This window comes from Nocardia rosealba (assembly GCF_020216065.1).
GTDB lineage: Bacteria > Actinomycetota > Actinomycetes > Mycobacteriales > Mycobacteriaceae > Nocardia > Nocardia rosealba.
Window position 1 is genome coordinate 57,672 of record NZ_JAIWNA010000001.1, and the last position, 56,020, is coordinate 113,691.

Annotated in this window: 55 protein-coding genes and 1 riboswitch (2 of these 56 only partly in view); of the genes, 30 read left to right on the top strand and 25 right to left on the bottom strand. The window is 68.9% G+C overall.

Translation table 11 applies throughout. The features are described from left to right. The 6 genes from LDL21_RS00185 to LDL21_RS00210 form a co-directional block, all read right to left on the bottom strand. On the bottom strand, positions 1–296 hold the 5' portion of the coding sequence (locus LDL21_RS00185; protein WP_225279184.1) for a glycoside hydrolase family 76 protein. 793 nt of this gene lie to the left of the window's left edge; 296 of the gene's 1,089 nt are visible here — the first part of the coding sequence; the start codon lies at positions 294–296; the stop codon falls past the left edge of the window. Between the two features lie 181 nt (positions 297–477). Further along, the gene (locus tag LDL21_RS00190) at positions 478–1,158 is read right to left on the bottom strand and encodes a TrmH family RNA methyltransferase (protein WP_225278308.1); all 681 of its coding nucleotides are present in this window, start codon (positions 1,156–1,158) and stop codon (positions 478–480) included. Positions 1,159–1,173: 15 nt separating this feature from the next. After that, a complete protein-coding gene (locus LDL21_RS00195; RefSeq protein WP_225278309.1) occupies positions 1,174–1,485 on the bottom strand; it encodes a DUF4190 domain-containing protein in 312 nt (103 codons plus the stop codon). A gap of 22 nt (positions 1,486–1,507) precedes the next feature. Continuing rightward, positions 1,508–2,464, bottom strand: a complete 957-nt coding sequence (locus LDL21_RS00200) for an alpha/beta fold hydrolase (protein ID WP_225278310.1) — start codon at positions 2,462–2,464, stop codon at positions 1,508–1,510. A 96-nt stretch (positions 2,465–2,560) separates the two neighbouring features. Then, entirely contained in the window at positions 2,561–3,613 is a 1,053-nt protein-coding gene (locus LDL21_RS00205) for a fused (3R)-hydroxyacyl-ACP dehydratase subunits HadA/HadB (RefSeq protein ID WP_181699933.1), read from the bottom strand. A gap of 97 nt (positions 3,614–3,710) precedes the next feature. Next, the gene (locus LDL21_RS00210; protein WP_225278311.1) at positions 3,711–4,217 is read right to left on the bottom strand and encodes an Rv0361 family membrane protein; all 507 of its coding nucleotides are present in this window, start codon (positions 4,215–4,217) and stop codon (positions 3,711–3,713) included. Positions 4,218–7,376: 3,159 nt separating this feature from the next. On the opposite strand from LDL21_RS00210, the gene LDL21_RS00215 reads away from it, so the two are divergent. Together LDL21_RS00215 and LDL21_RS00220 are read left to right on the top strand one after the other, a co-directional pair. Further along, the gene (locus LDL21_RS00215; RefSeq protein ID WP_225278312.1) at positions 7,377–7,811 is read left to right on the top strand and encodes a DUF3151 domain-containing protein; all 435 of its coding nucleotides are present in this window, start codon (positions 7,377–7,379) and stop codon (positions 7,809–7,811) included. Positions 7,812–7,886: 75 nt separating this feature from the next. Next, positions 7,887–8,996, top strand: a complete 1,110-nt coding sequence (locus LDL21_RS00220; RefSeq protein ID WP_225279185.1) for an FUSC family protein — start codon at positions 7,887–7,889, stop codon at positions 8,994–8,996. Between the two features lie 16 nt (positions 8,997–9,012). On the opposite strand, the gene LDL21_RS00225 is transcribed toward LDL21_RS00220, so the two are convergent. Continuing rightward, positions 9,013–9,789 carry a site-2 protease family protein gene (locus tag LDL21_RS00225; RefSeq protein ID WP_225278313.1) on the bottom strand — a complete coding sequence of 259 codons (777 nt, stop codon included), beginning with the start codon at positions 9,787–9,789 and terminating at the stop codon, positions 9,013–9,015. Beyond that, positions 9,786–10,445 carry a hypothetical protein gene (locus LDL21_RS00230; protein WP_225278314.1) on the bottom strand — a complete coding sequence of 220 codons (660 nt, stop codon included), beginning with the start codon at positions 10,443–10,445 and terminating at the stop codon, positions 9,786–9,788. Before LDL21_RS00230 ends, LDL21_RS00225 begins: the two co-directional genes overlap by 4 nt. 230 nt (positions 10,446–10,675) lie before the next feature. Here LDL21_RS00230 and LDL21_RS00235 point away from each other — a divergent pair, with 230 nt between their 5' ends. The 3 genes from LDL21_RS00235 to LDL21_RS00245 all read left to right on the top strand — a co-directional run bounded on the left by LDL21_RS00235 (position 10,676) and on the right by LDL21_RS00245 (position 13,442). After that, positions 10,676–11,965 (top strand): adenylosuccinate synthase, encoded by a 1,290-nt coding sequence (locus LDL21_RS00235; RefSeq protein ID WP_067484365.1) that lies wholly within the window; start codon positions 10,676–10,678, stop codon positions 11,963–11,965. Positions 11,966–12,183: 218 nt separating this feature from the next. Continuing rightward, a complete protein-coding gene (locus LDL21_RS00240) occupies positions 12,184–13,026 on the top strand; it encodes a hypothetical protein (protein WP_225278315.1) in 843 nt (280 codons plus the stop codon). Positions 13,027–13,148: 122 nt separating this feature from the next. Next, positions 13,149–13,442, top strand: a complete 294-nt coding sequence (locus tag LDL21_RS00245) for a hypothetical protein (RefSeq protein ID WP_181701183.1) — start codon at positions 13,149–13,151, stop codon at positions 13,440–13,442. Between the two features lie 55 nt (positions 13,443–13,497). Here the strand turns inward: LDL21_RS00245 and LDL21_RS00250 are convergent, their stop codons facing one another. From LDL21_RS00250 to LDL21_RS00260, 3 genes are all read right to left on the bottom strand, one after another. Further along, the gene (locus LDL21_RS00250; protein ID WP_225278316.1) at positions 13,498–14,316 is read right to left on the bottom strand and encodes an alpha/beta fold hydrolase; all 819 of its coding nucleotides are present in this window, start codon (positions 14,314–14,316) and stop codon (positions 13,498–13,500) included. A 106-nt stretch (positions 14,317–14,422) separates the two neighbouring features. Then, positions 14,423–14,995: a methylated-DNA--[protein]-cysteine S-methyltransferase gene (locus tag LDL21_RS00255; RefSeq protein WP_225278317.1), complete on the bottom strand. Its 573-nt coding sequence runs from the start codon at positions 14,993–14,995 to the stop codon at positions 14,423–14,425. A 49-nt stretch (positions 14,996–15,044) separates the two neighbouring features. After that, positions 15,045–15,296: a hypothetical protein gene (locus tag LDL21_RS00260; RefSeq protein WP_225278318.1), complete on the bottom strand. Its 252-nt coding sequence runs from the start codon at positions 15,294–15,296 to the stop codon at positions 15,045–15,047. Positions 15,297–15,357: 61 nt separating this feature from the next. Here LDL21_RS00260 and yczR point away from each other — a divergent pair, with 61 nt between their 5' ends. Continuing rightward, on the top strand, positions 15,358–16,854 hold the full coding sequence (gene yczR, locus LDL21_RS00265; RefSeq protein ID WP_067642068.1) for a MocR-like transcription factor YczR: 1,497 nt from the start codon (positions 15,358–15,360) through the stop codon (positions 16,852–16,854). Here yczR and LDL21_RS00270 read toward each other — a convergent pair. Next, positions 16,848–17,936, bottom strand: coding sequence for a CaiB/BaiF CoA transferase family protein (locus LDL21_RS00270; protein ID WP_225278319.1), 1,089 nt, complete (start codon positions 17,934–17,936; stop codon positions 16,848–16,850). The genes yczR and LDL21_RS00270 overlap by 7 nt on opposite strands. A gap of 127 nt (positions 17,937–18,063) precedes the next feature. Here LDL21_RS00270 and LDL21_RS00275 point away from each other — a divergent pair, with 127 nt between their 5' ends. After that, positions 18,064–18,546 (top strand): DUF456 domain-containing protein, encoded by a 483-nt coding sequence (locus LDL21_RS00275; RefSeq protein ID WP_067642066.1) that lies wholly within the window; start codon positions 18,064–18,066, stop codon positions 18,544–18,546. Between the two features lie 3 nt (positions 18,547–18,549). On the opposite strand, the gene LDL21_RS00280 is transcribed toward LDL21_RS00275, so the two are convergent. Both LDL21_RS00280 and LDL21_RS00285 read right to left on the bottom strand, forming a co-directional pair. Next, positions 18,550–19,410, bottom strand: a complete 861-nt coding sequence (locus LDL21_RS00280) for an amidohydrolase family protein (protein WP_225278320.1) — start codon at positions 19,408–19,410, stop codon at positions 18,550–18,552. Positions 19,411–19,746: 336 nt separating this feature from the next. Continuing rightward, positions 19,747–21,135, bottom strand: a complete 1,389-nt coding sequence (locus LDL21_RS00285) for an FAD-dependent oxidoreductase (protein ID WP_225278321.1) — start codon at positions 21,133–21,135, stop codon at positions 19,747–19,749. Positions 21,136–21,326: 191 nt separating this feature from the next. On the opposite strand from LDL21_RS00285, the gene LDL21_RS00290 reads away from it, so the two are divergent. From LDL21_RS00290 to LDL21_RS00300, 3 genes are all read left to right on the top strand, one after another. Continuing rightward, entirely contained in the window at positions 21,327–21,785 is a 459-nt protein-coding gene (locus tag LDL21_RS00290) for an Rv0361 family membrane protein (RefSeq protein WP_181701201.1), read from the top strand. A gap of 45 nt (positions 21,786–21,830) precedes the next feature. Further along, positions 21,831–21,948: riboswitch (SAM riboswitch) on the top strand. Positions 21,949–21,965: 17 nt separating this feature from the next. Further along, positions 21,966–22,382, top strand: coding sequence for a rhodanese-like domain-containing protein (locus LDL21_RS00295; RefSeq protein WP_067642064.1), 417 nt, complete (start codon positions 21,966–21,968; stop codon positions 22,380–22,382). 10 nt (positions 22,383–22,392) lie between these two features. Next, positions 22,393–23,601, top strand: coding sequence for an O-succinylhomoserine sulfhydrylase (locus LDL21_RS00300; protein ID WP_067484412.1), 1,209 nt, complete (start codon positions 22,393–22,395; stop codon positions 23,599–23,601). Between the two features lie 44 nt (positions 23,602–23,645). Here LDL21_RS00300 and LDL21_RS00305 read toward each other — a convergent pair whose 3' ends face one another. After that, positions 23,646–24,743 (bottom strand): SPFH domain-containing protein, encoded by a 1,098-nt coding sequence (locus LDL21_RS00305; RefSeq protein ID WP_225278322.1) that lies wholly within the window; start codon positions 24,741–24,743, stop codon positions 23,646–23,648. 17 nt (positions 24,744–24,760) lie between these two features. Continuing rightward, positions 24,761–24,994: an NfeD C-terminal domain-containing protein gene (locus LDL21_RS00310; protein WP_067642061.1), complete on the bottom strand. Its 234-nt coding sequence runs from the start codon at positions 24,992–24,994 to the stop codon at positions 24,761–24,763. A gap of 115 nt (positions 24,995–25,109) precedes the next feature. On the opposite strand from LDL21_RS00310, the gene LDL21_RS00315 reads away from it, so the two are divergent. Together LDL21_RS00315 and LDL21_RS00320 are read left to right on the top strand one after the other, a co-directional pair. Further along, positions 25,110–25,745 carry a DJ-1/PfpI family protein gene (locus LDL21_RS00315; protein WP_225278323.1) on the top strand — a complete coding sequence of 212 codons (636 nt, stop codon included), beginning with the start codon at positions 25,110–25,112 and terminating at the stop codon, positions 25,743–25,745. Continuing rightward, positions 25,742–26,200: a MarR family winged helix-turn-helix transcriptional regulator gene (locus tag LDL21_RS00320; RefSeq protein WP_225278324.1), complete on the top strand. Its 459-nt coding sequence runs from the start codon at positions 25,742–25,744 to the stop codon at positions 26,198–26,200. The genes LDL21_RS00315 and LDL21_RS00320 overlap by 4 nt, the downstream gene beginning before the upstream one ends. Before the next feature lie 3 nt (positions 26,201–26,203). On the opposite strand, the gene LDL21_RS00325 is transcribed toward LDL21_RS00320, so the two are convergent. After that, positions 26,204–26,965, bottom strand: coding sequence for an HAD-IIA family hydrolase (locus LDL21_RS00325; RefSeq protein ID WP_220139769.1), 762 nt, complete (start codon positions 26,963–26,965; stop codon positions 26,204–26,206). A gap of 160 nt (positions 26,966–27,125) precedes the next feature. Between LDL21_RS00325 and fgd the strand changes: the two genes are divergently transcribed. After that, positions 27,126–28,136: a glucose-6-phosphate dehydrogenase (coenzyme-F420) gene (fgd, locus tag LDL21_RS00330; protein WP_225278325.1), complete on the top strand. Its 1,011-nt coding sequence runs from the start codon at positions 27,126–27,128 to the stop codon at positions 28,134–28,136. A 90-nt stretch (positions 28,137–28,226) separates the two neighbouring features. On the opposite strand, the gene LDL21_RS00335 is transcribed toward fgd, so the two are convergent. Continuing rightward, positions 28,227–28,733, bottom strand: coding sequence for a nitroreductase family deazaflavin-dependent oxidoreductase (locus LDL21_RS00335; RefSeq protein ID WP_225278326.1), 507 nt, complete (start codon positions 28,731–28,733; stop codon positions 28,227–28,229). Between the two features lie 73 nt (positions 28,734–28,806). Here LDL21_RS00335 and pta point away from each other — a divergent pair, with 73 nt between their 5' ends. Then, the gene (gene pta / locus LDL21_RS00340) at positions 28,807–30,885 is read left to right on the top strand and encodes a phosphate acetyltransferase (protein WP_181701218.1); all 2,079 of its coding nucleotides are present in this window, start codon (positions 28,807–28,809) and stop codon (positions 30,883–30,885) included. Further along, positions 30,882–32,075 carry an acetate kinase gene (locus tag LDL21_RS00345; RefSeq protein WP_225278327.1) on the top strand — a complete coding sequence of 398 codons (1,194 nt, stop codon included), beginning with the start codon at positions 30,882–30,884 and terminating at the stop codon, positions 32,073–32,075. Before pta ends, LDL21_RS00345 begins: the two co-directional genes overlap by 4 nt. Positions 32,076–32,171: 96 nt before the next feature. Here the strand turns inward: LDL21_RS00345 and LDL21_RS00350 are convergent, their stop codons facing one another. The 3 genes from LDL21_RS00350 to LDL21_RS00360 all read right to left on the bottom strand — a co-directional run bounded on the left by LDL21_RS00350 (position 32,172) and on the right by LDL21_RS00360 (position 37,881). Then, positions 32,172–34,616 (bottom strand): serine/threonine-protein kinase, encoded by a 2,445-nt coding sequence (locus LDL21_RS00350; protein ID WP_372462144.1) that lies wholly within the window; start codon positions 34,614–34,616, stop codon positions 32,172–32,174. An 851-nt stretch (positions 34,617–35,467) separates the two neighbouring features. Beyond that, positions 35,468–36,424, bottom strand: a complete 957-nt coding sequence (locus LDL21_RS00355; protein ID WP_225278329.1) for a glutamate ABC transporter substrate-binding protein — start codon at positions 36,422–36,424, stop codon at positions 35,468–35,470. Further along, the gene (locus LDL21_RS00360) at positions 36,421–37,881 is read right to left on the bottom strand and encodes a GlnX family signal transduction membrane protein (RefSeq protein WP_225278330.1); all 1,461 of its coding nucleotides are present in this window, start codon (positions 37,879–37,881) and stop codon (positions 36,421–36,423) included. The genes LDL21_RS00355 and LDL21_RS00360 overlap by 4 nt, the downstream gene beginning before the upstream one ends. Before the next feature lie 126 nt (positions 37,882–38,007). Between LDL21_RS00360 and LDL21_RS00365 the strand changes: the two genes are divergently transcribed. Then, on the top strand, positions 38,008–38,640 hold the full coding sequence (locus tag LDL21_RS00365) for an NUDIX domain-containing protein (RefSeq protein ID WP_225278331.1): 633 nt from the start codon (positions 38,008–38,010) through the stop codon (positions 38,638–38,640). A 57-nt stretch (positions 38,641–38,697) separates the two neighbouring features. Here the strand turns inward: LDL21_RS00365 and thiE are convergent, their stop codons facing one another. Next, positions 38,698–39,396, bottom strand: a complete 699-nt coding sequence (gene thiE, locus LDL21_RS00370; RefSeq protein WP_225278332.1) for a thiamine phosphate synthase — start codon at positions 39,394–39,396, stop codon at positions 38,698–38,700. 410 nt (positions 39,397–39,806) lie between these two features. On the opposite strand from thiE, the gene thiO reads away from it, so the two are divergent. From thiO to LDL21_RS00400, 6 genes are all read left to right on the top strand, one after another. Beyond that, positions 39,807–40,889, top strand: coding sequence for a glycine oxidase ThiO (gene thiO, locus LDL21_RS00375; protein ID WP_225278333.1), 1,083 nt, complete (start codon positions 39,807–39,809; stop codon positions 40,887–40,889). Continuing rightward, positions 40,886–41,095, top strand: a complete 210-nt coding sequence (gene thiS / locus LDL21_RS00380; RefSeq protein WP_067484462.1) for a sulfur carrier protein ThiS — start codon at positions 40,886–40,888, stop codon at positions 41,093–41,095. Before thiO ends, thiS begins: the two co-directional genes overlap by 4 nt. Before the next feature lie 49 nt (positions 41,096–41,144). Continuing rightward, a complete protein-coding gene (locus LDL21_RS00385; protein ID WP_255674298.1) occupies positions 41,145–41,849 on the top strand; it encodes a thiazole synthase in 705 nt (234 codons plus the stop codon). A gap of 83 nt (positions 41,850–41,932) precedes the next feature. Beyond that, positions 41,933–42,865 (top strand): ABC transporter ATP-binding protein, encoded by a 933-nt coding sequence (locus LDL21_RS00390; RefSeq protein ID WP_225278335.1) that lies wholly within the window; start codon positions 41,933–41,935, stop codon positions 42,863–42,865. After that, positions 42,865–43,632: an ABC-2 transporter permease family protein gene (locus LDL21_RS00395; RefSeq protein ID WP_225278336.1), complete on the top strand. Its 768-nt coding sequence runs from the start codon at positions 42,865–42,867 to the stop codon at positions 43,630–43,632. The genes LDL21_RS00390 and LDL21_RS00395 overlap by 1 nt, the downstream gene beginning before the upstream one ends. A gap of 390 nt (positions 43,633–44,022) precedes the next feature. Further along, positions 44,023–44,805, top strand: coding sequence for an adenylate/guanylate cyclase domain-containing protein (locus LDL21_RS00400; RefSeq protein ID WP_225279186.1), 783 nt, complete (start codon positions 44,023–44,025; stop codon positions 44,803–44,805). Here LDL21_RS00400 and LDL21_RS00405 read toward each other — a convergent pair. Beyond that, entirely contained in the window at positions 44,791–45,126 is a 336-nt protein-coding gene (locus tag LDL21_RS00405) for a hypothetical protein (RefSeq protein ID WP_067978939.1), read from the bottom strand. The genes LDL21_RS00400 and LDL21_RS00405 overlap by 15 nt on opposite strands. Before the next feature lie 53 nt (positions 45,127–45,179). Next, entirely contained in the window at positions 45,180–45,320 is a 141-nt protein-coding gene (locus LDL21_RS00410) for a CG2302 family histidine operon protein (protein ID WP_166655701.1), read from the bottom strand. An 85-nt stretch (positions 45,321–45,405) separates the two neighbouring features. On the opposite strand from LDL21_RS00410, the gene LDL21_RS00415 reads away from it, so the two are divergent. The 7 genes from LDL21_RS00415 (at position 45,406) to LDL21_RS00445 (ending at position 54,685) form a co-directional block, all read left to right on the top strand. Continuing rightward, positions 45,406–47,121, top strand: coding sequence for an acyclic terpene utilization AtuA family protein (locus LDL21_RS00415; protein WP_225278337.1), 1,716 nt, complete (start codon positions 45,406–45,408; stop codon positions 47,119–47,121). After that, positions 47,118–48,269 carry an acyl-CoA dehydrogenase family protein gene (locus tag LDL21_RS00420; protein ID WP_225278338.1) on the top strand — a complete coding sequence of 384 codons (1,152 nt, stop codon included), beginning with the start codon at positions 47,118–47,120 and terminating at the stop codon, positions 48,267–48,269. Before LDL21_RS00415 ends, LDL21_RS00420 begins: the two co-directional genes overlap by 4 nt. Beyond that, entirely contained in the window at positions 48,266–49,864 is a 1,599-nt protein-coding gene (locus LDL21_RS00425; protein WP_225278339.1) for an acyl-CoA carboxylase subunit beta, read from the top strand. The genes LDL21_RS00420 and LDL21_RS00425 overlap by 4 nt, the downstream gene beginning before the upstream one ends. Before the next feature lie 11 nt (positions 49,865–49,875). After that, positions 49,876–51,873 (top strand): acetyl/propionyl/methylcrotonyl-CoA carboxylase subunit alpha, encoded by a 1,998-nt coding sequence (locus LDL21_RS00430; protein ID WP_225278340.1) that lies wholly within the window; start codon positions 49,876–49,878, stop codon positions 51,871–51,873. A 71-nt stretch (positions 51,874–51,944) separates the two neighbouring features. Next, positions 51,945–53,105 carry an acyl-CoA dehydrogenase family protein gene (locus tag LDL21_RS00435; protein ID WP_067642048.1) on the top strand — a complete coding sequence of 387 codons (1,161 nt, stop codon included), beginning with the start codon at positions 51,945–51,947 and terminating at the stop codon, positions 53,103–53,105. Between the two features lie 178 nt (positions 53,106–53,283). Further along, complete coding sequence (locus LDL21_RS00440) at positions 53,284–54,066, top strand: enoyl-CoA hydratase family protein (protein WP_225278341.1); 783 nt, start codon at positions 53,284–53,286, stop codon at positions 54,064–54,066. Between the two features lie 4 nt (positions 54,067–54,070). Beyond that, complete coding sequence (locus LDL21_RS00445; protein WP_225278342.1) at positions 54,071–54,685, top strand: TetR/AcrR family transcriptional regulator; 615 nt, start codon at positions 54,071–54,073, stop codon at positions 54,683–54,685. A 127-nt stretch (positions 54,686–54,812) separates the two neighbouring features. Here LDL21_RS00445 and LDL21_RS00450 read toward each other — a convergent pair whose 3' ends face one another. Next, positions 54,813–55,448, bottom strand: a complete 636-nt coding sequence (locus tag LDL21_RS00450) for a class I SAM-dependent methyltransferase (protein ID WP_225278343.1) — start codon at positions 55,446–55,448, stop codon at positions 54,813–54,815. A gap of 141 nt (positions 55,449–55,589) precedes the next feature. On the opposite strand from LDL21_RS00450, the gene LDL21_RS00455 reads away from it, so the two are divergent. After that, positions 55,590–56,020, top strand: the 5' portion of a protein-coding gene (locus LDL21_RS00455; protein WP_225278344.1) for a TetR/AcrR family transcriptional regulator. 295 nt of this gene lie beyond the right edge of the window; only the first 431 of its 726 coding nucleotides appear in the window; it begins with the start codon at positions 55,590–55,592; the stop codon falls past the right edge of the window.

Genomic DNA, 56,020 nt, shown 5'->3' on the forward strand with positions numbered 1-56,020 from the left:
CGTTCGAGTGCGATGGCCAGCCAGGCCATGTCGTCGTAGTAGCGGTTGGTCCAGCCGGTGATGTTGCGCATGCGGTGCGAGCGCGCGATGGCGGCGATGCGCCTGCGCCGGGCCGGTGTCGGTACCCGGTTCGCGGCGTCGATCGCGCAGTCGAGCAGGTGCGCCTGCCACCAGTAGTGCCAGCTGCCGAACAGGCGTTCACGCCGGGTGGCCGGCCAGCCGACGACACCCAATTCCGTTCCGGGACAACCCCACAGCGCGCGCAGGTGGCGCGAGATGATGGCCGATTCGGCCATGTCGGCGCGTTCGGACCACAGCGCAGGGGTCGGTACGGATCCGGTATCAGTCGGCTGCGGGCGCCGGCCCCCACGCGAGGTCATGGGGTCCATGTTGCCAGGTCGGTGTGCATGCGGGGCAAGGAAATTGTGGTCTGTGGCGACCGGTGTGGCGTGGCAGACCTGATGTGACGCGCGGGATTCAGGTGATCGGCCAGGCCAGTGACAGATCGGCGTGCTGACGGATCCAGGTGTGCATGGCGATACCCGCCGCGACGCCCGCGTTGATACTGCGGGTCGAACCGAACTGGGAGATCGAAACCGTGAGGGCGGCAGCGTCTTTCGCGTCGGCGCTGACGCCGGGTCCCTCCTGGCCGAACAGCAGGAGGCATTCGCGCGGCAGCTGGGCGGTTTCGAGCGGCACCGAGCCGGGCACATTGTCGACGGCCACCACGGTGAGTCCTTCGCGGGCGGCGTAGTCACGCAGCTCGGTCAGGTCGGCGTGGTGGACCAGGTGCTGGTAGCGGTCGGTGACCATGGCGCCGCGCCGGTTCCAGCGGCGCCGGCCGACGATGTGCACCGCGGCGGCGGCGAAGGCGTTGGCGGTGCGGACCACGGTCCCGATATTGGCGTCGTGACCGAAGTTCTCGATGGCCACGTGGAAGGGGAAGCGGCGGGCGTCGATGTCGGCGACGATCGCCTCGCGCTTCCAGTAGCGGTAGGCGTCGACCACATTGCGGCGGTCGCCCTCGGCGAGCAGCACCGGGTCGTAGCGCTCGTCGGTGGGGGCGGGCGTGCCGTACTCCTGCTCCCACGGGCCGAGACCGTGTGGATGCTCACCCCACTCGGTGGGTCCCGCGACGTCGGCCTCTGGTTCGATCACCCGCAGGATGCTAGCTCAGTAGGTCGATGTGTCCGCCGACGCACCGATCACCATGAGCACCACCGCGAGCACGATGAACAGCAGCATGATGCCGAGCATCGCGGAACCGATGATGCCCATGATGTAGCCCGCGTACACCTGCGAACGACCGCCGATCGTGCCGTTGGACGCGTCGATCTCGGCCAGCGCCGACTTGGCCTTCAGCCAGGCGAACGGCGCGGTGAGACCACAGAACGACACCCCGATCACCCCGAGCACCAGCACGAGGGTCGACTCCGGATGGTCCGGCGGGCGGTAGTAGCCCTGCGGCGGTAGCGGGTAACTCATAGGCCGCATGGTAGCCGGGGCATCAACCCTGCTCGGTCATCATCGGGGGATCCGGCTCGGGGGTGGGCAGCGCGACAAGGGGGCTGCCCCGGCGCAGGGTGCGCTGCCAGCGCAGCGGATCGTAGACGGCCGGTTCGGTTTCCTCGATGAACTGCCGGATGAGCGTCACGAAGCGGTCCGGATCGAAGTGGTGCGGGAAATGGCCCGCGCCGGTGAAGATTTCGATGCGACTGCCCGGGAAGGCGCGATGCGCGCGGGTGGCGTGTCCGGAGGGGATGACGGTGTCGCGGGTGCCGCCGATGACCAGGGTGGGCAGGTGGGCGGCCAGGTAGCCGCGATCGAGCATGGTGATGGTCTGCCCGCGCCGGTCGGCTGCCGCGCGGATGGTCCGGAGGAAGGCGTTGCGGGCGCCCGATTCGGCCAGGCCGCCGTAGAGGCGGAGCACGTATTCGGCGTCGGGTCCGAGGCCGAGCCCGCCGACCGCCGTGACCAGCGGGATCGCGGCACGCACCGCCGTACGCACCGGCCAACTGGTGACGGCCATCAGCGCCGGCCCGGCGCCCGCGATCGTGGCCAGCCGGAACGCCGGGTGCACGCCCGCACCCATGCCGGCCGGGCACACCAGCGCGAGCCGCTCCACCTTCTCCGGGAACTGGTAGGCGAACTGCAGGGCGACCCCGCCGCCGAGCGAATGCCCGACCACGGTGACCCGTTCGACGCCGAGCACGCTGAGCAGGTCACGCATGCCGTTGGCATAGGCGGCTACCGCGTAGTCGGCGCGCGGCTTGGCGGATTCACCGTGCCCGAGCAGGTCGGGTGCGATGACGGTGTAGTGCTCGGCGAGCGCGTCGAAGACAGGAGCCCAGGTCCCGGAACTGTCGGTGATGCCGTGAATGAGCAGCACCGGCGGACCTGTCCCGGCCATCCGATACGCACGCCGATACCCGTGCACCTCGATGAACCGCACATTCCCGTTCATCAACGAAGCGTGCGCGCGGGGTGTTGCGGGACGACAACACGCAGGTAAGCGACATGTGACACCGCGTATCAGCTACGCGGTGCACAGGGCTTCACCTCAGGTCAGGCGGATTTCCGCGGCGGCGCGGCCGAAGAGCTTGCGGCCCTCCGAGGTTCCGCTCAGCAGCACGGTGGCCGCGCGGCGGTCGGTGTCGATCGACTTGATCTTGCCGGAGAACTGGATCTCGCCCGCCGCGGTCGGTGGGACCGGGACGAAACCGGAGAAACGCACGGCCAGCTTCTCGATGGCGGTCGGGTCACCGAGCCAGTCCGTGAGGTACTGGGCGGCCAGGCCCATGGTGAGCAGGCCGTGGGCGACGACGGTCGGCAGGCCGGCCAGTTCGGCGGCGCGGTCGCTGAAGTGGATCGGGTTCGGGTCGCCCGAGACGCCCGCGTAGTTGGCGAGGTCGCCACGGGTGACGCGCGCGGTGGCGACCGGCAGCTCCATGCCCTTGGTCAGCGATTCGAACCCGGGGCCGGTGTGCACGGGCACGAACTCGCGCGGCGGCACGGCGGGAGCGGGGCCGGTGCGACGGATCAGCAGGTCGTCGGCGATGCCGGTGTCGCCGGGACGGGGATGCATGCTGATGTTCTCGACGGCCTCGACGATATTGGGGTCGACCTCCACGCCGCGGCGCGCGACGATGGTCGTCGTCCCCTGCACCGCCACCTCGTCGTGCTGGTTCACCAGCTTGAAGCCGACATTGACGAAGTCGTTGTCGGCGAACTGGCGGATCGACTCGATCTCGATCTCCGTGCGGATCCGGTCGCCTGCCAGCATCGGGCGGAAGATCTCGAACACCTGGTCGGTCTGCAGCACCTGCGACAGGTCGTACTCGGTGAGTACCCCGTCGAGCAGGGCGCGGGTGGCGCTCATCCCGATCACCGACGCGAAGGTCGGCGGTGCGATCACCGCGTCGTAGCCGAGCTTGCGGGCGTCGACCTCGTTCTGGTGCGCGAGGTGCGTGTTCTGCACCGCCCGGGCGAATTCGCGGATCTTCTCGCGCCCCACCTCGTAGTGATCGCGGAATCCGAAGCGCTGGCCCACCAGCGCCGCCTCCGGGACCACAGCTTCGATGTCCGGCTGCGACGTTGTGTGTTCCGTGCTCATGATCCGAAAAATGATACTGGGTGCACAGTGCCCGATACCAGTTATGTGTGACCCGTCATAGCACCTCTGACCGGCGCTACGACGGGTCATCACCCGTTCAGGGGGCCGCCGTGGGGTCGCACACCTTCCAGCCGCCGTCGGTCTTCTGCAGGTCGAAGGTGCGTGCGGTGCGCTTGGATTCCGCCGCCGTGTACACCGTGGCCTCGGCCAGCGCCGTGTCGTCGGTGATCCGCACCGCGTCCACGCTGTCGACCACCGGAATGGACCCCTGCTCGGTCGAGAGCTGATGCACGCCCTGGAACTGCTCGGTGCTGATGCCCTGGTAGAAGTCGTGCAGCTGCCCGCAGGTGGTGGACCGCAGAGTTTCGAGATCACCGGCGCGCAGTGCGTCGGTGTACTCACCGATCACCGCCCGCACCTGTCCCTCCGGCGAATTGTCACCCGTCGTCATCAGCACGACGCCAACGATCAACGCGATGACGAGCACCGCCGCACCCGCCGCCGCCAACAGCAACCGCTTCGACCGACCCGCCCCCGCGGCGTTCGCCTGCTGCTGCGGTGCGGCCCCTTGCTGACCCGGCTCGATCCGCTGCGGAGGCGCCACCTGCCGCTGCCCATCCGCCAGGTGATGCGCCGGCCGCGTCGGCTGGATATCAGCAGGAGAAGGCGCCCCTGGCCCCTGGCCACGAGCAATACCCGCCCCTTGCGCACCATGCTGCGCCGACGGGCGCGTCTCCTCGATCCCCTGTCCCTGCGGTCCGCGAGGAGCTCCTGGCCCTTGCGGACCCTGGGGTGCCGACGGGCGGGTCTCCTCGACCCCTGGTCCTTGCGGTCCGCGAGGAGCTCCTGGGCCTGGCGGACCCTGGGGTGCCGACGGGCGGGTCTCCTCGACCCCTGGTCCTTGCGGTCCGCGAGGAGCGCCCGGACCTTGGGGTGCCGATGGCCGTGCGTCCTCGGCTCGTGGTCCTTGCGGCCCGCGAGACGCGCCCGGTCCTTGCGGTCCTTGCGGTCCGCGCGGCCCCGGGGATGCGGATGGCCGTGTGTCTTCGACGTCGGCTCCCTGTGGTCCGCGGGGAGCGCCCGGCCCCTGGGGTCCTTGCGGTGCGGACGATCGTGTGTCTTCGACGCCTGCTCCTTGCGGTCCGCGGGGAGCGCCCGGCCCCTGGGGTCCTTGCGGTGCGGACGATCGTGTGTCTTCGACGCCTGCTCCTTGCGGTCCGCGGGGAGCGCCCGGCCCCTGGGGTCCTTGCGGTGCGGATGGCCGTCTGTCTTCGGCCCCGGCCCCACGGCCACCCTGCGGTCCCGACGGGCGCGCGTCCTCGACACCGGGCCCCTGCGCTCCCTGCTGCCCTGCCTGCCTCGGCCCCGCAGGACCCCGCGGCGTGCTGGGCGGCGGCGTCACAGCCCGTCCACCGACAACCCGATCCGTCCCCCGCTGCACCGGAAAAGTGGTTGTAGGCGCATCCGCGGGATTGACCACCCGCATAGCAACCGTCTGATCCTCCGAGCCGGATTCGCCTGCCCCAGCAGGGCTCTCGCCCTTCTTCAACAACCCACCGGCCCCAGCGGCAGCCCCAGCTCCAGCCGCAGCCCCTGCCGCACCGCCGAGAGTCTTATCGCCGGTGCCGTCCGTCCGGTCCTGCGCCCGGGAATCATCGCCCTGCTGCCCGGAACTTGTGGAGAACTTCTCCGTCACTTCGGAGCCCTGCGAATCACTCTCACGCACAGCGGATTCCGAGCCAACAGGTCGAGGCTGCCCCGCATCGTTCCCGCCGGCTTCCGCCCCGCCGACACCACCTTGGCCCCTGTTCGCGCCGCCGGCACCAGCCTGTCGGGTGTTCGCATTGCCGACGCCACTCTGGCCCTCGGAACTCGTAGCCTCCCTGGCAGTCCCGAACCGCGCGGTTGCCGCGTCGGCGCCGCCCTGTTCACCGCGCGAATCATCCGGTGCGCCACGGAGCTCGGCTTCTCGGATGCCCGCGCCGTTCTCGCCACGCGACTCTTCTCGCGCACCACGGGCGTCGGGTGCACCAGCCCGCTCAATGTCGCGTGCAGCCTGCTCACTGCGCGAATCATCTTGTGTAACCGGCGTATCCGCGATTACAGCCTGCTCGTCGGCGTTTGGATGCTGCTCGCCACTCTGCTCGTCAACCCTCGAGCGATCCACGTGCTCCGCGTCGCCTCGACTCCCCGCCACGGCACCGCTGGTTGCTGCGGAAGCGTCACGGTTGCTGGACGCACCGGAGGATTCGTTCGAATCGCTTGTGCCGGGTCGGGATTCACGCGCGTCAGTGGGCGCACCCTGCTGTCCGGCGGTGGGACGATCACCCGGTTCCATCCCGACGGTCGGCACATCTGCCGCACCTTGCTCGTCTCGATCGGCGGACGCAGCCGTCGACGGCTCGCGTCCGGGGATCCACATCGCGGTAGTCGGCGCATCGGCACCACCGAGTCCTGGCGAAGCAGGCTGTGCCCGCGAATCGCCTTCGCCGCCAGTTGATTCCCCGGGAAGACCCTTCGACAACCCGGCCAACGGCGAACTTCCGCCCGGCTCGCGTCCTTGTCCGGCGGCCGTACCCTGTCCACTCTCACGTCCGGCGGCCGCGCCCGACGGATTCGCCGGCCGGTCAGCACGCTGCTGCGATCCGGCTCCACGTTCTGCACCGCCGGCGATCTCGCTGCCCGCACCACTACCGCCGCGAGTATTACCCTCGCCGCCACCGGGGTGACCACCCTGACCGGGTCGATTCCCCGGTGCCCCAGCCGCAGAGCTTTGCCGACTCTCGACAACGCCTCCAGGACGACCTCGACCGCCTGCCTGTTCACCCGAAGGGCGCTGTGCGGCAGGCCCATTCGTTGCCCGCGCGACCGGCGCCGCACGTCCTGGCCCCTGCTGCGCCCCTGACCGACCCCCTTGGGGTGCACCAGAAGCGTTGGGCCCGCTCGGCCCTGCTGCATTCCCCGGTCGGCCCGCAGCCCAGGGGTCACCGGACCCCGGTGCCGCCGAGCGATCGTTCGAGGGCCCACTCGCTGGTCGCCCAACCGATCCAGCTCCGGGCCCGTTCACGGGACGCCCAGCCCCCTCGGATGCGCTTCCCGAACCGTTCGCCCCCGGTGCGTTACGTGGACCACCGGCCCCCGGTGCACTTCCCGGACCGCTGGCCCCCGGTGCACTTCCCGGACCACCGGCCCCCGGCGCATCGACCGGCCGCCCGGCAGCACCGGGATTGTTCGGACCACGCCCCGGCGGATTGCCCGCTCCCGGCGGCACCGGATTCCCACCCTGGGGAGGACGATTTCCCGGACCGGCGGGGCGCTGCGGACCGGGCCCCTGAGGACCACCCACCCGCGGCCCGGCCGGACCCTGCGGCGAACCAGCCCCACCGGCAGGTCGGAACCCGGGTCCGTAAGAACGTCCCGCACCCTGATCGCCCGGCAGCTCACTGCGCCGGATGACAACAGTCTCCGAGGTCCCGGCGGTCGCGCGCTCCGGCTCGGTCACCGCGTGCGGCACCGATTTCGGGGCTTCGGAACCCGGGCGGGTCGACTCGTCGGGCGACGGGTCGGCGTCATGGTGTGTCCCGGCCGCACCGGGACCACGGTCCTCGGCTGCTGGGTTGTTCTCGTCGGTCGGGTCGGACACCTAGTACCCCTCGCTCAGGCTCGAACGTTGAACTCCCGCCCAGCCTAATGCGCGGCGCGCGGGGGAGTTCGTCGATCACCCGTGGCGGGGTGGGTGGGCGTGGCGGTGCACAATGAACCCATGACCTCCTTCGGTGACCTGCTCGGACCGCAGCCGGTCCTCCTCCCTGAACTGATCGACGCCGAAGACGCCATCGCGGCGGGCACCGACCCCGTGAAGGTCGCCGCCGATCATCCGGCCGCGTCGATCGCGTGGGCCCAGCTCGCCGAGGCGGCGCTCGCGCGCAGCAACGGCGAGGTCGATCACGACACCGTCGCCGCCTACGCCTTCGCCCGCACCGGCTACCACCGCGGCCTCGACCTGCTGCGCCGCAACGGCTGGAAGGGTTTCGGCCCGGTGCCGTGGTCGCACGAACCCAACCAGGGGTTCCTGCGCAGCGTCGGCGCGCTGGCGAAGGCCGCGCAGGTGATCGGTGAGACCGAGGAATACGCCCGCTGCCTCGACCTGCTCGAGGACTGCGACCCCAACGCCGCCACCGAACTCGGTCTCGACTAGCCGGTCACCGGTTCGCAGGTGAGCGAGCACAGGCCGTTCGTCGAGGTCGCTACGCCCGTCGTAGCGGCCGCGAAGGTGAGTACCGTCGGCCGGTTCCGGCAATCGGTCGAGCGGTTGCGGCTGTCGGCGATCCCGATCATCCAGTGCGCGCTGGGCGCCGCGCTTGCCTGGTTCATCGCCCACGATGTGATCGGCCATATCGAGCCGTTCTTCGCCCCGACCGCGGCCGTCGTGTCGATCGGCATCTCGTTCGGCGCACGGATCCGCCGCTCGGTGGAGCTGGTCGTCGGTGTCGCGGTCGGCATCGGTATCGGTGACCTGTTCATCGCCCAGGTGGGCACCGGTGTGTGGCAGGTGGCGCTGGTCGTCGGCGGTGCGATGGCGGTGTCGGTGTTCCTCGACTCCGGGGCCATCATGACGATTCAGGCGGCGGGTTCGGCCGTGCTCGTCTCCACGTTGAACCAGGCTCCGGGCGCGGGTCCGTCCCGCATGATCGACGCGCTCGTCGGTGGCCTCGTCGGTGTGTTGATGGTGGCCGCCATCCCGCTGCATCCGGTTCGTCGCGCGCGTGAGCACGCCGCGCAGGTGCTGGATGTGATGAGCAAATCCATGACCGAGTGCGCCGACGGTCTGCTCGAGCAGAGTGCGGACAAGGTGCACGACGCGCTCACCGCCGTGCGCGCCACCCAGAGCCAGATCGACGGACTCCGCTCCGCGCTGGAGGGCGGCCGCGAGGTCAGCCGCATCTCCCCGCTGTACTGGAATTCGCGGAAACGCCTCGCCCGCATCCGGGCCACCGCCGACCCGCTCGACAACGCCGTGCGCAACACCCGTGTGCTGCTGCGCCGTTCGCTCACCCTCGTCCGCGACGACGAGGTGCTCGATCCGCGCCTTATCGACCTGCTCCGTCAGCTCGGCGGCGCCACCGACGTGGTGCGCAAGATGATGCTCGCCGACCCGGGCGAGCAACCCGACCAGGCCGAGGCGGCCCGCTGCCTGCGCAGCGTCGCCAAGAACGCCCGCCCGGAACTCGTTGTGGGCGCGGGCCTTTCAGCACATGTGGTGTTCGCCCAGATTCGTTCGATCGTGGTCGACCTGATGGTGGTGTGCGGGATGCAACGCATCTCCGCGATCGCACTGCTCCCGCCGACCGTGCCGAATCCGTATGTCCCGCCGGAGGAGTGACCTGATCGGCAGGCCGTCAGTACCAGAAGCGGGTCAGCCGGCTGCCGTTGCCCGCCCAATACCGAGGGATGCCGGAAAAATCGAACAGTAAGTACACAGCCTCGAAGAACACCCGGCTGAGCGGGGTGAAAAAGATGACGGCGAAAAGAATCAACATGCCGTACGGCTTGAACTGGTCGAGCGAGCGCCGCGTCTGATAGCTCAGCGACGGCTCGACGATCCCGTAACCATCGAGGCCCGGCACCGGGAGAATGTTCAGCAGAAACGCTGTGAGCTGCAGGAACGCCAAGAAACTCAGTCCGTACCAGAAGGCGGCGTGTTCGGTGGCCGACCCCATCGCACGGATCACGATCAGCAGCACGATCGCGCACAGCAAATTCGAGAACGGGCCGACCGCGCTCACCAAACGCTGTATGCCCGAACGGAATCGGGTGGTGTCCAGATAAACCGCGCCACCCGGTAGACCGATTCCGCCGAGCGCGATGAACAGCAGCGGTAACACGATCGACAACACCGGATGGCTGTATTTCAGTGGATTCAGCGTGAGATATCCACGCGCCTCCACATCGTGGTCACCGGCCCGCCACGCCACATAAGCGTGCGCGAATTCGTGCAGGCACAGGCTCACGATCCAGCCGAACACCACAAGCACGAACACGCCGACCTTGGCGCGCACCGAGGACACGTCGGCGTCCCACGCCAGCGCACCACCGAGCACGGTGACGGCCACGATCAGCAGAAAGACCGGACTCGGCCGCACCGCGCCACGGGTGCTCGGAAAGGAGTAACTCATCGCACCAGCAGCCAGGGTTGTTCGAAGCGGTAGAAGGTCGACCGGGGGACGGTGCGTTCGGCGGTGATCCCGTCGCGGGTCACGATCGCGCCGGGCGTGCCGAGCTGGGCGGCGCGCCCGCCGACCCAGCGGCGTTTGCGCAGGCCCTTGCGTACCCGCGCCCGCACACCCGGCATCGCCATCGTCGGGGAGATCAGCATGGTCGTCACCGTGCCGGTGAACAGCAGGGTGTCGTCGACATAGGCCTCGCCCTCGAGCTTGGCGCCCTCGACGCCGGTGATGCTCGCCCGGCCCACCAGCACCGTGCCCGTGTCGTCGCGGATCAGCGGCGTCTCGACGGCCCGGCCTTCCAGCGCGGTCTTGGCGGCCGCGTTGCCGGTGCCGGTCTGATAGACCCGCGAGGCATAGGTGGTTTCGACCGGCACATAGCCGATCTCCACGTGCAGCCGTTCGGTGCGCATCAGATGGGTGAGCACGGAGGCCAGGCCGGCGTCGTCGCCCAGCACGATCAGGCGGGGCAGGCTGTCGGCGGCCAGCACCGGCAGCAGCTCGTCGATCACGGCGACATCGGGTAACCGCTCGGTCTGCGTGGTGGGGAGTGAGGCGAGAGCGATCGGGACCGGCAGGTCACCACATCGGAGAACGTGGGTACTCAAACTGCGGTACACCCTCCTCGGTCGGGTCGACGGTGTGTCGCCCATGAGCGCGGCAATCCCCCTGCCGGCAAGTAACCGTAACCGATGATGGCACGCCCGCCGGGCGCGGGTCGGGGCGCTGGACAGGGCGCGCGAGTGCCGTCGGCTAGACTGTGTCTCCGGCCACCGCCTCAGTACGGCAGGTAGCTGCAGTACAAGCGTGCTGCTGTCGATCTGTAGGAGACTCCGAAATGCCGGCTATCGTCCTCATCGGCGCCCAGTGGGGCGACGAGGGTAAGGGCAAAGCTACCGATCTGCTCGGTGAGCGGTTGCAGTGGGTAGTCCGTTATCAGGGCGGCAACAACGCCGGTCATACGGTGGTGCTCCCCAACGGTGACAAGTTCGCGCTGCACCTCATCCCGTCCGGCATCCTCACCCCCGGTGTGAAGAACGTCATCGGCAACGGCGTCGTCGTCGATCCGGGTGTCCTGCTCGAGGAGCTCGCCGGACTCGAGGAGCGCGGTGTCGACACCTCCGGCCTGCTGCTCTCGGCCGACGCGCACCTGATCATGCCGTACCACGTGGCCATCGATAAGGTCACCGAACGCTTCCTCGGCAACCGCAAGATCGGCACCACCGGCCGCGGTATCGGCCCCTGCTACCAGGACAAGGTCGCCCGTGTGGGCGTGCGCGTCGCGGATGTGCTGGACGAGAAGATCCTCACCCAGAAGGTCGAGGCCGCACTGGAATTCAAGAACCAGGTGCTGGTGAAGATCTACAACCGCCGCGCGCTCGACCCGCAGCAGGTGGTGGACGAGGTGCTCGCGCAGGCCGAGTCGTTCAAGCACCGGATCTCCGACACCCGCCTCGAGCTGAACCTGGCGCTGGAGCGGGGCGAGACCGTGCTGCTGGAAGGGTCGCAGGGCACCCTGCTCGACGTCGACCACGGCACCTACCCGTTCGTCACCTCCTCGAACCCGACCGCGGGCGGTGCCGCGGTGGGTTCGGGCATCGGCCCGAACAAGATCGACACGGTGCTCGGCATCCTCAAGTGCTACACCACCCGCGTCGGCTCGGGCCCCTTCCCGACCGAACTGTTCGACAACTTCGGTGAGTTCCTCGCCAAGAACGGCGGTGAGGTCGGCGTCACCACCGGTCGCGCCCGTCGCTGCGGTTGGTTCGACGCCGTGATCAGCCGGTACGCCACCCGGGTCAACGGTGTCACCGACTACTTCCTCACCAAGCTGGACGTGCTGTCCGGGCTGGACACGGTGCCGATCTGCGTGGCGTACGAGATCGACGGCGAGCGGGTCGAGCAGATGCCGACCACGCAGACCGAGTTCCACCACGCCAAGCCGATCTACGAAGAGATGCCGGGTTGGTGGGAGGACATCTCCGCCGCCCGCACGTTCGAGGATCTGCCGGCCAACGCGCAGGCGTATGTGCTTCGGCTGGAAGAGCTTTCGGGTGCTCGGATTTCGTGCATCGGCGTGGGGCCGGGTCGTGACCAGACGATCGTCCGCCACGACGTGCTGGCGTAGTTCTGTCGTCGAGCCCGGTGTCGCAGCAGCGGCGCCGGGCTTTGTCGTCTACACCCCCGACACGCTCGGACTATGCGGACACGCTATCGATTTGAGCATCCACCTGGCTAACGCTATGGTCGCTGCGGCACGCGGGGACGTGCCGGTTTCTTCTAGCGTGTGAGTGGGTGTTCGACGTGGTCCGTCGGTGTGCTGGTGTGTGGGGATCGACGGGGCGGATGAGCGCTCGGGCGGTCGCGGGTATGTTGCCGATGGCGGTTGCGGTGGCCTGTGCGGGTGTCGCCCTTGCCGTGCCGCAGCCGGGTGTGACCGATGAGGTGCCGGAGCAGCCGGGAGTGAACATGCCGGGCGAGGAGGGGCGTTCCAGTCTCGGGGATTTCGAGGGACCTGATTCGCTGGCCTATCTGGCGCCCGAACCGCAAGAAACGCGCCCGGTGCCCGAATACACCACCCCTGCGCCGCCCGTCGTGATCGAGGAACTGCACCTCCCTGAACCGGTCGAGCCCGTCGCCCCGATCGCCCCGCCGCCGCGCACTCTGCGCGTGGGTGACTTCACCGCTCCGGCTCCGGAGGAACTTCCGGCCGAAATCCTCGACGGTGTGAACACCACCGCCGCCGACGTCGAAGCGGCCATCGCCACCCAGGGCCGCTCCATCGGCATCAACCCGAGCCGCTCCGACAAGATCGCTGCCGCGACCGTCGGCGGTGCCCTCGCGGGTGCCGCCCTCGCCGGCGTTCCGGCGGCCGCCGTCGGCGCGGTCGGTGGCGGACTTGCGGGTGCCGCTGTCGGTGCAGGCGCCGGCTTCGTGGTCGGCGCTGTCACCACCGGCACCGCGGGCGCGATCATCGCCGCCGCGTCGGCGGTCCCCACCGGAGGTATCGGCGCCGTGGTCGCGCTCGGCACGGCTGCTGCCGCCACCGCCGCATCCACCGGTGCGGGCGCAGCGATCGGTGCGGGCGTCGGCGCGGCCGCGGGCGCCGCAGTTCTCGGCATTCCCGCCGCGGCCGCCGGTGCGGTCGCAGGCGGCATCGCAGGCAGCAGCTACGGCGCCACCATTTGACCTCCAGCGCCGCCTGCCGTGGGTCGGCGGAGAACTGTGGCCAGGTGTCCGTTCTCCGGCGCACCTGTGGTGCTCGCCGCGGGCGGGAGTAGCGTCGGGAATGGTCCGGATGGAGGTGGCTGATGGTGCGCACAATGATGGTGGCGGGGGTGCTCGCGGTGGGTGTGCTCGCCGGGTGTTCGACGCCTGAGGCGCCCGCACCGGCGCCGAGCGCGTCACCGGTGCTGTCCACCACCGCCCTGCCGCCCGCCGAGACCCTCGCCCCGTCCCAGCAGCGCAACGAGCGTATCCGGGGAATGCTGTACACGGCCGGGTGCGTCAGCAATGCCTGCGTGCAGACCTACTTCGCCTGCATGGACGGCTACCTCGCCGGCGATCCCTGCCAGTTCTTCCGCGACCATCCGCCGCCGCCCTGACGTACGGGGCAAGGCGGCGATCGTGGCGTCGGCTACCGGCAACGAGACCGGTTGATCACTGTGCGCGCGTGAGGAATTCGCCGATGGCGGGCGCGAGCACGGAGATCTTCGGGTTGTGGCTCACGCCGGTGAGTTCGGCGAACTCGGCGTTCGGCACCACCTCGGCAGCCGCCTTCGCGCCCTTGGTGAGCAGGGGCGCGGTGCGTTCGCCCGCGAGGACGAGGACAGGAACGGAGATGCCGCTCCATTGGGCGGGGTCGAGCTTCTGCCCACGCATATAGGGCTTCATCACGGCCCAGTCGTGTGCCGTCGAATTCGACGTGGCCGCAAGCTGTTTCCAGAACGGCGTCACCCGCATCACCGCAACCATCAGCGCGGGCATCCCCATCGCCTTGGTCATGTAGTAGCGAACCGTCTTGTCGCGCTTGCCTTCCGCGATCATCGGATGCAGCTTGGTTTCCAGGTCCTTCGGCGGCACATGATGTTTCGCATCCACCACGAAGGGCGGTTCGAACGCGACCACCTCGGTGACGCCGGGGATCTCGCGCGCCGCGAGCAGGGCGAGCGCCGCGCCCGACGACCATCCGAACAGCGCCGCCTTCCCGCCCGCCGCATCGACGAGCGCGGCGATGTCGGCGATCTCGTTCGCCACGTCGTACACGCCGGGGGAGTCGGTGCTGTCACCGCGCCCGCGCCGGTCGTAGTTGAGCACCGTCAGGTCGTAGTCGTCGGCGAGAGTCTGCGCGAGCTCGGTCATGGTCTTGAACTTGCGGAAGCTGAAGGCGCCGCCGATCAGGACGACCGTCCCCGCGGTCCCGTCGCCGACCCGGTCGTAAGCGATCGTTGTGCCGTCGGCCGACGTGACTGTCTGCATGCTGTTCCTCTCGATAGCTGACCACCGCAGTGCGACGGTACGCGACCCTGCGCGCCCGCCCTCCGGCTCCTCGGAACAGACGGTCCGGGGCCGCCCGATTCATCGCTCAGAAGAGCATGGGTTCACCGAAGCCCGGTGTGCGCTCGATCTCGAGCAGGCGCGCCTTGGTGCCGATGCCGCCGGGTGCGGAGAATCCGTGCAGCGCGTGGTCGGCGGCGAGTACGCGATGGCAGGGGATGATGAGGGGAATCGGGTTGCGGCCGAGGGCTTGCCCGACGGCTTGGGCGGAGCCGGGTGCACCGATCCGGATGGCGATGTCGCCGTAGCTGAGGGTGCGGCCCGGGTCGATCTCGCGGGTCACCGCGTAGACGGCGCGGTGGAATTCGGGCACGCCGGGCAGGTCTACCTCGATCCAGCGCAGCGCGTCGACCGTGCCCGCGAGGTGGGCCCGGACGCCGGCGATCGCCGCGACGATCGCGGGGCCGGGCTCGCCTTCGGCCACCGGCTGCCCGCCGAAAGGCCGGGTGATGTGGGCCAGCGTCTGCTCCTCGCTGGCCTCGGGTAGCGCGAACCGCACGACGGTGTCGTCGCGCCAGGCGATGGCGCACAGCCCGATGGCGGTGTCGAAGAGGGCCGCGACCACGGTGCCGGTCCGTGTCGAGTCAGCTCCGGAACTCATGAGCACAGTGTGCGCCGCCCCGGTGACAGGTTTCGGCCCGACCCGCCGCTCAGGCGGCGAGACGGCCACTGTCCGGCTTCGAAACCAGGCCAGTTTCTGGCGACTGGACTGGTTCGCCCTGACCGCGACTGCGAAGGGCTTCGAGATCGCGGTATTGGCGCTGGTCATCGTAGGTGCCGAAGGCCCGGTCATGAGGCGATTCCTGGAAAGGCCAGAACGGTAGTTCCCCCTCCTTGGGGGCGAAATGGTAGACGGCATAGCCGACGGCGAAGGCAACGGCGAGAGCGAGGAAGGTGGTCATATTCCAAGGGTCCGCCCACTGGCCTTGTCAAAAAATAGCCACTCACGGAATACTGGACTTTATGGCGACAAGAGTGATCGGCGCGGCGGGCCTGGCCCGCGACCTCGGCCGGTGGCGCGACCCCGAGACCGACGGCGACGAGCGTCGCCCCCACCGGCCCGCCTACCTGGCGCTGGCCGAGGCCATCCGGCTGCTGATCCACGACGGTCGCGCCCCGCTCGGCGTCGCGCTGCCGAGCGAGCGCGATCTGGCGGCCACCCTCGGCGTCAGCCGCACCACCATCACCTCCACCTACTCGCTGCTACGCGAGCACGGCTACCTCATCAGCCGCCAGGGTTCGCGCAGCACGGTCGCGTTGCCGCCGAGCATCCAGCACGACGGTGCCCGCCCGGCGCGCGGCATCATGGCGCTGATGGCGCAGCCGGAGCTGCCGACCATCGACATGACCTACGCCGCCATGTCCGCACCGCCGGAACTGCACGACGCGTATTCGGTGGCACTGCAAGGCATTCCGGCCTACCTCGGCACTCACGGCATGGACCCGGTCGGTGTGCTCGCGCTGCGCGAGGCGTTGGCCCGCCGCTACACCGCGCGCGGCCTGCCCACCGAACCCGACCAGATCCTGGTGACTCTCGGTGCGCAACACGGGCTTCGGCTGCTGCTCAATGTGCTCACCTCACCGGCCGCCCGTGTCCTGATCGACCATCCGTCCTATCCGAACGCGATCGAGGCGATCCGCGATGTCGGCGCGCGCCCCATCCCGGTGCCGCTGCGTCCCGAATTCCCGAGCGCGGGTTGGGATCTGGAAGGACTGCGCAGTACCGCCCGGCAGACGGCGGCCACCCTGGCCTACCTCGTGCCGGACTTCAACAATCCCACCGGCCTGCTGCTCGACGCCGACGGGCGCGCCGAACTGGCCGCCATCGCCCGCGACACCAGAATGACCATCGTCGTCGACGAGTCGATGCGCGACCTCAACCTCTCCGACGACGATATGCCGCCACCCGTCGCGGCTTTCGCGAAGGGCTCGGAGATCATCACCATCGGTTCGGCGTCCAAGTCGTTCTGGGGTGGCCTGCGCGTGGGCTGGGTGCGCACCAATCAGGCGCTGATCACCAAGCTGCTCGGCATCCGCGCCACCGTCGACCTCGGCACCCCGGTCATGGACCAGCTGGCCACCGTCCACCTGTTGGAGAACGCCGAACCCATCCTCGACCGGCGCCGCGCCCAGCTGCGCGCCCAGCGCGCCACCCTGCTCGCGGCCGTGGCCGAGGAACTGCCCGACTGGCACATAGCGCCCGGCGCGGGTGGCATGTCGGTATGGGCGCAGCTGCCGAGTCCGGTGTCGACCGCACTGGCCGCCACCGCACCCAACCACGGTGTATTGCTCGCCGCCGGACCACGTTTCGGCGTGCAGGGCGCGTTCGAACGGTTCATCCGACTGCCGTTCACACACCCCGAAGCCGACCTGCGGCTGGCCGTGAAGTCGATCGCCGCCGCCTACACCGCGCTCACGCCGCGCGCCGCCGACCCACTCCAGCCGCTCACCTGCTACTGAGCCCAGACATCCTCGATCGGCGTCGCCGCGCTCGGCGGCGGCGTCGGGGTGCCGCCCTGGGTGCGCGAGAACCGCGGCGCGGGCGCGTGCTGCACCACGTCCTCGATCTCGATCAGTCCCTCGCGGGCGCGGATGTGCTCGTTCCGGGTAGCCTCGGTGAAGGTGAGCACAGGGGTGGTGCAGGCATCGGTGCCATCGAAGATGGCGGTCCACTCGTCGCGGGTCTTGCTCTTGAACTTCTCGGCGAACAGCTTGCGCAGCTGCTCCTGGCCGTCCGGGTCGAGCTGCTGGGGCAGGCCCTCCGGGTCGATGCCGAGACCGGCGAGCAGTTGCTCGTAGAACTGCGGTTCGATCGCGCCGACCGCCATGTACTTGCCGTCGGCGGTTTCGTAGGTGTCGTAGAACGCCATCCCGGTGTCGAGCAGGTTCTCACCGCGCTCGTCGGACCACAGGCCGACGCCGCGCATGCCCCACACGAAGTGCGAAAGGGCAAGTGCGCCATCGACCATCGCCGCATCGATCACCTGTCCCTTGCCCGAGGTCGCACGCTCGACGAGCGCGGCGAGCACACCGGTCACCAGGAACATCGAGCCGCCACCGAAGTCGCCGACCATGTTCAGCGGCGGCACCGGCCGCTCACCCTTGCGCCCGATGGCGTTGAGCACGCCGGTGAGCGAGATGTAGTTGATGTCGTGGCCCGCGCGATCGGCCATCGGACCGTACTGTCCCCACCCGGTCATCCGGCCGTAGATCAGGCGCGGGTTGCGCGCGAGCGCGTCGTCGGGGCCCAGGCCCATCCGTTCGGTGACGCCGGGCCGGAAGCCCTCGAGCAGCACGTCGGCCTTCTCGACCAGGTCGAGCACCTTGGCCACATCGGCGGGGTTCTTCAGATCAGCTTCGACGATGGTGCGTCCGCGCCACTGCGGGCGCTCGATGAACCCGGGCAGCTGCCGGGGCCGCTGCACCCGCACCACGTCGGCGCCGAGATCGGCCAGTAGCAGGGCGGCGTGCGGGCCCGGGCCGATCCCGGCCAGCTCGATGACCTTGATGCCCGCGAGGGGGCCCTGACCGGTGGTGCTCACGTGGTGACCTCATTCGTCGTCGAACGGTATTGACAATCCGACAATAGCGTCGCGGTGGCGGCACCGGTAGACCATGCGGGAGAATTCGCACCAGCGCGACTCGGCGCGATATGGGAGGAACCCGGTAGTGAGCGTATGGGGTGAGGTCCTCGTCGGCCTCGTCATTCTGGTCGGCATCATCGGCGTGATCGTGCCCATCCTGCCCGGGGTGATCCTGATCTTCGCGGCCGTCGCGGTGTGGGCGTTCCTCACCGGCGGTGCGGGCGCCTGGACGGTGTTCGCCATCGCCTCGGTGGCGTTGATCCTGTCGGGCGTCGTGAAATACACCTGGCCGGGGCGTCGCATGCGCGAAGCTGGCGTGTCGAACCGAGCATTGCTCGTCGGCGCCGTCTTCGGCATCGTTGGGTTCTTCGTGATCCCCGTGGTCGGGTTGTTCATCGGGTTCGTGCTCGGCGTGTACGTCGCGGAACTGCAACGGTTGAAGACGCATGAAACCGCCTGGCCCGCAACGATGCACGCGCTCAAGGGGGTCGGCTTGTCGATGCTCGTGGAACTGTTCGGCGCGCTGGTCGCGTCCGGAGTGTGGCTCGCCGGGGCGCTGTTCGTCTGAGGCTCAGGGTCTTTCGATGATCGGGAGCGGGCAGGTCTTGTCGTCGCCCGCACCGGGCAGCGCTGATCGGGGGATCGGCAGGGTCGGGTTGTCGTGGGGCGCAACCTGCTCGGGCTCTGGCCTGTGTACGGGGGGCAGGCGGTAGCACTCGCGGGCGTTGTCCTCGAGCACGGCGTGCATGTCGGCGCCGACCACCTGGCAGATCAGGTCGATATCGGCGTCCTCGAACGGTCGGCCCGCCCGGGTGCCGGGCAGATCGGAGCCGAACATCAACGCGCGGGGGTTCACGGTGTGGATGCGCCGCAGCGTTTCGGCCACGTCCATGTCGACCCGGCCGAAGCCGGTGGCCTTCACCCTCGCGCCGCGATCGACCAGATCCAGCAGGTAGGGCAGGCCCTCGGCGGACATGCCGAGGTGGTCGATGGACAGGGCGGGCAGTTTGGAGATCACCGGCTGCAACGATGCGAGCATCTGGCCGTCGATGTAGAGCTCCACGTGCCATCCGGCGAGTTCGTGGGCGCGCAAGGCCTGCAATGTCATCTGGGTGATGTCGGCGGCGGCGCGTTTGAGGTTGAACCGGATCGCCCGCACGCCCGCCCGGTCGAGCTCGAGGATCTCCTCGTCACCGGCATCCAGATCCAGTCGGGTGACGCCGACCCACTCCGGACCCAGCTCGCCCAGGGCGGCCTTCAGGTATGTCTGATCGGTGCCTTGGAACGATGCGCTGACAACGGCACCACCGCGAACATCGAAGTGCGCCATCCGCTTTCGATAATCGGCGATCGTGTAGGGCTCCGGCAGGTAGCCCTCGTTCTCGATCAGCGGAAACCGCGGATCGATGATGTGAACATGCGCGTCGAACACTTGTACAGGATGCCCTACTTTTGGAGCGTCGGCGCTTCGGGGTATTGCGCCCAGGCGGTATTGGGCTGTGTTTTTGGAGCGCTGGCGCGCTCGAGCGCGGCCCCTGAGGGGCCGCTACGCCGCTTCGCGGCGGACCCTCCTCGAGGTCGGGTCGTGCGGGGCTGGGAGTGCGGTCATGGCGGACTCGAGTGGTGCCGCGTCGCTGGGGGTGCGGTAGGTGGCGGACTCGAGTAGCGCCGCGTCGCTGGGGGTGCGGTAGGTGGCGGACTTAAGTGGTGCCTGTGGCCGGGAGTGCGTAGGCGGGCGGGCTCGTGGGTGAGCCCGCCCGGTGTGGATTTACGCCTTGTGGGGCTCGCTGGCGCGGAGCATGTCTTCGCGTTCCACGACCTTGACGCGCTCGCGGCCTTCGGGCTCGCCGAGGGCGCGTTCGTGGGCGTCGAGGCGGTACCAGCCGGCCCAGGTGGTGAACGGGATGCCCTTGCCCTCGAGGAACTCGGTGACGGCGTCGAGTTCCGGCTTGGGGGCCGGGGTGAAGTTCTTCGCGTCGTCGAGCAGGCAGGCGATGGTCTCGTTGGCGTCGCCCTTGGTGTGGCCGATGAGGCCGACGGGGCCGCGCTTGATCCAGCCGGTGACGTAGGTGGCGGGCATGAAGCGGGCGTTGCCTTCGGCGCTCTCGTCGGCGATCACGCGACCGGCCTCGTTGGGCACGGTGCCTGCCTGATCGTCGAACGGCAGCTGGTTGATGTTCTGCGACAGGTAGCCGACGGCGCGGTACACGGCCTGCACTTCCCACTGCTTGAACTCGCCGGTGCCCTTGACGTTGCCGGTGCCGTCGAGCTGGGTGCGCTCGGTCTTGAGGCCGACGACCCGGCCGTTCTCGTCGCCGACGATCTCGGCGGGCGACTCGAAGAAGTGCAGGAACAGCTTGTGCGGGCGATCGCCCTGGTCGCGGATGGCCCACTGCTCGAGGGTGTTGGCGACCATGTCGACCTGCTTGGAGTTGCGGCGCGCGGCCTCGGAACCCTCGTCGTAGTCGATGTCCTCGGGGTCGACGATCACCTCGATGGTCGGCGAGTGGTCGAGTTCACGCAGCTCGAGGGGGGTGAACTTGGCCTGCGCGGGACCGCGACGCCCGAAGACGTGCACCTCCACGGCCTTGTTCTCCTTGAGTCCCTTGTAGACGTTCGGCGGGATCTCGGTGGGCAGCAGTTCGTCGCCGGTCTTGGCGAGCACGCGCGCCACGTCGAGGGCCACGTTGCCGACACCGAGCACGGCGACCTTCTCGGCATCGAGCGGCCACGAACGCGGCACGTCGGGGTGCCCGTCGTACCAGGAGACGAAGTCGGCGGCGCCGTAGGAACCGTCGAGGTCGATGCCGGGGATCGGCAGCGCGCGGTCGGCGTTGGCGCCGGTGGAGAAGATCACCGCGTCGTAGAACTGACGCAGGTCGTCGAGGGTGATGTCGGTGCCGTAGTCGATGTTGCCGAGCAGGCGCACCTGATCCTTGTCGAGCACCTTGTGCAGGGCGGTGATGATGCCCTTGATGCGCGGGTGGTCGGGCGCGACGCCGTAGCGGATGAGACCGAAGGGCGCGGGCATGCGCTCGTAGAGGTCGATGCTGACCTCGGCATCGGACTTCATCAAGGCGTCGGCGGCGTAGATACCGGCCGGTCCCGCACCCACGATCGCGATGCGAAGCGGGCGAGTCGCTGTCTGTTCGGTCATTGTCTACGCGCACCCTTTGGTCGAGAAACGATGTGACGGCGTCAACTTAGCTTAGGCTAAGTCGCGATCCGGCTGTTGGCAGCTGCCGTCCTCATCGGCGGCAGGCCGTAATCAACGCGATTCTAGCTGCGGTCTTGCGGCTACCCGGCGCGCGGTGTAGCTGTCCGCCCCGGGTCTGTCAGGATTACAACATGAACGAGGAGCAAACTGGCTCGGACGATCAGCCCATCGAGGTCGATCAGACCGATAAGCGGTCCATCGTCCCGTTCGTCGCGGCCGCGGTGATCGCGGTCGTCGTTCTCATCAGCATCGTCGTCGGCGGGCTCCTCGCGCCCGCTGAGAAAAATGTCACAGAGGCCGATCGGCTCGCGGCCGCCGTCACCAATTATATCGACGCGCGCTCGCGCACCGATCAGCGTCCGCCGCCCGGGGTGGCCTGCCCCGGTTTCGACGAGGCGAAATCGGGCCTCACCGAACGGCTCGGCGGCCCGGAATCAGCGGCGACGATCGACAAGAAGGGCTTTGCCAACGCCACCGTGAACGGCAACCGGGCCAAGATCGACGCCACGGTTTCGGTGGGCGGGCAGTCGACGTCGAGCACGTGGAATCTCACCCGGGTCGACGGCGCCTGGCTGGTGTGCACCCCCTGAGGGGTTTGACACGGTGACCAGTGCCGGGGCAATCTCAGATCGCAAGGTCATGAGTACCAGCGCCAAGCCCCGGCTCGCTGGTCGGCAACCCTCCTCCGCGGTGGGGTGCTCCGGGTGACGACCTGGCCGTGTGCTGGACTCCCCGCCACGGCAAGAGCGGATTCACGCAGGAGGATCGACATGAGTTACGCCGGCGACATCACCCCTGAGAAGGCGTGGGAGATTCTGACCGAGCATCCCGACGCGGTGCTGGTCGACGTGCGCACCGAAGGCGAGTGGGCCCACATCGGCATCCCCGACACCAGCTCCATCGAGCGCCCCGCGCACTTCATCGAATGGGTCGACGGCACCGGCGCGCGCAACCCGCGCTTCGGTGAGCAGCTCGAACAGGTCCTCGCCGACCGCCCGGCCGATGCCCCTGTGGTGTTCCTCTGTCGCTCGGGTCAGCGCTCGGCGCACGCGGCGACGGTGGCGACCGCGGCGGGGATCACCCCGTCCTACAACGTGCTCGACGGTTTCGAGGGCGGCCTCGACGCGTTCGGGCAGCGCGGCAGCACCGGCTGGCGCGCCGTCGGCCTGCCGTGGCGCCAGGCATAAGGAGACTCGCATGATCACCGGTGGTTCCTTCGACAAGCCGCTGCCGGAAGGGGTCGGCCCCGCCACCCTCGGCGTGCGCGGTGGCCTGCGCCGTTCCGGATTCGACGAGACGTCCGAGGCGCTGTATCTGACTTCCGGCTTCGTCTACGAGAACGCCGAGGCCGCCGAGGCCGCGTTCACCGGCGATGTCGAGCACTTCGTCTACTCCCGCTTCGGCAACCCGACGGTGGCCATGTTCGAGGAGCGCATCCGCCTGCTCGACGGCGCCGAGGCCGCGTTCGCGACCGCCTCGGGCATGTCGGCGGTCTTCACCGCGCTGGGCGCGCTGCTGAAGGCGGGCGACCGGCTCGTCGCCGCGCGCAGCCTGTTCGGCTCCTGCTTCGTGGTGTGCAACGAGATCCTGCCGCGCTGGGGCATCGAGACCGTCTTCGTCGACGGCGACGACCTCGACCAGTGGGAGCAGGCCCTCTCGGTACCCACCCAGGCCGTGTTCTTCGAAACCCCGGCCAACCCGATGCAGACCCTGGTCGACGTGCGCAAGGTCACCGAACTGGCCCACGCCGCAGGCGCGAAAGTGGTGCTGGACAACGTCTTCGCCACCCCGCTGCTGCAGCGCGGGTTCGAACTCGGCGCCGATGTGGTCGTCTACTCCGGCACCAAGCACATCGATGGCCAGGGCCGCGTACTCGGCGGCGCCATCCTCGGCGCCAAGGACTACATCGATGGTCCGGTGAAAACCCTTATGCGCCATACCGGTCCGGCTCTGAGCCCCTTCAACGCCTGGACCTTGCTCAAGGGCTTGGAGACGATGCCGCTGCGCGTGCGTCAATCCACCGAATCGGCGCTGAAGGTCGCCGAATTCCTGGAGACGAACAAGTCGGTCGAATGGGTGAAATACCCGTTCCTGCAGTCACATCCGCAACACGCCTTGGCGCAGGAGCAGATGTCGGGCGGCGGCACCGTCGTCACCTTCGCCCTGCACGGCGACGACGGCAAGAAGCGCGCCTTCGAGGTGCTCAACCGTCTGCGCATCATCGACATCTCCAACAACCTCGGCGATGCCAAGACGATGATCACCCACCCGGCCACCACCACCCACCGGGCCATGGGTCCGGAGGGCCGCGCCTCGATCGGCCTGTCCGATGGTGTGGTCCGCATCTCGGTCGGCCTGGAAGACATCGAAGACCTCCTGGGCGACCTCGACCACGCCCTCAGCTGATCCGCCGAACGGCCCGCCGGACTCCCGGCGGGCCGTTTTCGGTTTCAGGCCTTGTCGACCTCGCCGTTGGACAGGGCCTTCTGCAGCGAGTTGAAGACCGTCAACCCCTGGCCGACCATGCCGTTGACCAGTTCGCTCACGCCGTCGGGTCCGTTGAGGACGGTGAGGTTGGCGTTGGCGAGGCCGTTGGAGGCCTGGCGGACGATCTCGGGCAGTTGCTCGATGAGCAGCTGGTCGAGGGCGATGCGGTTGTTGGAGGCGGCGGCCTCGGCCTGGATGCGGGTGCGGTCGGCCTCGGCCTCGGCGAGGATACGGACCCGTTCCGCCTCGGCGAGTGCGGGTTTCACGACTTCGGCCTGCAGTTCCTGCTCGCGCAGTTCGGCATTCTTGCGTGCCTGTTCCGCCTGCGCGGTGAGGACCTCCTGCCGGGCGACCGCGTCGGCGAGCGGACCCGCCTGCGCCGCTTCGGCATTGGCCTTGTCGATGTCGCGCTGGTACTGCGCCTTGAGCAGCGAGGTCTCGCGCTCGTATTCTGCCCGGCGGCGCAGCGATTCCTGTTCGGCCTCGGCGGCGCGCTGGGCGGCCTGGGCCTGGGCGATCTGGGCGTCGCGCTGCACGGCCGCGTTGTGCGGGGCGGCGAGGGCTTCGATGTAGCCGAGGTTGCCGTCGTCGATCGACTGGATCTGGAACGAGTCGACCCACAGGCCGATATTGCTCATCTCCACCTTGGACGCGATCAGCACCTCGTCGGCCAGCTTCTGGCGTTCGCGGATGATCTCCTCGACGGTCATCGAGCCGACGATCGAGCGCAGGTGACCGGAGAAGATGCGGCCGGTGAGCACCGACATCTCCTTCTCCTGTTCGGACAGGAAGCGTTGTGCCGCATTGACGATCGACTGGGTGTCGTTGGCGACCTTGAACGCGATCACCGCGCGCACGTCGAGCTGGATGGCCTGCTTGGTGACGCAGCGCTCGCGGATCTCGGATTCGAACATGGCCAGCGACAGGTAGCTGACCTTGCGGAACAGCGGGATCACCCAGGTGCCGCGACCGATGATCACCTTGAACGGCGCGTTGTCCTTGACCTTGGCGCCGCTGACCAGCATGGCCTCGTCGGGATCAGGAACGTGATAGCCCAGCATCTGAGCCTCCCTTGCTTTCAGTTGTCTTGCGGCAGTTGCGGTGTGAGAGGTATCCAGGGCACGACGTCGACGAGCCTGCCCGGATTGACCGCGACGATGAGCACGGTCGCGCCCGCCTCGATCGGTTCGTCGGCGCGCGCGAGATACAGCTCGGTGCCGCCACGAATGGCGACGAGTACTTCGCCGAGGGCGCCCGCGGCGCGGATCGGTGAGGTGATGGTGCCGGTCAGTCCCTGCACCGGGTCGGTCATCGTGGCCAACTCCCTTGTCTCGCACCGGTTGTGCGTCAGCCTACGGAGTGGCGCCTGGCAGCGGGTTGCAAAATTCTTATTGACAGCATCCTGTCAATAATGACAGGATGCTGTCATGACCAAGAAGACAGTTCACGTGGCCGTGTACGACACTCTTTCGGACTGGGAAGTCGGCGCGGCGACGGTCAATATCGCCGACGACTCCTGGCATCGCGAGCCGGGGCGATTCGAGGTGGCGACGGTCGGGCTCACGACCGCGCCCGTCACCACCGCCGGACGCATGCGGGTGACCCCCGACCTGGCCCTGGCCGACATCGACCCCGCCGACAGCGCGATGCTGATCCTGCCCGGCGCCGACCTGTGGGACGCGGGCGACGACCTGGCTCCCTTCGCCCGCAAGGCGCGGGAATTCCTCGCGGCGGGCGTACCGGTCGCGGCGATCTGCGGCGCCACCCTCGGGCTCGCCAAGGAGGGCTTGCTCGACGACCGCCGGCACACCAGCAACGCCGCCGAATACCTTGTCTCCAGCGGCTATTCCGGCGCCGAGCGCTATGTCGACGAATCGGCGGTGACCGACGGTGACCTCATCACCGCAGATGCGATGTCCCCGTTCGAGTTCGCGCGCGAGATCTTCGTCCGCCTCGATCTCTTCGAGCCGCAGGTACTCGACGCCTGGTACCAGCTGTTCGGGCAGAAAGACCCCACCGGCTACTTCGCAATCGCCGAAAACGCAGGCGGACAAGCAGATTGAACGAACAACAGCAGCTACTCGACGCGGCCGCGCTCACCGTCTACCGGCTCAACGGTCAATTCCTCGCCCTCGGTGACGAATTGGCCGCGCCTGCCGGAATCTCGGTGGCCTGGTGGCAGGTGATGGCGGCGGTGGAACATCAACCACTGCCGGTCGCCGGGATCGCCCGCGCCATCGGCATCACCCGGCAGAGCGTGCAGCGGGTGGCCGACATCCTGGTCGGCAAAGGGCTGTGCGAATACCGGCCGAACCCGGCGCACAAACGGGCCAAACTGGTCGCGATCACCGCGGCGGGCGAGGCGGCCATCCGTCGCATCGACCCACAGCACGAGGTGCTGGCCCGCCGCCTGGCCGACGCACTCGGCCCGGCCGAGTTCGCCGCGACCGTCGAGACCCTCACCAAGTTGTCGGCGGCGCTCGACACCATCGGTGCGGGTGACGTCAGCGCAGGCTGACCGTCACAGCTCCACGAACGGCGTCCGGGTGCGATTGAGCAGGTCGGCGACCGAGTCGACGACCAGCGTCGGCCGGAAGGGGTACTTCTCGACCGAGGACTTGGTCGAGATGCCCGAGGTGACCAGGACCGTCCGCATGCCCGCCTCGAGACCCGCTATCACATCGGTGTCCATCCGGTCGCCGATCATCACCGTCGACTGGGAGTGCGCGCCGATACGGCGCAGCGCCGAACGCATCATCAGCGGGTTCGGTTTGCCGACGTAGTAGGGGTCCTTGCCGGTGGCCCGGGTGATCAGGGCGGCGACCGAACCCGTGGCGGGCAGGACGCCGTCGCGGGAGGGACCGGTGGCGTCGGGGTTGGTGGCGATGAACTTCGCACCGCGGTCGACCAGGCGGATCGCGGTGGTGATGGCCTCGAAGGAGTAGGTGCGGGTCTCGCCGAGCACCACATAGTCGGGGTCGCTGTCGGTGAGGACGTACCCGATCTCGTGCAACGCGGTGGTCAGCCCCGATTCGCCGACCACGTACGCGGTCCCGTTTGGGCGCTGGTCGTCGAGGAAGGTCGCCGTCGCCAGCGCCGAGGTCCAGATCGACTCCTCCGGGATGTCGAGGCCGGTGTGGCGCAGCCGGGCCTGTAGATCGCGTGGGGTCCGGATCGAATTGTTGGTCAGCACGAGGAACGGGATCTCGTTCTCGCGCAGCTCGGCGAGGAACTCGTCGGCACCGGGGATCAGCTGATCCTCGTGCACCAGCACGCCGTCCATATCGGTCAGATACGACAAGATCTGGTCATCCTTGGCGGTCACCAGCTAATCATCCGCTAAAACCCGGCGCAGTGGGAGACGAAACGGCGACGGTGCGGATCGCGGGCCGCGCGCTAGGGTCGAGGAGGCAGCGGTCAGCGGAGGAACAGGAGTGGCTGGAATGGTCGATCTCAAGCTCGGGTACAAGGCGTCGGCGGAGCAGTTCGGACCACGAGAGCTGGTCGAGTTGGCGGTGGCCGCCGAGCAGCACGGCCTCGACAGCGCCACCGTGAGCGACCATTTCCAGCCGTGGCGGCACAACGGTGGCCATGCACCGTTCTCGCTGGCCTGGCTCGCGGCCGCGGGCGAGCGCACCGAGCGCATCATGCTCGGCACCTCGGTGCTCACCCCGACCTTCCGCTACAACCCGGCGGTGATCGCGCAGGCTTTCGCCACTTTCGGCTGCCTGTACCCGGGCCGGGTGATGCTCGGGGTCGGCACCGGCGAGGCGCTCAACGAGATCGCCACCGGGTACAAGGGCGAATGGCCCGACTTCAAGGAGCGTTTCGCCAGACTGCGTGAGGCTGTGCGGCTGATGCGCGAACTGTGGCTCGGCGACCGGGTCGATTTCGACGGCGAGTACTACCACACCGTCGGCGCCTCGATCTACGACGTGCCCAAGGACGGCATTCCCGTCTACATCGCGGCCGGTGGCCCGGTGGTCGCCAGGTACGCGGGTCGCGCGGGTGACGGTTTCATCTGCACCTCCGGCAAGGGCATGGACCTCTACACCGAGAAGCTGCTGCCCGCCGTAGCCGAGGGCGCGGCCAAGGCCGAGCGCGACCTGTCCGCGATCGACAAGATGATCGAGATCAAGATCTCCTACGACACCGATCCCGAACTCGCCCTGGAGAACACGCGTTTCTGGGCGCCGCTGTCGCTGACTCCCCAGCAGAAGCACGACATCACCGACCCGATCGAAATGGAAGCCGCCGCCGACGCGCTGCCCATCGAACAGGTCGCCAAGCGCTGGATCGTCGCCAGCGACCCCGACGAGGCCGTCGCCCAGATCAAGCCCTACCTCGACGCGGGCCTCAACCACCTGGTCTTCCACGCCCCCGGCCACGACCAGCTCCGCTTCCTCGACCTCTTCGAACGCGACCTGGCTCCCCGCCTGCGCGCCCTGGGCTGAGCTCCCGCTGGACAGTTGATCACCACGCTCTGCTGGCGTTCGGCATCTCGGTCGATGCCGCCACCAGAGGGTGGTGATCGTGCGTCCGGGTCAGGCGCGGCGGAGGGCGAAGATGCGCAGGTCGCGGGTGGTGCGGTCGCGGTAGGCGGCGTAGGCGCCGGTGATCTCGACGAAGCGGGCGAAGATCGCCTCTTTGTCCGCGTCGGGGACGAGGGTGGCGGTCACCTGGATGCGTTCGCCCGCGATGGCGACGGTGGCTTCGGGGTTCGCGAGGAGGTTGACGGTCCAGGCGGGGTGCTTGGCCTGGCCGAAGTTGGAGCCCACCACGTAGAGGGTGTCGCCGTCGTGGACGTAGAGCAGCGGCTGGGTGCGTGGTTGTCCGGATTTGCGGCCGATGGTGGTCAGCAGGATCACGGGGGCGCCGATCGGGCCGAGCACGGTGTACTTGGCGTCGGTGCGTTCGAGCACGGCCCGGTCGAGCGGGGTCAGGGTGCGGATCAGCAGGGAACCGGGCTTGGTCGCGGCGAAACGGTTGGCGGCGCGCGACAGCAGGTTCGTGCGTGAACCCCAGAGTCGATCCGGGAACTGCGGTGTCATGGCCGGACTATAACCGCGAGGATCGCGCCACACCGAACCCCCGGATCGCCGTCGATTAACTAAGCTCGCGGGCATGGTCGAACCAGCGCCGTCCACCGTGTACATCGCCTCGCCCGAGGGCGACACCGGAAAGTCAACGGTCGCCCTCGGTGTCCTGCAGATGTTGTGCGCCACGACAGCGCGGGTCGGCGTGTTCCGGCCGATCACCCGCTCGGCCACCGCACCCGACTACATCCTCGAGTTGCTGCTCGAGCACAGCACCGCCGACATCAGTTACGAGCAGGCCGTCGGCGTGAGCTACGAGGACGTGCACCGTGATCCCGACGCCGCCATCAGCGAGATCGTGATGCGGTTCCACGATGTGGCCAAGGCCTGCGACGCGGTGGTGATCGTCGGCAGCGACTACACCGATGTGGCCAGCCCGAGCGAGCTGCGCTACAACGCCCGCATCGCCGTGAACCTCGGCGCCCCGGTGCTGCTCGTGGTGCGCGGTGCCGAACGCACACCCGCCGAGGTGAAGCAGCTCGTCGAACTCTGTGAGAGCGAACTCGCCGGCGAGCACGCGCAACTGGTCGCGGTGATCGCCAACCGCTGCGCTCCCGACGGGATGGACGAGATCTGCGCCGCCCTGGCCGATTTCGACGTGCCGTCCTGGGGCCTGCCGGAGGTACCGCTGCTGATGGCGCCCACCATGGGCGAACTGTGCGAGGCCATCGACGGCGAAATCTACAGCGGCGACCCGGAGTTACTGCAGCGCGAGGCGCTGCGCATCATGGTCGGCGGCATGACGGCCGAGCACATCCTCGAACGGCTCTCCGACGGCGTGGTGGTGATCGCCCCCGGCGACCGCTCCGACGTGCTGCTCGGTGTGATGAATGCCCATGAGGCGGCGGGCTTTCCGTCGCTGGCCGGGGTCATCATGAACGGCGGCATCCGCCCGCATCCGGCCATCGCACGGCTGATGGAGGGTCTGCAGCCCAAGCTGCCGATCCTCACCACCGAACTCGGCACCTACGACACCGCCAGCGCGGTACACCGCACCCGTGGCCGCATGTGGGCGGGCAGCCCGCTCAAGGTCGACACCGCGCTCGCGCTGATGGAACAGCGCGTCGACGCGTCGGCCCTGCTCGAACGCATCCAGGTGCCGTCCTCGACGGTGGTCACTCCGCAGATGTTCGAGTACCGCCTGATCGAGCGTGCCCGCTCCGACCGCAAACGCATCGTGCTGCCCGAAGGCGACGACGACCGCATCCTGCGCGCCGCGGGGCGGGTGCTGCAGCGCAAGATCGCCGACCTGACGATCCTCGGCGACGAGGCCGCCGTGCGTTCCCGCGCCGCCGAACTCGGCGTCGACATCGCCGCAGCGCAGGTACTCGACCCGCGCACCTCCGGCTACCTCGACGAATTCGCCGCCGAGTACACCGAATTGCGCAAGCACAAGGGCATGACGCTGGAGCGGGCCCGCGAAACCATGGCCGACATCTCGTATTTCGGCACCATGATGGTCTACAAGGGCATCGCCGACGGGATGGTCTCCGGCGCCGCGCACACCACGGCGCACACCATTCGGCCCTCGTTCGAGATCATCAAGACCACCCCGGGCGTCTCCACGGTGTCGAGCGTGTTCCTGATGTGTCTGGCCGACCGGGTGCTCGCCTACGGCGACTGCGCCGTCGTGCCCGACCCCACCTCCGAGCAGCTGGCCGACATCGCGGTGTCCTCGGCGGCGACGGCGGCCCGGTTCGGGATCGAGCCACGGGTGGCGATGCTGTCGTACTCGACGGGTGCGTCGGGGACCGGTGCCGACGTCGACAAGGTCCGTGCCGCAACCGAATTCGTGCGTGAGCGCGCCCCGGAGCTGCCGGTCGAGGGGCCCATCCAGTACGACGCGGCGATCGAGCCCGCCGTCGCGAGCGCGAAGATGCCCGACTCCGATGTCGCGGGCAAGGCAACGGTTTTCGTCTTCCCCGACCTCAATACCGGCAACAACACCTACAAGGCGGTGCAGCGCAGCGCCGGTGCCGTCGCCATCGGGCCGGTGTTGCAGGGTCTGCGCAAGCCGGTCAACGATCTGTCACGCGGCGCCCTGGTGGCCGACATCGTCAATACCGTGGCGATCACCGCCATCCAAGCGCAGGGAGACGCGAAGTGAGTGACCTGGTCCTGGTGCTGAACTCCGGGTCGTCGTCGATCAAATACCAGCTGCTGCACGCGGATTCGGGTGAGGTGGTCGCCTCCGGGCTGGCCGAGAAGATCGGTGAGGCGCACAGTGGGCGCATCGTGCACGAGTGCGGTGGGCGAAAACTGGTGCACGACGGGCGGATCGCCGATCATCGTGACGGGCTGCGGCAGGCCTTCGAGATGTTCCGGGAGACGGGAATCGACCTGACCACCGTCGGCGTCGGGGCGGTCGGGCACCGGGTGGTGCACGGCGGCGAGGTGTTCTGGGAGCCGACGATCGTCACCGACGACGTGCTCACCACCATCCGGGACCTGTCCGAGCTCGCGCCGCTGCACAATCCGGCCAATGCCGTCGGTATCGAGTCGACGCGGGAGTTGCTGCCCGGCATCCCGCAGGTCGCCGTGTTCGACACCGCTTTCTTCCACGGGCTGCCCGATGCCGCCAAGACCTACGCTGTCGACGCGAAAGTCGCTGCCGCGCACGGTATTCGCAAGTACGGGTTCCACGGCACCTCGCATCAGTACGTGTCGGAGAAGGCCGCCGAGTTCCTCGGACGTGACTACACCGAGTTGAACCAGATCGTCTTCCACCTGGGCAACGGTGCGTCCGCGTCGGCCATCCGGGGCGGCGTCGCAGTGGACACGACCATGGGTATGACCCCGCTCGAGGGCCTGGTGATGGGTACGCGGCCCGGCGACCTCGATCCCGGCATCGTGCCGCATCTGGTGCGCGTGGCCGATTTGGATCTCGCGCAGGTGGAGCACCTGCTCAACCGCGATTCCGGGCTCAAGGGGTTGTCGGGGGTCAACGATTTCCGGGAGCTGGGCGAGCTGGTCGACAAGGGAGACGCCGCAGCGAAACTGGCCTACGACGTCTACATCCACCGCCTGCGCCGCTACCTGGGCGCGTACCTGGTGGAGCTCGGCTCGGTGGATGTCGTCGTCTTCACCGCGGGTGTCGGCGAGAACGCCGCGAACGTGCGCGCGGACGCCCTCGCTGGGCTGTCGGGCCTGGGTATCGAGGTCGATCCGGGCCGCAACGAAACCCGGACGCCAGGAGTCCGCCGCATCTCGCCGGAATTCTCCCCGGTCGAGGTTCTGGTGGTCCCCACCAACGAGGAACTCGCCATCGCCCGGGCCGCCCACCAGCTGACAAGCTGAGGAACTAGCACCCACAGGGCTCGGTTTCTCGGCCGCCTTGATCTGGACCGACCGGGGGCGCACCGACGGAGCGTCGAGACGCTATGTGCCGATGTCTCAGAACCAGGTTTTGGCGCGTAGCGAGTTGGCCAGGTCGATCAGCGCGTAGCGGTGGGTGCGGTCAGCGGCGTTGCGGGCCAGGGCGCGCAGGCCGGTTTCGGTGCCATCGCGCAGGTCGCGTTCGTCGAAGGGGCGACCGAAGAGCTTGGCGTCCTTGCGTTTCGGTGAATTGCCTGCCTGCAGCCAGGCCAGGGCGGTGCCCTGCACCAGGGTGCGCATGAGGGTGGCGCGGTGTTCACCGGGCGGCACGGACTGGGCGCGGGAGGCGGCCAGGCGCAGCACCTGCTCGTCCAGGTCGGCGACGGGAGCGCTGGTGAGCAGCAACAGGATCGCCGTTGTCTGGGCGGTGGTGAAGTGGCGCGACGCGGCCGGAACGTCGTCGAGGGCGTGCACGGCTTCACCGACCCGGCCCGCCACGGCCAACTGCCTGGCCAGGCCGAAGGCGGCGCTCACCACGGCGCGGTCGGTGCGCCATACGGTGTCGTAATAGCGTTCCGCGAAGGCTCGCCACTGCTCGGGTTCGGGGGAATCCCAGTGCTGCAGAATGAGTTCCGCCGTCGCGGCCAGTGCCAGCTTGGGGGCGATCTCGCCGGGGAGCACGCGAAGGACCGCCTCGAACGAATCGAACGCCGCCTCGTAGTCGAGTTCCAGCAGATGCGCCTGACCGGCGAACCAGTCCGCACGCCAATCGGAATCGTTCGGCACCCGCTCGAGCAAATGCAGCACGGCGGCCGATTCGCCGAGCTCGAGTCGTGCGCGGGCCTCGGCGAAGAGGAGTTCACCGGCGAGGGTTTCCGGTGCGTTGTCGGGATCGGCCTCGGCCCGTTCGCGGGCGTCGTGCAGGGCTTCCAGGACGCGCTCGGGTTCGGGATTGGCGGTGGCGGCCAGCAGGGGAGCGGCCGGGTCGGCGGGGTCGATCAGCGGAATCGGCAGCGCCGCGACCACTTCGCCCGAGTCCATCAGCGGGGAGCGGCCCACGCCGTCGAGATAGGCATCGGTCTGGCTGATGAGCTCCTCGGTGCCGAAACTGGTGCGCTGTGGACTGAACACTGTGGACAGCTGGGGATGTTCGGTGTCGGTGTCCTGGGCGAGGATCTCGCGCAATACCCCGGCCAGCTGCGCCGACATCGCCCGCGCCGAAGGGAAGCGCCGGTCCGGATCGCGATCGGTCGCGGTGAGCAGGAAACGGTGGAAGAACTCGTAGCGGGCGAGCACGGGTTCGGCCGCGGGCTCGGGTAGCCCGTCGAGATAGCGGCCGTGCTCGCTCGGCAGGTGCAGGGTGAGGGCGGCGAGCGTGCGGCCGACAGTATACACGTCGGAGGCGGGTGTGGGTCCGGTCCTGGCGATCTCGGGCGCTTGGAAACCCTTGGTGCCGTAAAGGTTTCCGTAGGCGTCGATGGTAGCCACGGCGCCGAGGTCGATCAGTTTCACCTGGTCCTCGGTGACCATCACATTGTCGGGCTTGAGATCGTTGTAGGTGAGCCCGATCGAATGCAGGTGTTCGAGCGCGGGCAGGACCTCGAGCACGTAGGCGATGGCCTCGGCCACCGGCATCCGTTCACCGTGCGGGCGGGCATCGAGGATGTCGCGCAACGACTTTCCGCCCACGTACTCCATGACGATGTAGCCGATACTCGACCCGTCACCGGCAGTGTGTTCGACGAAGTTGTGGATCTTGACGATGCTCGGATGCGCCACCTCGGCCAGGAACTGCCGTTCGGCCACCGCCACGGCCTGCGCTTCGGCGTCACCCGCGTGCAGCAAGCCCTTGAGCACCACCCACCGGTCGCTGACATTGCGGTCGATCGCCAGGTAGATCCAGCCGAGCCCGCCGTGCGCGAGACAACCCTGGATCTCGTACTGCCCGGCCACCATGTCGCCTTCGTGCAAGGACGGCCGGAAATCATAAGCGGCACCACAGGTCTGGCATTCGCCACTGCTCGACGCGGCCCGTGCAGGCGTGGACCGCCCCACCGGATCCCCGCACCGCCAGCAGAACCGCCGCCCCTCCGACACCACCGGATCGGTGAGCACCGCATCCCGTGGATCAGCGGGCGTCACGGTCGGAATCGGCACCAGCCCGGCCCCCAACCGCCGCGTCGGCCGCGACCGCGCCGTCCGCACACTCCGCCCCGACCGCACCGTCGCCCCGGACTCCGTTTCCGCAGGCACAGCAGCACGCTCCGCCGCCTGAGTGGCAGCCGCAGCCCCCGTTTCCGCAGGCGCGGCAGTACGCTCCGCCGCCTGCGTAGCCGCCGCAGCCCCCGACTGGGCAACCGCGGTAGTACGTTCGGCCGCTTGCGTAGCTGCCGCAGCCCCGGACTCGGCAGGCGGTGTAGTACGTTCGGCCGCCTGGGTGGCCGCCGCAGCCCCGGACTCGGCAGGCGGTGTAGTACGTTCGGCCGCCTGGGTGGCAGCCGCAGCCCCGGACTCGGCAGGCAGGACAGTACGTTCGGCCGCCCGGGTTGCCGCCGCAGGCCCTGACCCGGCAGTCGGTGCAGTGCGTTCGGCCGCCCGCGTTGCCGCCGCAGTCCCTGGCCCGGCAGCCGCAGCCCCGGGCTCGGCAGCGCGTTCCGCAGCCTCTCCAGCCGCCGCAGACTCCGTGGGAATCGGAGTGCGTGCCGCCGCCTGGGTGGCCGCATAGGCTCCCAGCTCGGCGGCGCTGAACTGGTCCGTTCGCTGTGCGGCCTGCGTATCCGAAAGGTCGTCCATGGGCGGCCTTGTCGACGCCTGAGGCGCGGGAGGTTCGTCGACTGTCGGGTGCTCGGCGGGGCTGTTCGATGCGGGCTCGCGGCGTGTAGTTGCCTGCGTGGCCGGCCATTCCGGCTCCGCAGGCCCAGGGGTGGCCTGAGTTTCGGACGGCTTCCGCTCGACAGGCCGATGACTCAACTCGGTCGCTGCCGATTCCGGGGTCGGCCGGTGGGGTGGCGTTGCTTCGGAACCCGCACGCTTTGAAGCAGGCTGTGCGACAACAGCTCCCGGCGTCTCGCGAAGCGGGTCGGCTGCCATGTTCGGACTCGCCTGGGGTGCGGCTGCGTGCGGACGTGGGGTCGTGCCGGTGGGGCTCGGACGGGGTTGTCCGAGGGGGAGTTTCGGGAGGGGTTTGGTTTCGTCGTCCTCAGCGGAGGGTGGCAGAGTCCAGCCGCCGGGGAGCGTGCCGGGTTTCGGGCGTTGGGTGAGGCTGGTGGGTTCGGGGCGTGGGGCGAATTCGGGCGCCGCGTCGTCGGCGTGTGACTGATCGTCCGGGTCGCCTTGGCCCGGTGCGCCTTTCGGTGGCGTTGTACTCATCGCGATCAGTCCTGGTACTTCGGGGCGGGTGGCGTCGCTTCGCCGAGCGTGGACAGCCAGCGGCGGTGGATGCGGGTCCAGGTGCCGTCGGTGCGGATGCGGTCGAGGGTGGCGTTGACGAAGCGGACCAGGTCGTCGTCGCCCTTGGGGATACCGATGCCGTAGGGCTCGGCGCTGATGCTGGCACCGAGCACCTCGGTGTAGGGGTCCTGGGCGGCGAGACCGGCGAGGATGGCGTCGTCGGTACTCACCGCGTCGACCTGGCGTTGCTGCAGGACGACGAGGCAGTCCGCCCAGGTCGGGACCGTGAGGATGGTCGCGGCGGGCTGATCGCGGCGGATGTGGTCCAGCGAGGTGGTTCCGCGCACCACGCACACCCGCTTGCCCGCCAGATCCGCGAGACCACCGATCCCGGAGTTCTTCATCGCGAGCACCCGCTGATCGGCGCGCAGGTACACCGTCGAGAACGCCACCCGCTCCCGCCGTTCGCAGGTGATCGTCATCGTCTTGGCCACCAGGTCGACGGTGTGCTCCTGCAGCGCCTTCTCCCGCTCTTCCGAAGCGAGACTGCGGTATTCGATCAGATCCGGATTGCCGAGCAGGTCGCGGGCGATCTCGCGGGCGATATCGGCGTCGAAGCCGACGATGCGCCCGGTCACCGGGTCGCGGAAGCTGAACAGATTGCTGCCCGCGTCCAGCCCGACGACCAGCCTGCCGCGCGCGCGGATGGCCGCGATCGTCGGCCCGTCGGCGGTGCTCGGACGCAGGCTCGCGGTCGGATCGCCGCACTGCTCGCCGGTGCGCGGCGGCAGCGGGGTGTCGGTGCCGATGGGAATCGCCTTGGCGGGCAGGGGCGGTTCGGAATACACAGTGTGTTCGTCGGGTGCCGGTGTGCTGTTGTCGGAACAGCCGCCGAGCAGCGCGACCAGCAGCAGCGCCGCGACGGCGCGCCCCCGCCTCACCGGTACTCCCGCAGCCGAGGCCAGAGCCCGAGCGCCACACAGACGGCGGCGGCGATGCCGAGCACCAGGGCGCCGGGAGCCAGGAACGACAGCACATCGATGGCCTGGGACACCTTGTCCCGCAACCGATCCCGCGTGGCCGTTCGGGCGTCGTCGAGAGCGCGTTCCAGCGCGTCGACCTGGGCGGCCGAATCGGCGGCGCTCGGGCCGGTCGCCACGGCGGCGGCGCCGACGAAATCACCACGCTGGAGGGTGTCGTTCATCCGCTGATGCGCCGACTGCCAGCGGGTCAGCGCGGCGCGCGCGTCGGTCACCTCGTCGGCGGCCGGTGCGCCGGACGGGTAACCGTCGAGGAGTTCGGCGAGCCGGGCGGCATTGGCGTCGAAGGTGCGGTCGTAGTCGCCGGTGGCGTCGCGGCGCACCAGCTTCACCATTTCGGCGGCCCTGGCCTGCTGCACCAGGATCCGGCTCTCGGCCAGCCGGGCGGCGGGCACCGCGCCCTCGTCGCGGCAGCGGATCATCGCCACCGCCGACACCGACCCGCCCGCGACTGTCCACAGCAGAGTGAGCGCCACCATCGCGGTACCGATCAACAGGCCCATATTGAAAACCCGCCGTGACCGGCGCGCCAGCTCCACCTGCACGTAGACGAGCGCGGCGAGCGTGAGCACGAGCAGCCCGATCGCGACCCACGGCGGCTGCACGTGCCGGTGCTGGGCGGCGGTCACCGCGTCGAAGCGGTGGTCTTCGAGCTCCTCGGCCATCGGCAGCAGCATGGTCTGCATCTGGTGCGAGGCCTCGCTCAGATACGCCGCGCCCACCGGGAAGCCGTTGCGATTGTTGGCCCGCGCGGTCTCGATCAGCCCGGTATACACGGGCAGGCCGGTCGCGATGCCCGTGCGCAGGCGCCGGTCGGTGCCAGCGGGGTCGGCCGCCTCCTCGGCGGAGATGTGACCGGCCTGGGTGACCAGCTCGGCGGCCGCTTCACCGATGGCCTGGGTATAGCGGTCGCGCACCTCCTCGGGTTCGACACCGCCCGCGATGAAGGCGCGGCCCGCGGCGGCGTCGGCGATCGAGAGCGAGGTGTAGAGGTGGTTGGCCGAATGCGCGTCGGGTTCGGTGTCGTCGAGCAGGACGCCCAAAGCTTGCTTGCGCTCGCTCACGGTCGTCGAAGTCACCATGCCCGCGGCTACGCAGAGCAGCATCAGCACCAGTCCGGCGGCGAGCAATCGGCCCGGCGTCGACCGCGCGAACCCTCGCAAGCGGGCGGGCTGGAACTGCGCGCGCAGGGCTTTCACATCGGGTGCGGGCGGTCGATCGGCGACGAGGACCGGTCTGCGCAAGGGCATCCGCCGAGTCGCGGTTTGCGGGCCGGCACCCGCTTCCACCTGCGGTGACGGGCCGGTACGGACAGCCGCGACCTCGGTCGCCGCCTCGCGGTTTCCCGGTTCGACCATCGTTCACCTCCCCGTCCTGTCCGCGCACCCGTCCTGGTGCGGAGTTTATTGTGGTCGTACCGGTGCCGCAGCCCCTCAGACACCCCCGTGGCGGTTGCTGCACGGCTGCTAGGGAGAGGGTATTGGATGCGCGGTGACGGAGACGGGTGGGCGGACAGCCCGGGTGGTGTCCGGCACTGGGGCAAGTTCGGTGCGGCGGGCCTGCTGCTGCGCGCGCCGCTGCCCGGTGGTGGGTCGGCGGTGCTGTTGCAGCATCGGGCCGCGTGGAGTCATCAGGGCGGCACGTGGGCGCTACCCGGTGGGGCCCGCGATTCCCACGAGACCGCCCGGCACGCGGCGGTCCGCGAAGCCGAGGAAGAGGCCGGGATCAGCGCCGACGCCGTGCGCGTGCGCGCCGAACGCCTCACCATGACCGCACCCAGCGGCTGGACCTACACGACTGTCGTCGCCGACGCGGCGAGCACGCTGCCGACGGTCCCCAACCAGGAGAGCACCGAACTGGCCTGGGTCCCCGAAGACGACGTCACCGCCCTCCCCCTGCACCCCGGTTTCGCCGCCGCCTGGGTCGGCCTGCGCGCAGTCCCCCTGCGCGTCGTCGATGTCACCCCCGACCTCGCCCCCGCCCTGCCCCGCACGGTCGACCTGTCCGGCCACGGCTTCTACTGGCTGCACACCACGGTCACCGGCCCCGGCGCCGAAATCCTCCTCGACAACCCGACCACCGGCCCCACCGTCACCCGAGCCGACCTCCTGTCCTGAACCTCACCGATGCCCGCCAATTCCCTTCGGCGGGCAATAGCGATCAAGCGTTCAGGTTCAGGAGGCGGCGAGGAGGGCCGATTTGAGTTCATGGGCGGCGGCTTCGGGGTCGGCGGCCTCGGTGATCGCGCGGACGACGACCACGCGCCGGGCTCCGGCTTCGAGGACCTCCGGGAGGCGCTCGGTGTCGACGCCGCCGATCGCGAACCAGGGGAGCGTCGGGTGGGAGTCGGCGGTGGTGCGGATCAGGTCTACGCCCGCGGCTTGGCGGCCCGGTTTGGTGGGGGTGGTCCAGATGGGGCCGGTGCAGAAGTAGTCGAGGTGGCCGTCGATCGCGGCCAGGCCGGCCTGGTTGCGGTTGTGGGTGGACCGGCCGATCACCACATCGGGGCCGAGGATGCGGCGCGCGTAGGCGGGCGGGAGATCACCTTGGCCCAGGTGGAGCACGTCGGCGCCGGCGGCGAGGGCGATATCGGCCCGGTCGTTCACCGCGAGCAGCGCGCCGTGCCGCCGGGTGGCCGCCTTGATCTCGGCGAGCGCACCGAGTTCGGCCTTCGCCTCGAGCGGCCCGAACTCGGCCTCGCCCGGCGACCCTTTGTCACGCAACTGCACGATGTCGACACCACCGGCCAGCGCGGCATCGACGAATCTGGCCAGATCGCCCTTCTCCCGGCGCGCGTCGGTGCACAGATACAGCAGGGCCGAGGAGAGGCGTTCCCTCGGCGGGACGGAACGGTTCGGATGGGAGGGCTGCACAGTGACGACGGTAGTCGCGCTACCGTGGAACCGCGAACGTCGAAACCCGGAAAAGTCGGCGGACTCGCGGCGACCCCGCCGAGCCGACCGCCGAACCCGATCGATGTTCGACCAGCGGTCGGCTGGTTTCGCGGCCGCCGTGATCCGGACTGACCGGAGGGTGCGACGGGCGGCGCCTGCCGCGGATACCCGCAGCAGGTCAGAAACCTGCGGCATAAGCCGTATGCCCCGGCGACATGTCCGGGACCTGCGGCACAAGCCGCGTACGCCCCGGCAACAGGTCGGGGACGTGCGGCGTAAGCCGTGTACACCCCGGCAACAGGTCGGGAACCTGCGGCATAAGCCGCGTACGCCCCGGCGACAAGTCGGGGACCTGCGGCGCCAGCCGCAAGAGTTACGGAGGATCGGTGATGCGGACATTGGCGGTTGTCGGCGGCGGTGCCGTCGGACTCGCCGTCGCATGGCGGGCCGCCGAGGCGGGCTGGACCGTCACCGTGTTCGACCCGGCCCCCGGAACCGGTGCGTCCTTCGTCGCGGGCGGCATGCTCGCACCGCTGTCGGAGGGCTGGCCCGGTGAAGACCGCGTGCTGGAGTTCGGCGCCGCTGCCCTGGCCGCCTGGCCGTCCTTCGCCGAGCAGTTGCGCGCGATCACTGGCGAGTCCGTCTTCGTCGCCGATGAAACGCTCACCGTCGCCCTCGACGCCGCCGACGCCCAGGACCTGCACACCGTCGCCGATTGGCTCGCCGGTTTCGGTCACGATCTTCCTGTGCTCGATCGCGCCGGAGTCCGCGCGCTGGAACCGGCGCTGGCCCGCACCGTCCGCGCGGGCCTGCACGCCAGGACGGAACCGGCCGTCGACAATCGCCGCGTCCTGCGCGCATTGCACGCCGCCTGTGCCGCTTCGGGCGTCGAGATCCGCGCGGAATCCGTTGCCGCACTGGAGGATCTACCGCACGACCGGATCGTCCTCGCCGCGGGTGCACGGTCCGCCGAGCTGTGGCCCGGCCTGCCGGTGCGCCCGGTGAAGGGGGAGATCCTGCGGTTGCGCCGCAGGCCGGGCGTGAGCCCACCGCCGACCCGGGTGATCCGTGCGCGAGTGCACGGCAGACCGGTCTACCTGGTGCCAAGGGCGGACGGAATCGTCCTCGGCGCAACACAATACGAGGCCGGGCTCGACACGACGGTCACCGTCGGCGGGGTCCGCGACCTGATCGCCGACGCCGAAGCCATCCTGCCCGGCATCGGCGAATACGAGCTCGCCGAGGCCGCCGCCGGTTCCCGCCCCGCCACCCCCGACAACCTGCCGCTGCTCGGCCCACTCGACGACCGGGTACTCGCGGCCACCGGACACGGCCGCAACGGCATGCTCACCCTCGCGCTCACCGCGGCCCTGGTCCCCGGTCTGCTCGACGGTGTCACCACGCCGGTCGCCGAACTGGCCGCACCGCAACGTTTTCCAGCATCCGTGCTGTCTCGAGGAGGAACCCGATGACCATCCCGATCGGCGTCACCGTCAACGGTGCCGACCACGAGTTCGCCGAGCCGCTCAGCGTCCGCGAACTGCTCACCCGTCTCGAATTGCCCTGTCAGGGTGTGGCATTGGCGGTCGACGGCGCGGTGTTCCCGAAGTCGCGCTGGGACGAACCGGTCGGCCGCGGCTGGACCATCGAGGTGCTCACGGCGGTGCAGGGTGGCTGACCTCGCACCATTGCGGATCGCGGACAAGGAGTTCGGTTCGCGGCTCATCATGGGCACCGGCGGCGCCGAGAACCTCGCCGTGCTCGAGCAGGCCCTGATCGCCTCGGGGACCGAACTCACCACGGTCGCCATGCGCCGCGTGGACGCCGTCGGCGGCACCGGCGTGCTCGACCTGCTGAAACGCCTGAACATCACCCTGCTGCCGAACACGGCGGGCTGCCGCACCGCCGCCGAGGCCGTGCTCACCGCCCAGCTCGCGCGCGAGGCGCTGGAGACGAACTGGGTGAAGCTCGAGGTCGTCGCCGACGAACGCACGCTGCTACCGGACCCGTTCGAACTGCTCGACGCCGCCGAGAAGCTGGTCGACGACGGTTTCGTCGTCCTGCCCTACACCACCGACGACCCCACCCTGGCCCGCCGCCTCGAAGACGCCGGTTGCGCCGCCGTGATGCCGCTCGGCTCACCGATCGGCACCGGTCTCGGCATCGGCAACCCGCACAACATCGAGATGATCGTGGCGGGCGCGGGCGTGCCGGTGATTCTCGACGCGGGCATCGGCACGGCCAGCGATGCCGCGCTCGCCATGGAACTCGGCTGCTCGGCCGTCCTGCTCGCCACCGCCGTCACCCGGGCCCGCGAACCCGAGCTGATGGCGTCGGCGATGGCCGCGGCCGTGCGCGGCGGCTACCTCGCCCGGCAGGCGGGCCGCATCCCGAAGCGTTTCTGGGCTCAGGCTTCTTCCCCAGCCCGCTAAGGGTTCGGGTCATCCTCGAGGATGACCCGACTCGCGACTTCCAGGCGACGCGCGCGCCGGGTTTGCTGGGGCATGCTGGACGCATGATCGAGCTGAGGGGCCTGACCAAGAAATTCGGCCAGACCGTCGCGGTCCAGGATCTCTCGTTCACCGTCCAGCCTGGACAGGTGACCGGGTTCCTGGGACCCAACGGTGCGGGTAAATCGACGACGATGCGGATGATCCTCGGGTTGGACAAACCCACCGCGGGCACCGCGTTGATCGGCGGCAAGCTGTACCAGGAGCTCGAGCGGCCACTCACCCAGGTGGGTGCGCTGCTCGACGCCAAATGGGTGCATCCCAACCGGTCGGCGCGCGCGCATCTGCAATGGCTCGCCGCGTCCAACGACCTGCCCAAGGACCGGGTCGAGGAGGTGCTGCGGCTGGTCGGCCTGTCCGAGGTGGCGGGTAAGAACGCCGGCGGCTTCTCGCTCGGCATGTCACAGCGGCTCGGCCTTGCCGGCGCGTTGCTGGGTGATCCGAAGGTGCTGCTGTTCGACGAGCCGGTCAACGGTCTCGACCCCGAGGGCATCCTGTGGATCCGCCGGTTCATGCAGCGTCTCGCCGCCGAGGGCCGCACGGTGCTGGTCTCGAGCCACCTGCTTTCGGAGATGGCGCAGACCGCCGACCATCTGATCGTCATCGGTCGCGGCAAACTCATCGCCGACACTACCACCAAGGACTTCATCGACCGCGCGTCCGAACAGTCGGTGCGCGTGCGGAGTCCGCAGCTCGACCAGCTGCGCAGCCTGCTCACCTCGCACGGCATGACCGTGCGCGAAGACGGCGACGCCGCGCTGGTCGTCACCGGGGTGACCAGCGACGAGGTCGGCAAGGTCGCGGGAACCAACAGCGTCACGCTCTACGAGCTGGCACCGCAGCAGGCCTCCCTCGAGGAGGCGTTCATGCGGATGACCGGCGGCGCCGTGGAATACCACGGCGGGGGAATCGATCAGGTGATGGGAGGTGCGCTCTGATGGGCGTGCTCGCTGCGGAACGAATCAAACTCACCTCCACCCGTTCGCCGTGGTGGTGCTCGGCGGTGGTGGTGCTCCTCGGCATCGGCCTCGCGGCCCTGATGGCCGTCATCACCAGTGTCGACACCTCCCAGGCGACCGAGCCGGGCGAGGGGCCGCCGATGCTCACCCCGAGTCTGGCGACGTCGGGCGTGACGGGCTTCGGCGTGATGGTGCTGATGATCATGGCCGCGCTCACGGTGACCAGCGAATACCGCTTCGGAGTGATCCGGACGAGCTTCCTCGCGGTGCCCAACCGGTCGAAGGTGATCGTGTCCAAGGCCGGCCTGGTCGGTGTGTACGCGGCGGTGCTGACCGGCGTGCTCGCGCTGGCAGCCTTCGTGGTTGCCAAGGCGATCGTCGGTGACGATGCCCCGATGCTGGTGCTCGACGGCAACTGGCGCGCCATCTACGGCATCCCGATCTACGCCTTCCTGAGCGTGCTGCTCGCGGTCGGTGTGGGTGTGCTGGTTCGCCAGTCCGCGGCCGCCATCTCGCTCATCGTGCTGTGGCCGCTGCTCATCGAGAGCCTGCTCGGCGCGTTCGGCAGCTTCGGCCGCGCGGTCAACCCGTTCCTGCCCTTCGCCAACGTGAACCGCTTCCTGTCGGTCGAGGAAGTCTCGGGCGACTGGCACTGGGGAGTATGGGGCAGCCTGGCGTACTTCGCCGCGTTCTGCGTCATCGTCTTCGCCGGCGCCCTGGTGGTAGTGAACCGCCGCGACGCCTGACCTGGTCCTGCCCGGGCTGCCCTCGCAACAAGCCCGGGCCGCGTGGGGCCGACCTTGTCGGGAGGTCGTACCCGGAAACCCCCGGCGTCCGCTGCCCGGACGCCGGGGGTTTCGCGTATCCCCACATATCTCGCAAGCACATGGGTAACTCACCGGGCACGGACTACCTCGACCCCCGACACCGTCTGGCCGCCGACGCAATTCACCCCGCACCCAAGTCTGGCCTTAAATTCCGGGGTGGAGGGACTGTAGGCTCAGGCCGTGAGTGAAACGCCTTCTGGCGCGCCGGATCCGCGACAGCGTGACGCTGACGCCGAGGTGTTCATCCCGTTGGAGCCGACCGTCGATGCCGACTCCGAGGAGTCCGGTGCCCGCAACGGTCGTCGTCGCGTGCAGATCTCGTCGAAACTGCAGGCCGCCAACCGTCGTGCCGATGTGATCGGCGCGTTGCGCAAGGCCCGTCAGCAGCTGCCGGGCGACCCGTCGTTCGGCGATCCGCTGTCGGTGTCGGGGCCGGGTGGGGCGCGGGCGGTGGCGCGGGTGGCCGACCGGATCGCCGGTGGTGCGCCGACGGCGGCACGCGAGATCGGTTTCGGCGCGCTGCAGGTGTGGCAGGCCGCCCTCGAGCGCGTCGGGCGTGGCCGGGGCACCGAAGAGGTGACGATCGTGTTCACCGACCTGGTCGGCTTCTCCAGCTGGGCGCTCGCGGCGGGCGACGAACGCACCCTCGACCTGTTGCGCAAGGTGGCCAAGGCCATCGAACCGCCGATCGCCGAGCGTGGCGGCCAGGTGGTCAAACGCATGGGCGACGGCCTGATGGCCGTGTTCTCCTCACCCGACCGCGCGGTGCGCGCCGCCCTCGCGGCCCGCCGCAACCTCGCGGACGTGGAGGTACAGGGCTACAAACCGCGTATGCGCGTCGGTCTGCACACCGGTTCCCCGCGTGAGATCGGTGGCGACTGGCTCGGCGTCGACGTGAACATCGCCGCCCGCATGATGGAGGCGGGCGGCAACGGCAACACCATGATCTCCAGCACGACCATGGCCGCCCTGCGCCCGGAAACCCTCCCGGACCTGGGCGTCACCGCCAAGCTCTACCGCCGCAACTTCTGGGCGGCCCCCCTCAACGGTGTCCCCGAGGACGTGAAGATCTTCAAGCTAACCCCGGCCTGACCGCTTGGCCAGCCGATCCTGTTCCTTCCAGTAGGCCCGGAACGCCTGCTGAGTCGGAGTCGGCCTGGTGGTCAGCGCCTGCCAGTCCGTTCGCCGCGCGAAGTCGACGGCCAGCAGCACGGGCAGGATGAAGGCCTGGAAGAAGATCAGATAGCTGCCGCCCTCGAACACGAACATCAGATAGCCGGCGTAGCCGAGATAGACGACGCCGAACACGGCGTTGAGGCCGCGCGACAGCTCGCTCTGACCGTTGTTGACGTTTGCCATCGCGATCATCGCGAAGCCGCTGACCGCGAGCAGTCCGACGTACCAGGTGAACATGGGTGCAAGCCAACAGTGCGCGCCTTACCCGGGGCTTGCGAAACCCTTGGCGGTCAGAGCCAGAGGAAAGCGCCTGCGGCGGCGAGGGCGGCCGCGGCGATCAGGGCGATCGACATCGCGCGATTGTTCTTCCAGGTGGTGTAGGCGCCGCCGAGCAGGAAACCGGCGAGGGCGAAGAGCAGGACCGCAGACATGTTCTCCATCTTGCCTGGTGAATTGCCCGCAGTTAACAAGCACGCATGCTTGCTTTTTTACGGGACCGATGTGATCCTGGGTGCCATGAGTGCACTCTCCGCTGACCCGGACCTCATCCGGATCGGTAATTGCTCCGGTTTCTACGGCGACCGGCTCAGCGCAATGCGTGAAATGCTCGAGGGCGGTGACCTCGACGTGCTCACCGGCGACTATCTCGCCGAACTCACCATGCTGATCCTCGGCCGCGACCGGATGAAGGACCCGAGCCTCGGCTACGCCAAGACCTTCGTCAAGCAGATCGAGGAGTGCCTCGGTCTGGCGCTCGAGCGCAACGTCCAGATCGTCACCAACGCGGGCGGCCTGAATCCGGCCGGGCTGGCCGAGCGGCTACGCAAGGTCGCCGCCGACCTCGGTCTCGACGCCAAGATCACCCACGTCGAAGGCGACGACCTCGTCGCGAGGGCGGCTGAGCTCGGCCTCGGCCAGCCGCTCACGGCCAACGCCTACCTCGGCGCTTGGGGCATCGTGGAGTGCCTGAACTCCGGTGCCGACATCGTCGTCACCGGCCGGGTCACCGACGCCTCGGTGATCGTCGGTCCGGCGGCGGCCCACTTCGGTTGGGGCCGAACAGATTACGACGAGCTGGCAGGCGCCGTGGTGGCCGGCCACGTGATCGAGTGCAGCACGCAGGCCACCGGCGGCAACTTCGCCTTCTTCACCGAACTCGGTGATCTCGGCCGCCCCGGTTTCCCGATCGCCGAGATCCGTCGCGACGGGTCGAGTGTCATCACCAAGCACGCGGGCACGGGTGGCGCGGTCACCGTGGACACGGTCGAAGCGCAGCTCATGTACGAGATCCAGAGCGCGCGCTACGCCGGACCCGATGTGACCACCCGCCTGGACAGCATCGCCCTGAGCCAGGAGGGCCCGGACCGCGTTCTCATCAGCGGTGTCACCGGTGAGGCGCCGCCGCCCCAGCTCAAGGTCTCGCTCAATACCCTCGGCGGATTCCGCAACGAGATGGCGTTCATCCTCACCGGTCTGGAGATCGAGGCGAAAGCCGAACTGGCACAGCGGCAGCTCGAATCGTGGCTGCCGGTGAAGCCCGCCGAGATCAACTGGACCCTTGCCCGTCTGGACCGTCCGGATGCCGACACCGAGGAGCAGGCCAGCGCCATCCTCCGCTGTGTGGTGCGCGACCCGGATCCGAACAAAGTCGGTCGCGGGTTCTCCAGTGTCGCTGTGGAATTGGCGCTCGCCAGTTACCCGGGTTGCACTTTCACCGCGCTACCTGGCAACGGTTCGCCCTACGGTGTCTTCACCCCCGGCTATGTCGACGCGCGGGAGGTACCCCACGTCGCGGTTCTCGCCGACGGCACCCGCGTCGACATCGCTGCTGCGACGGAAACTCGCGCCCTCGAACCGCTTCCGGAACCCGCTCTGCCGGAACCGCTGCCGCCCACCGAGACCCGTCGTGTCCCACTCGGCAGCATCGCGCTGGCCCGCAGCGGCGACAAGGGTGGTGACGCCAATATCGGCGTCTGGGTGCGCACTGACGAGCAGTGGCGCTGGCTCGTGCACACCCTCACCGTCGAGAAGCTGCGCGAATTGCTGCCCGAGACAGCCGAACTCGACGTCAACCGGCACGTACTGCCCAACCTGCGGGCGATCAACTTCATCATCACCGGTCTGCTCGGCAAGGGCGTCGCCTACCAGGCGCGTTTCGACCCGCAGGCCAAGGGGCTCGGCGAATGGCTGCGCTCCCGCCACATCGACATGCCGACGGAGCTGCTCGCATGACATCTGTATGGGACACGCCGGAACGAAAAGAGCTGCGCGCCACCGTGCGCGGATTCGTCGAGCGGGAGATCCTGCCCGACCTGGACTCCTGGGAGCGCGAAGGCGCCCTGCCGCGTGAGCTGCACAAGAAGGCAGGCGAACTCGGCCTGCTCGGCATCGAGTACCCCGAATTCGCCGGCGGCGAGGGCGGTTCGCCCATCGACGGCGTCATCGTGGGCGAGGAGTTCCACTACGCGGGTGCCTCCGGCGGCACCTGGGCATCGCTGTTCACCTGCGGAATCTCGTTGCCGCACATCATCGCCTCGGGCAACCAGGAGCAGATCGACCGCTGGGTGAAGCCCACCCTGGCCGGTGACCTGATCGGCTCGCTGGCCATCACCGAACCTGGCGGCGGCTCCGACGTCGGCCACCTCACCACTTCGGCGGTGCGCGACGGCGACGACTACATCATCAACGGCGCCAAGACCTTCATCACCTCGGCCTGCCGCGCCGACTTCATCGTCACCGCCGTGCGCACCGGTGGGCCTGGTGCCGCCGGGGTCTCGCTGATCATCGTGCCCACCGACACGCCGGGCTTCGAGGTCACCCGCAAGCTGGAGAAGATGGGCTGGCTGGCCTCGGACACCGGTGAGCTGTCGTTCACCGATGTGCGGGTGCCCGCGGCCAACCTGGTGGGCGCCGAGAACTCCGGTTTCGCGCAGATCGCCAGCGCGTTCGTCAGCGAGCGGGTCGGCCTGGCCGTGCAGGCCTACTCGATGGCCCAGCGCGCGCTGGACCTCACCCTCGAGTGGTGCCGCAACCGGGAGACCTTCGGCCGCCCGCTGATCAGCCGCCAGTCGGTGCAGATGACGCTCACCGAGATGGCCCGCCGCGTCGACACCGCCCGCGTGTACACCCGCTCGCTGGTGGAGCGCGTGGAGAACGGCGAGCAGGGCCTCATCGCCGAGGTCTGCTTCGCCAAGAATACCGCCGTCGAGACTGTGGAATGGGTCGCCAACCAGGCCGTCCAGTTGCACGGCGGCATGGGCTACATGCGCGAGTCCGAGGTGGAGCGCATCTACCGCGACATCCGCATCATCGGCATCGGTGGCGGCACCAACGAGATCCTGACCATGCTGGCGTCGAAAGTATTGGGGTACCAGTCGTGACGACCTTCCGTTCCACCCTCGACACCGCGTCGCCGGAGTACACCGCCGCCGCGGAGGCGATGGCGACCAAGCTCACCGAGGTCGAGGCCGAGTTCGCCAAGGCCATCGCCGGTGGCGGCCCCGAGAAGGTGGCCCGCCATCACAAGCGCGGCAAGCTCACCGCCCGCGAGCGCATCGAGCTGTTGCTCGACGAGGACTCGCCCTTCCTCGAGCTGTGCCCGCTCGCGGCCTGGGGCAGTGACTTCCACGTGGGCGCGTCGACGATCGCCGGTATCGGCATCGTGGAAGGCGTCGAGTGCATGATCGTCGCGCCCGATCCGACGGTGCGCGGTGGCACGTCCAACCCGTGGACTCTGCGGAAGACGTTGCGCATCAACGACATCGTCAAGGAGAACCGCCTGCCGGTGATCTCGCTGGTCGAGTCCGGCGGCGCCGATCTGCCCACGCAGAAGGAAGTCTTCATCCCGGGCGGCGCGATGTTCCGCGACCTCACCCAGGCCTCGGCCGCCGGAATCCCCACCATCTCCCTGGTTTTCGGCAACTCGACCGCGGGCGGCGCCTACATCCCCGGCATGTCCGACTACGTGGTGATGGTCAAGGAGGGCGCGAAGGTCTTCCTGGCCGGCCCGCCGCTGGTGAAGATGGCCACCGGTGAGGACTCCGACGACGAGACCCTCGGTGGCGCCGAGATGCACGCCCGCACTTCGGGTCTGGCCGACTACATGGCCGCCGACGAGCAGGACGCCATCCGCATCGGCCGCGGCATCGTGCGCAGGCTGAACTGGAAGAAGCAGGGCCCCGAGCCGCGCGCGGAGGTGATCTCGCCGCTCTACGATCCCGAGGAACTGCTCGGCATCGTGCCCTCGGATCTGAAGATCCCGTTCGACCCGCGCGAGGTGATCGCCCGCGTCGTCGACGGCTCCGACTTCGACGAGTTCAAGCCGCTCTACGGTTCCAGCCTGGTCACCGGCTGGGCCGAGATCAACGGCTTCCCGATCGGCATCCTGGCCAACGCGCGCGGTGTGCTGTTCTCCGAGGAATCGCAGAAGGCCACCCAGTTCATCCAGTTGGCGAACAAGAAGAACACGCCACTGCTGTTCCTGCACAACACCACCGGCTACATGGTGGGCAAGGACTACGAGCACGGCGGCATCATCAAGCACGGCGCGATGATGATCAACGCGGTGGCCAACTCGAAGGTCCCGCACATCTCACTGCTGATCGGCGCCTCCTACGGTGCCGGGCACTACGGCATGTGTGGTCGCGCGTTCAACCCACGCTTCCTGTTCGCCTGGCCGAGCGCGAAGTCGGCCGTGATGGGCGGCGCGCAGCTGGGCGGCGTGCTCACCATCGTGCAGCGCGGCGCGGCCGAGGCCAAGGGCCTGCCGTTCGACGAGGAGGCCGCCGCCGGTATCGCTGCCATGGTCGAGGCGCAGATCGAGGCCGAGGCGATGCCGATGTTCCTGTCGGGCAGGCTCTTCGACGACGGCATCATCGACCCCCGTGACACCCGCACCGTGCTGGGGATGGCCCTGTCGGCCATTCACACGGCACCGATCAAGGGCGCCGAGGGCTTCGGCGTCTTCCGAATGTGAGGCGCGACAACATGGCCATTACGAATGTTCTTGTTGCCAATCGTGGTGAGATCGCGCGCCGCGTGTTCGCCACTTGCCGTCGGATGGGTATCGGTACCACCGCGGTGTACTCCGACGCGGATGCCGCGGCCCCGCACGTGTCCGAGGCCGACGCCGCCATCCGGCTGCCCGGCAACACCCCGGCCGAGACCTACCTGCGCGGCGAGCTGATCATCGAAGCCGCGCTCGCGGCCGGTGCCGACGCCATCCACCCCGGCTACGGATTCCTTTCCGAGAACGCCGAATTCGCGCGGTCGGTGCTCGACTCGGGCCTAGTGTGGATCGGGCCGCCGGTCGCCGCCATCGAGCAGATGGGTTCGAAGGTCGAGTCGAAAAAGATGATGGACGCCGCCGGTGTCCCCGTCCTCGCCGAGCTCGATCCCGCCGAGGTCACCGAGGCGCACCTGCCGGTGCTCATCAAGGCCTCCGCCGGTGGTGGCGGTCGTGGCATGCGTGTGGTCCGTGAGCTGGGTGATCTGCAAGACCAGATCGCCGCCGCACAGCGCGAGGCAGAGTCCGCCTTCGGCGACCCGACCGTGTTCTGCGAGCGCTACCTCGAGACCGGCCGTCACATCGAAGTCCAGGTCATGTCCGACACTTTCGGCAAGACCTGGGCCGTCGGTGAGCGTGAGTGCTCGATTCAGCGTCGTCATCAGAAGGTTGTCGAAGAGGCGCCGTCGCCGCTGGTCGAGAAGATCGACGGCATGCGTGATCGCCTGTTCGAGGCGGCCCGGCTGGCCGCCGAGGCGATCGGATACGAGGGTGCGGGCACCGTCGAGTTCCTGGCCGACGAAAAGGGCGACTTCTTCTTCCTGGAGATGAACACCCGTCTGCAGGTGGAACATCCGGTCACCGAGCAGACCACCGGCCTCGACCTGGTCCGCCTGCAGTTGCAGGTGGCGTCCGGTCTGCCGCTGCCCGCCACGCAGCCCGCCCAGCGCGGCCACTCGATCGAGGTCCGGCTCTACGCCGAGGATCCGGCGCACGACTGGCAGCCGCAGAGCGGTCCCGTCCACAAGATCGAGATCCCTTTCAGCGCAGGCGAATTCACCGTGCTCGAGCAGCCGGGTGTCCGCCTCGACACCGGTGTCGTCGACGGCTCGGTCGTCGGTGTGCACTACGACCCGATGCTGGCCAAGGTCATCTCCTACGCCGAAACCCGCGCCGAGGCAGCGCATCTGCTCGCCACCGCGCTCCAGCGGTCCAAGCTGCACGGCCTGGTCACCAACCGCGACCTGCTCGTTCGCGTGCTGCGGCACCCCGCGTTCCTCGCCGGTGACACCGACACCGCCTTCTTCGCCACCCACGACCTGACCGTGCTGTCCGCGCCGCTGGTGTCCGAGGCCGACGAGGCACTCTCGATTGTCGCCGCCGCGCTCGCGGATTCGGCCGCCAACCACGCCGCCAACCGCTTCGGCAGGCTGGCGCCCAGTGGCTGGCGCAACCTGGCGTCGGAGCCGCAGCGCAAGTCCTACGAGAGCCGTACCAGCGGCACGCACGAGGTGCGCTACCGGTTCGATCGATCCGGTGCCGTGACGGTCGAGGGCCATGACGGCCTGGAACTGATCTCGGCCAAGCCCGATCGGGTCGTGCTCGCCGTGCCGGGTGAACGTGGGCCGGTGCGCCGCCAGTTCGAGATCGCCCGCTACGACGACCTGGTTGCCGTCGACTCGCCGCTCGGCCCGGTGGCCGTGCGCAGGTTGCCGCGCTTCACCGACCCGTCCGAGCAGGTCGCGGCGGGTTCGCTGCTCGCGCCCATGCCCGGCAGTGTGATTCGGCTCGGCGCGGCCGAGGGCGACCAGGTCACCCAGGGCCAGCCGATCCTGTGGCTGGAAGCCATGAAGATGGAGCACACCATCGTCGCGCCGGCCACCGGCGTTCTCAGTGCGTTGAACGTGACCGTCGGCCAGCAGGTCGAGGTCGGAACCGTCCTCGCCGTCGTCGAGGAAGAAGAGCAGGAGCCGTCCTGATCCGGTCAAGCCCGGAGGCGGTAGCGAAGCGTGACCACGGAGGGCTCCGGGTCAGGACAGAAGGGTTCAGCATGAGCTTCCACGAAACCGAAGAGCAGAAGGCGCTGCGTGCGGCGGTCGCCTCGCTGGCGACCAAGTACAACTACCGCGACTACGTGCTGCCGCTCTCGCGCAAGAACGAGCCGCTGAGCGAATTGTGGGACGAGGCGGGCAAGCTCGGCTTCCTCGGCGTGAACCTGCCCGAGGAGTACGGCGGCGGTGGCGCGGGCATGTACGAGCTGGCGCTGGTGCAGGAAGAGCTCTCCGCCCAAGGTGCGGGCCTGCTGCTGATGGTGGTCTCCCCGGCGATCTGCGGCACCATCATCACCAAGTACGGCACCGACGCGCAGAAGCAGACGTGGCTGCCCAAGCTCGCCGACGGTTCGTCGAAGATGGTCTTCGCCATCACCGAGCCCGACGCCGGCTCCAACTCGCACCAGATCACCACCACCGCCCGCCGCGACGGCGACGACTGGATCCTCAACGGCCGCAAGATCTTCATCTCCGGTGTCGATCAGGCCGAGGCCATCCTGGTGGTCTCGCGCACCGAGGACCACAAGACCGGCAAGCTCAAGCCCGCGCTGTTCATCGTCCCCGTCGACGCGCCCGGCCTGGTGAAGAACGTCCAGGAGATGGACGTCATCGAGCCGGACAACCAGTTCACGCTGTTCTTCGACGACGTGCGCCTGCCCGCCGACGCCCTCGTCGGCTCCGAGGACGCGGCCTTGGCCCAGCTGTTCGCCGGACTGAACCCGGAGCGCATCATGGGCTCGGCCATGGCCATCGGACTTGGCCGCTACGCCATCGACCGCGCGGTGGAATACGCCAAGGAGCGCACCGTATGGAAGACGCCGATCGGTGCGCACCAGGGCATTTCGCATCCGCTGGCGCAGATCAAGATCGAGTTGGAGCTGGCCAAGCTGATGATGCAGAAGGCCGCGACGCTCTACGACGCGGGTGACGAGTTCGGGGCTGCCGAGGCGGCCAACATGGCCAAGTACGCTGCCGCCGAGGCCAGTATCAAGGCGCTGGATCAGGCGATCCAGACTCACGGCGGTTCGGGTCTGACCAAGGAGGTCGGGCTGTCGGCGATGCTGCAGGCCGCGCGGATCATGCGGATCGCGCCGGTCAGTCGCGAGATGATCCTCAACTTTGTGGCTCAGCACTCTTTGGGGCTGCCGCGGTCCTACTGATTGGTTTGTGTTCGAAGGAGGTATTGGGGCTGTGTTTATTGGAGCGCTGGCGCGCTCGAGCGCGGCCCCTGGAGGGCCGCTGCGCCGCTTCGCGGCGGACCCTCCTCGGGGTCGGGTCGTGCGGGGTTGGGAGTGCGGTCATGGCGGATTTAGTGGCGACTGAATGGGAGTTGTTTCGATGAGTGAATCGGCTGATGCGCCTTATGTGCGTTATGAGGTGGTCGATGGGTTCGCCACGCTGACCTTCGATTCGCCGCACAACCGGAATGCGTTGTCCTCGAAGCTGGTTCGCGAGCTGCTCGAGGGGTTCGACCGGGCTGCGGGGGATGCGGCTGTGCGTGGGATCGTGCTCACCCACACCGGGGACACGTTCTGTGCCGGTGCGGACCTCAAGGAGGCGAGTACCGTCGATCCGGCGGTGGCCGCCGACCAGCGGACGCGGGTGATGATCGACGTGTTGCGCGGGATTCTCACCTCGCCCAAGCCGGTGATCGCGCAGATCGACGGGAATGTGCGCGCCGGGGGTATGGGCATCATCGGTGCCTGCGATCTCGTTGTCGCGGGGCCCAGCAGTAGTTTCGCGCTCACCGAGGTGCGGATCGGGATGGCGCCGTTCATGATTTCGCTCACGCTGGTTCCGCGCATGGACCAGCGGTCGGCGAGTCGCTACTTCCTCACGGGGGAGAAGTTCGACGCGGCGACGGCGCGGGAGATCGGGCTGGTCACCATCGCGGCCGACGACCCGGCGGCCGAGGTGAAACGCCTGTGTGGACAACTGCGCAAGGGGTCGCCGCAGGGGTTGGCGGAGTCGAAGAAGCTCGTCAACGCGACGCTGCTCGCCGACTTCGACGCCCGGGTGGAGGAGCTCGCGCAGCGCTCGGCGGGGTTCTTCGGAACCCCCGAGGTGATCGAGGGTATGACGGCCTTTTTCCAGAAGCGTCCGCCGAGCTGGGCACAATAAGCCCATGGCGACACCCCACGAACCGAAGCAGGACCGCAGCCGGGCCACCCGGCAGCGGCTGCTCGAGGCGACCATCGACTGCCTGGCCGAGATGGGCTGGGCCGCCGCGACGGTGTCGGTGGTCGCCGAGCGGGCGGGAGTGTCGCGGGGCGCCGCGCAGCACCACTTCCCGACCAGGGAAGACCTGATCACGGCCGCACTCGAGTACATGTTCGAGTTCCGGATGGACCAGGCCAAGACCGAAGCCGAAACGGTGCGCGAAGTCGCGCAGGGCATCGGCCGCACCCGCGCCGTGGTCTCGGCGCTCATCGAGTCCTACACGACACCGTTTTTCAAGGCCGCGCTGCAGGTGTGGACGCACGCGGCCGCCGACCCGGCCCTGCGCGAACGCATCGTCCCGCTCGAGGCCCGCTTCGGCCGCATCGCGCACCGCCGCGCCGTGGAAGCGCTCGGCGTCGACGACTCCGACCCGGTCACCCACCACCTCGTGCAGGCCACCCTCGACCTGGCCCGCGGTCTCGGCCTCGCCGACGTCCTCACCGACGACTCGGCGCGCCGCAAACTCATCGTCGACCAGTGGGCCGCCACTCTGCACAACGCCCTCAACCTGGCCCACTGAACCCCTTGTGGCCGTCGCCTCGGTGGTCGACCGCCGCCGGGTGGGGCACCCACGTGGCACCTTCGACTCCCCTAGCAGGGCGACTCCGCTAGCTAGGCGAGGTAGCGCAGCCAGGCGAGTAGCGAAGCTAGGCGAGACGGCGCACGCGGACAACGCTGTCGGACCGCTCGCCCGCGACACCATCGGGGCTGGTCGACGGCGTGGTGACGAAATCGGCCGTCTCCACCTGCCACTCGCCGGGGGCGAGGTCGAGCTGCTCGATCACCTCGTCGATGGTGGGGAAGTGGACGGCATGCGGCGGATTGTCGGCCGCCCAGGTCGGCCAGCCCGCGTGCCCGCCGACGACCAGCGACCCGCCGGGTGCCACGGCCCCGGCCGCCCGCCGCAGAATGCGGGCGCGTTCGTCGGGACGTTCCACCGGCGAATGCAGGAACTGGGCCGAGACCAGATCGAAGGTGCCCTCAGGGAAGGTCTCCATCAGGTCGTGGCGCTGCCACTCGATGCTGACGCCCGCATCGGCCGCGTGCTGCGCGCCCCGTGCCATGGCGGTGGCCGACACGTCGACCGCGGTGACCTGCCAGCCGCGGGTGGCCAGCCAGATGGCGTCGCCGCCTTCACCGCAGCCGAGGTCGAGGGCCGTGCCGGGCGTCAGGTCGGCGGCTTCGCGGACGAGGGTGGCGTTGGCGTTGCCGGTCCAGATCTGGTCGCGCTCCCGGTAGAAGTCTTCCCAGAACTGTTCGGCGGTCGGGGTGGTCTCGGTCATCGAAGCTCCTGATGGTGCGGGTCTGATCGGATGTTCTCGATGGTGCACACCGATGTCGTCTACTGGCAATCTTCCTTGCCGGTACGGCAAAAATTCAGGGGTGGCAGCGTGTCGCGCCGCGTGGCCAGCGATACTGCCAGTGTGACGCGCGTGCATCGGAAGGCCGACGAGGTCCCAGCCCGGCGTGTGGACGCGCGCACCGAACGCTGGCGGGCGCACCGTGTGCAGGTGCGGATCGAATTCGTCGAAGCGGCCTTCCGTGCCCTCGACGCGCACGGCCCGGACGTGAGCATGGGCGACATCGCCAAGGAGGCGGGCGCCGCCAAGCCCAAGCTGTACCGGCACTTCGAGGACAAGACCGATCTCTACAACGCGATCGTCGACCGGGTGCGCGAAATGCTCTGGGAGCGGCTGCTCGGCGGGATCGATCTCACCCACGACTCGGCCGCCGAACTGGTGCGTCGCGCGGCCGCCGAATACGTGGCGGTGGTGTCGGAGCACCCGAATGTCTTCCGGTTCATCCTGCACAGCCATTTCAGCCAGCAGGCCCGCGAAACCGAGCGGGCCTTGGC

Bases quoted from the DNA above. Each gene is read 5' to 3' on its own strand.
- LDL21_RS00235 (WP_067484365.1), top strand. From the start codon at position 10,676: ATGCCGGCTATCGTCCTCATCGGCGCCCAGTGGGGCGACGAGGGTAAG.
- LDL21_RS00405 (WP_067978939.1), bottom strand. From the start codon at position 45,126: ATGTTCACCTGGTACGTCGGACTGCTCGCGGTCAGCGGCTTCGCGATG.
- LDL21_RS00215 (WP_225278312.1), top strand. From the start codon at position 7,377: ATGACCTCCTTCGGTGACCTGCTCGGACCGCAGCCGGTCCTCCTCCCT.
- pta (WP_181701218.1), top strand. From the start codon at position 28,807: ATGGTCGAACCAGCGCCGTCCACCGTGTACATCGCCTCGCCCGAGGGC.
- LDL21_RS00200 (WP_225278310.1), bottom strand. From the start codon at position 2,464: ATGAACGGGAATGTGCGGTTCATCGAGGTGCACGGGTATCGGCGTGCG.
- LDL21_RS00435 (WP_067642048.1), top strand. From the start codon at position 51,945: ATGAGCTTCCACGAAACCGAAGAGCAGAAGGCGCTGCGTGCGGCGGTC.
- LDL21_RS00245 (WP_181701183.1), top strand. From the start codon at position 13,149: ATGGTGCGCACAATGATGGTGGCGGGGGTGCTCGCGGTGGGTGTGCTC.
- LDL21_RS00440 (WP_225278341.1), top strand. From the start codon at position 53,284: ATGAGTGAATCGGCTGATGCGCCTTATGTGCGTTATGAGGTGGTCGAT.
- LDL21_RS00240 (WP_225278315.1), top strand. From the start codon at position 12,184: ATGAGCGCTCGGGCGGTCGCGGGTATGTTGCCGATGGCGGTTGCGGTG.
- LDL21_RS00250 (WP_225278316.1), bottom strand. From the start codon at position 14,316: ATGCAGACAGTCACGTCGGCCGACGGCACAACGATCGCTTACGACCGG.
- LDL21_RS00205 (WP_181699933.1), bottom strand. From the start codon at position 3,613: ATGAGCACGGAACACACAACGTCGCAGCCGGACATCGAAGCTGTGGTC.
- LDL21_RS00260 (WP_225278318.1), bottom strand. From the start codon at position 15,296: ATGACCACCTTCCTCGCTCTCGCCGTTGCCTTCGCCGTCGGCTATGCC.
- LDL21_RS00335 (WP_225278326.1), bottom strand. From the start codon at position 28,733: ATGACACCGCAGTTCCCGGATCGACTCTGGGGTTCACGCACGAACCTG.
- LDL21_RS00285 (WP_225278321.1), bottom strand. From the start codon at position 21,135: ATGACCGAACAGACAGCGACTCGCCCGCTTCGCATCGCGATCGTGGGT.
- yczR (WP_067642068.1), top strand. From the start codon at position 15,358: ATGGCGACAAGAGTGATCGGCGCGGCGGGCCTGGCCCGCGACCTCGGC.
- fgd (WP_225278325.1), top strand. From the start codon at position 27,126: ATGGTCGATCTCAAGCTCGGGTACAAGGCGTCGGCGGAGCAGTTCGGA.
- LDL21_RS00415 (WP_225278337.1), top strand. From the start codon at position 45,406: ATGAGTGCACTCTCCGCTGACCCGGACCTCATCCGGATCGGTAATTGC.
- LDL21_RS00390 (WP_225278335.1), top strand. From the start codon at position 41,933: ATGATCGAGCTGAGGGGCCTGACCAAGAAATTCGGCCAGACCGTCGCG.
- LDL21_RS00395 (WP_225278336.1), top strand. From the start codon at position 42,865: ATGGGCGTGCTCGCTGCGGAACGAATCAAACTCACCTCCACCCGTTCG.
- LDL21_RS00300 (WP_067484412.1), top strand. From the start codon at position 22,393: ATGATCACCGGTGGTTCCTTCGACAAGCCGCTGCCGGAAGGGGTCGGC.
- LDL21_RS00195 (WP_225278309.1), bottom strand. From the start codon at position 1,485: ATGAGTTACCCGCTACCGCCGCAGGGCTACTACCGCCCGCCGGACCAT.
- LDL21_RS00420 (WP_225278338.1), top strand. From the start codon at position 47,118: ATGACATCTGTATGGGACACGCCGGAACGAAAAGAGCTGCGCGCCACC.
- LDL21_RS00255 (WP_225278317.1), bottom strand. From the start codon at position 14,995: ATGAGTTCCGGAGCTGACTCGACACGGACCGGCACCGTGGTCGCGGCC.
- LDL21_RS00295 (WP_067642064.1), top strand. From the start codon at position 21,966: ATGAGTTACGCCGGCGACATCACCCCTGAGAAGGCGTGGGAGATTCTG.
- LDL21_RS00315 (WP_225278323.1), top strand. From the start codon at position 25,110: ATGACCAAGAAGACAGTTCACGTGGCCGTGTACGACACTCTTTCGGAC.
- LDL21_RS00360 (WP_225278330.1), bottom strand. From the start codon at position 37,881: ATGGTCGAACCGGGAAACCGCGAGGCGGCGACCGAGGTCGCGGCTGTC.
- LDL21_RS00305 (WP_225278322.1), bottom strand. From the start codon at position 24,743: ATGCTGGGCTATCACGTTCCTGATCCCGACGAGGCCATGCTGGTCAGC.
- LDL21_RS00310 (WP_067642061.1), bottom strand. From the start codon at position 24,994: ATGACCGACCCGGTGCAGGGACTGACCGGCACCATCACCTCACCGATC.
- LDL21_RS00385 (WP_255674298.1), top strand. From the start codon at position 41,145: ATGGGCACCGGCGGCGCCGAGAACCTCGCCGTGCTCGAGCAGGCCCTG.
- LDL21_RS00325 (WP_220139769.1), bottom strand. From the start codon at position 26,965: ATGGACGGCGTGCTGGTGCACGAGGATCAGCTGATCCCCGGTGCCGAC.
- LDL21_RS00410 (WP_166655701.1), bottom strand. From the start codon at position 45,320: ATGTCTGCGGTCCTGCTCTTCGCCCTCGCCGGTTTCCTGCTCGGCGGC.
- LDL21_RS00430 (WP_225278340.1), top strand. From the start codon at position 49,876: ATGGCCATTACGAATGTTCTTGTTGCCAATCGTGGTGAGATCGCGCGC.
- LDL21_RS00290 (WP_181701201.1), top strand. From the start codon at position 21,327: ATGAACGAGGAGCAAACTGGCTCGGACGATCAGCCCATCGAGGTCGAT.
- LDL21_RS00365 (WP_225278331.1), top strand. From the start codon at position 38,008: ATGCGCGGTGACGGAGACGGGTGGGCGGACAGCCCGGGTGGTGTCCGG.
- thiS (WP_067484462.1), top strand. From the start codon at position 40,886: ATGACCATCCCGATCGGCGTCACCGTCAACGGTGCCGACCACGAGTTC.
- LDL21_RS00450 (WP_225278343.1), bottom strand. From the start codon at position 55,448: ATGACCGAGACCACCCCGACCGCCGAACAGTTCTGGGAAGACTTCTAC.
- LDL21_RS00445 (WP_225278342.1), top strand. From the start codon at position 54,071: ATGGCGACACCCCACGAACCGAAGCAGGACCGCAGCCGGGCCACCCGG.
- LDL21_RS00225 (WP_225278313.1), bottom strand. From the start codon at position 9,789: ATGAGTTACTCCTTTCCGAGCACCCGTGGCGCGGTGCGGCCGAGTCCG.
- thiO (WP_225278333.1), top strand. From the start codon at position 39,807: ATGCGGACATTGGCGGTTGTCGGCGGCGGTGCCGTCGGACTCGCCGTC.